Consider the following 57671-nt stretch of genomic DNA (forward strand, 5'->3'; position numbering starts at 1 on the left):
GCCCCCCCCCCCCCCACGACGACATTCCGTTTGTGTCCCCGTCCCACCGGCGCCGTCCCCCGGTCGCCCTTCCACCATCGACGCCTCCGGCGGACATGCCCGCCAGGTTCGGGTCAGACCGCCGTGGACGTTCCCCCGCGCATCCGCAATCCCTGCGGGCCGGGGCGGAAGCCGGCCTCCTCCAGTCGGGCGGCCCGCACCGTGTCCTCCAGGGCGGGGGCCCCGTTGATCCGCTGCACGGTGAGCGTGCCCAGGGCGCCCGACCCCACCGCTGCGGCGAGCGCTCCCACCGCCGCCCGGGCCTCCGGCTCGCCGGCAGCCCCGTCACCATCCCCCGTCGTCCACTCCAGCACCGTTCGGCCGCCGCGCTCCACGTAGAGCACCAGGGCGCCGTCCACCAACACCACCAGCGCTCCCGCCTTGCGTCCCGGCTTGTGACCGGCGCCGCCGGGCGACTCGGGCCAGGGCAGGGCGGCCCCGTAGGCGTTGGCAGGGTCGGTGGCCGCGAGCACCACCGCCCGGCGGGGCGGTCGCCCGGCCGTGGCCTCCGGACCGGCGGGACCCGAGGACCGCACCCGATCCACGGCACCGTCCAGGGCGAACTGCGCCGCGCCCAACCCCTCGACCACGTAGCCGCGACGCGCCCGCCCGGTCTCCTCGAAGGCGGAGAGCACGCGGTAGGCGGCGGAGAAGCCGCCCGGTGTGCGCTCGGCGGCCACCGCGCCCCGGGTGACCACCCCGTGCCGGTCCAGCAACGCCCCGGCCAGGGCGTGGGCGCGCAGCGTGGCGTGTTCCTCCCGCTCCCGGGCGGCTGTGGGCTCCGGATCACGGGGCACCAGCGCCCATCGCCCGGCCACGGTCGGCGGCCCGCCGCCCGGCCGTGCCGCTCCCGTGCCCGTGAGTCCGGTGGGACGGCCCAATCGGGCCCGGGGCGCCGGCCGACGCCCCCGGTGGGCGGTCGAGCCGGCCGTGCGCCCCGAGTGCAGGAGCGCGCGCAGCGGCCCGATGGTGTCGTTGGTCAACAGGCCGGCCCAGGCCAGGTCCCACACCGCCCGCACCAGTTCCTCCTCGCCCACGGGCTTTCCGGTGCCTTCCCCCGCCCCGGCGACCGCGGCCGAGAGCTGTCGGAAGAACAGGCCGTAGCCGCCCTCCAGCGCCTCCAGTACCACCCGGTGCACCGCCCCGATCTCCACGGGCGTAGCCTCCGCCACCAGCAGCGGGGCGGTGTCCGCCGGGTACAGCGCGATCCAGCCGTCCCGACCGGGCAGCGCCCCGGCCCCGCACCACACCACCTCGCCGGAGGCGGTCAACTCGTCCAGCATCGCCGGACGGTAGTCCGCCACCCGGGAGGGGAGGACCAGCCGCTCCAGTGCCGACGCCGGTACCGGGCAGCCCTGCAACTGCTCGACCACCCGGGCCACGCCGTCCACGCCCCGCAGCGCGTCACCCCCGGCCGTCCCCGTCCGGGGGAAGGAGACGTGCTGCCAGCGGGGCAGGAAGTCGGCCAGCGCGGCCGGGGCCACCGGCTCCAACTCCTCGCGCAGCGCGGCCAACGACCGGCGCCGCAGCCGGCGCAGCACACCCGGGTCGCACCACTCGTGTCCCGGCGCCGGACCGGTGCCGTCCTGCGGCAGGGGGCGGAACTCGCCCTCCACCATCCGGCCCGCGGCGGCCAATCGGGCGAGCCCTCCCTCCACGACCGCCGTGCCGAGGCCGAAGGTCTCCGCCGCGTCCACGGAGGTGAAGGGGCCCCGGGCGCGGGCGAAGCGGGCCAACAGGTCCCCCAGCGGGTCGGGGACCGGCTCGGTGAACGCCTCCGGCACCCCCACCGGCAGGGCGGTGCCCAACGCGTCGCGCAGCCGGCCGGCGTCCTCGATCGCGGCCCATCGTTCCCGCCCGGCGATCCGCACCCGGATCGCCCGCCGGGCCGCCCCCAGCTCCTCGGCCCACGGGGCCTCGGCGCCCCGCTCCACGAGCTCCCCGGTGGTCAGCGGGCCGAGCACCCGCAACAGGTCGGCGGTGCCCTCCATGTCCTTCACCCGCCGCTCGGGGGTCAGCCAGGCCAGCTCCCGCTCCAGTTCGGCCAGCACCTCCGGATCGAGCAACTCCCGCAGCTCGGCCCGACCCAGCAGTTCGGCCAACAACCGGGAGTCCAGCGACAGCGCCGCCGCCCGCCGCTCGGCGAGGGGGGAGTCGCCCTCGTAGAGGTACTGCCCGACGTATCCGAAGAGGAGGGAGCGCGCGAACGGTGAGGGCTCGCGGGTGGTGACCTCCACCACGCGGACCCGCCGTGCCTCGATGTCGGAGAGCAGCTCCACCAGACCCGGCACGTCGAAGACGTCCCGGAGGCACTCGCGCACCGTCTCCAGCAGGATGGGGAACGAGCCGAACTCACTCGCCACCGACAACAACTGGTGGGCGCGCTGCCGCTGCTGCCACAGCGGGGTGCGCCGGTCGGGGCGCCGGCGGGGCAGCAGCAGGGCCCGGGCCGCGCATTCGCGGAAGCGGGAGGCGAACAGCGCCGAGCCGCCCACCGCGTCGGTCACCAGGCCCTCGATCTCCCCGGGGTCGAACAGCACCTCCTCGGCCCCCACCGGCGCGTCCCGCGAGGCCCCGGAGCCGGCCCCGGAGTGCTCCTCGGACCAGCCGTATGGGTCGGGGAGATCGGCGGCCGGATCGGTGTCGGGGAGGCGCAGCACGATGCCGTCGTCGGCGTGCATCACCTGGGCGTCCAGCCCGTACCGCTCGGCCAGCCGGGTGTTGAGGGCCAGCGCCCAGGGCGCGTGCACCTGCGCCCCGAAGGGGGAGTGCAGCACGACCCGCCAGTCGCCGAGCTCGTCTCGGAACCGCTCGACCACCACCGTCCGGTCGTCCGGCACGTGGCCGCAGGCCTCCCGTTGCTCCCGCAGGTGGGCGAGGAGGTTGTCCACCGCCCGCTCGTCCAACCCGGCCCGGGACAGCCGTTCGACCGCGGCCGCCGGCTCGAGGTGGGTCACCTCGCGCAGGAAGGCGCCCAGGGCCCGGCCCAGCTCCAGCGGGCGCCCGAGCTGGTCCCCCTTCCAGAAGGGCAGCCGCGCCGGGGTGCCGGGGGCCGGGGAGACCAGCACCCGGTCGCGGGTGATGTCCTCGATCCGCCAGGAGGTCGTGCCCAGGGTGAAGACGTCGCCCACCCGGGACTCGTAGACCATCTCCTCGTCCAGCTCGCCCACCCGGGTACCGCCGCGCGAGGGGTCGCCACCGACCAGGAACACCCCGAAGAGCCCCCGGTCGGGGATGGTGCCCCCGGAGGTCACCGCCAGCCGCTGGGCGCCGGGACGACCCGTGAGGGTGCCCTCCACCCGGTCCCAGACCAGGCGCGGTCTCAGCTCGGCGAAGGCGTCGGACGGGTAGCGTCCGGCGAGCATGTCCAACACGGATCGGTAGGCGGATTCGGGCAGCGAGGCGAACGGCGCGGCCCGACGGACGGTGGTCAGCAGTTCGTCCACGTCCCGGGTGTCCATCGCGGTCATCGCCACGATCTGCTGGGCCAGCACGTCCAGCGGGTTGGCCGGGACCCGCAGTGCCTCGATCGCCCCGGCCCGCATCCGCTCGGTCACCACGGCGGACTGGATCAGGTCCCCCCGGTACTTGGGCAGGATGACGCCCGCCGAGACCGCTCCCACACTGTGTCCGGCCCGTCCCACCCGCTGCAGTCCGGAGGCCACCGAGGGCGGCGATTCCACCTGGATCACCAGGTCCACCGCGCCCATGTCGATGCCCAGCTCCAGGCTCGAGGTGGCCACCACGGCCGGCAGCAGCCCCGCCTTCAGCTCCTCCTCCACCCGAGCCCGCTGTTCCTTGGAGACCGAGCCGTGGTGGGCGCGGGCCAGCACGGCGGGGGCGCCGCGTCCCGCCCCGGAGCCGCCCATCACCTCCGCCGGTCCGTGTTCCTCCGGGAGCGCTCCGCCGGACTCCCGTTCGAGGGCGATCTCGTTGAGCCGGTTGCACAGCCGTTCGGCGAGCCGCCGGGAGTTGACGAAGACGATGGTGGAACGGTGCGCGCCCACCAGATCGACGATGCGCTCCTCCACCGAGGGCCAGATCGAGGGCCTGCCGCCGTCGTCGGGGGAGTCCGGGGTGCCGGGAGCGGAGACCGGGGATCCGGCGAGGTCGCCGAGGTCGTCCACCGGGACCTGTACCGAGAGACGGAACTCCTTGTGGGCCGGGGGCTGCACGATCCGCGCCCCGCCGCGCGGGGAGAGGAAACGGGCCACCTCGTCGACCGGGCGCACGGTCGCGGACAGCCCGATGCGTCTCGCCGGCTTGTCCAGCAGTTCGTCCAGGCGTTCCAGGGAGAGCGCCAGGTGGGCCCCGCGTTTGGTGCCGGCCACCGCGTGCACCTCGTCGAGGATCACTGTCTCCACCCCGGCCAGCGACTCCCGGGCCCCGGAGGTCAGCAGCAGGAAGAGGGACTCCGGCGTGGTGATGAGGATGTCCGGGGGCCGTCGGGCCATGGCCCGACGCTCGGCGGGCGGGGTGTCCCCGGACCTGATGCCGACCCGCACCTCCGGCTCCGGGAGACCGAGCCGCAGCGCCTCCTGCCGGATGCCGGTCAGCGGGCTGCGCAGGTTGCGCTCCACGTCCACGGCGAGCGCCTTCAGGGGAGAGATGTACAGGACCCGGCAGCGCCGGCCCGGATCGGCGGGCGGGGGGCGGTTGGCCAGGCCGTCGAGGGCGGAGAGGAAGGCGGCGAGTGTTTTGCCGGAGCCGGTGGGGGCGACCACCAGGGCGTCGGAGTCGGCGGCGATCGCCTCCCAGGCGCCCGCCTGGGCGGGGGTGGGGGCGTCGAAGGCGCGCCGGAACCAGGAACGGGTGGCGGGGGAGAAGAAGTCGAGCGCGTCCCCGGTGTCCGCACCACCCTTCCGGGAGGAGGGGGCGGCGGATCCCCCGGGGCCGGGTCCGGCCCCGGGGGAATCGGGCGGGGTGGGTGAATCGGGAACCACGGGCACCATGGGGACATGGTGCCCCGGGGCACCGACAGCCGCGGGTGGTGACGCGGGGCCCGGTGGTGACGCGGGGCCCGGTGGTGACGCGGGGCCGGGTGGTGACGCGGGGCCGGGTGTGGGCGGAGTGAGCGGGGCGGGGTCCGTCGTGTTCCGTGTCCTGTCGCGCACGGTGTGCGAGGCGGACGGGGCGGGTGCTCCCCGCCGGCGGGGCCGGACGTAGCCTGCCGGTGTGAACCACCCCGCGACGCCCCCTCCCCGCCTCCCCGGACAGGAAAACGAGCGATCACCCGATAGGGGCGATGACGGCGACCGTCCCGTCCCGCACCCCGTCCCGCACCCCGTCCCGCACTCCGATCCGCACCCCGGCGGTCGTGCCGTCGGTGGGTGGCGTGCCCCCGCGCGCGCCGTGGACCGGGCGGCGGTGCGGGACGGCCTGGGGGTCGGCGTGGCGGTCGGGCTCTCCGGCTTCGCCTTCGGGATCACCGCGGCGACGGCCGGTCTGTCCGTGTTGCAGAGCTGCGCCCTGAGCCTGCTGGTCTTCACCGGCGCCTCCCAGTTCGCGCTGGTGGGAGCGTTGGCAGCGGGCGGCAATCCGTTCACCGCCGCGGCCGGAGCCTTCTTCCTGGGGGTGCGCAACGGCTTCTACGGCCTGCGGCTGTCCACGGTGCTCGCCGTGCCGGGCCGCTGGCGGCCGGTGGTCGCCCACGCCGTGATCGACGAGACCACGGTGGTGTCCCTGGCCCGCCCCGACCGCCGCTCGGCCCGGATCGGCTTCGCCGTCACGGCCGTCTCGCTCTACGGTCTGTGGAACCTGACCACCCTGATCGGCGCGCTGGGCGCCTCCCGGATCGCCGATCCGGCGGCCTGGGGACTGGACGCCGCCGGCCCCGCCGTCTTCCTGGCCCTTCTGGCGCCGATGTTGCGCTCGACCCGGGAACGGGCGACGGCGGGCCTGGCCATCCTGCTCGCACTGGCGGCGATGCCGGTACTCCCGGCGGGCGTGCCGGTGTTGGTCGCCGCGCTCGCCGCGCCGCTGGTGCTGTTGGCGACCCGGGGCCGCGACGCGGCGGCGGACGAGGCCACCGCCTCCGGCCGCCCCACCGCCTCCGAGGGGGCCGATGATTCCGAGGACTCCGATGAGCCCGGGGACCCCGGGGATCCGCCGGGGGTGGTGCCCCGGAAGGGGGCGGCGGCCGGTGGGGGAGCCCCCGGAGGTGGTGTCGCGTGAACGGGACGGCGGTGTGGATCGCGATCCTGCTGACCGCGGCCGGGTGCTACCTCGTCAAGCTGACAGGGCTCTCGGTGCCCCCGACGGTGTTGGAGCGACCCGGTCCGCGCCGGTTGGCCGCACTGATCCCGGTGGCTCTGTTGGCCGCGCTGATAGCGGTGCAGACGGCGGACGGTGGGGACGGGGCGCTCGTCCTCGACGCGCGGGCCGCCGGGCTGGGCGCCGCGATGGTGGCCCTGGTGCTCCGGGCGCCGTTCCTCCTGGTGGTGGCCCTCGCGGTGGCGGTCACGGCGGGGGTCAGGGCACTCGGTGGCTGAGGCCGGGCACGCCGGGCGGCGTGGTCCGGGCGGGCCACGGGGCGGGATGTCGGACGGGATACTGGGCGAATGCGGCTGACGGATTTCTGGGAGCGGATGCGAACCCACTTCGGCGCGGACTACGCGGACTCCTTCGCGCGGGACCACGTGATGTCGGAGTTGGGTGGCAGGACGGTGCACGAGGCGCTGGCCGAGGGGCGGCCGGTCAAGGAGGTGTGGCGGGTGGTCTGCGCCGTGATGGAGGTGCCCGCCGAGCGCCGCTGACCCGTGGGCGGGGTGTCGCCCGGGACATGTCCCGGCGACACCCCGCCCCTTTTCCTTCCGATGCCGGCCCGGCACCGGTGTCGGTGCCGGGCCGGTTCTTCGGGGGAAGTCCGGCGGACGCCCTTGGGGCGGTGGTCCTCCGCCTGCTCGGAGAGGGGTCACCCGATGGGGTGGCCGCCTGCGCGAACCGACCTCAAAACGCCGCTCTGGCCTGCTGTTTTCCGTGTTCTCCACAGGTCAGGGGGATCCTTGACACGAAAATCGAACATCCATTCTGATTGATGGGGTCGGGCTCTCCCGGGGGGTCCGGCGGCGATTGTCAGTGGCAGCCGCTAGCGTCGACGACGTGAAGCGAACGAATCAGAAACCGGTGACCCCCATGGTAGGTACGGACCGCGAGAAGGCGCTCGACGCCGCCCTCGCGCAGATTGAGCGACAGTTCGGCAAGGGCGCGGTCATGCGCATGGGCGACCGCACCGAGGAGCCCATCGAGATCATCCCGACCGGTTCGACCGCCCTCGATGTCGCCCTCGGGGTGGGCGGCCTCCCGCGCGGTCGGGTGGTCGAGGTCTACGGCCCGGAGAGCAGCGGCAAGACCACCCTGACCCTGCACGCGGTGGCCAATGCCCAGCGCGCCGGCGGCACCGTGGCCTTCATCGACGCCGAGCACGCCCTGGACCCGGAGTACGCCAAGCGACTCGGCGTGGACGTGGAGCAGCTCATCCTCTCCCAGCCGGACAATGGCGAGCAGGCCCTGGAGATCACCGACATGCTGGTGCGCTCCGGCGCGCTGGACCTGATCGTCATCGACTCGGTGGCCGCGCTCGTCCCGCGGGCGGAGATCGAGGGCGAGATGGGCGATTCCCACGTCGGCCTCCAGGCCCGACTGATGAGCCAGGCGCTGCGCAAGATCACCGGTGCGCTCAGCCAGTCCCGCACCACGGCGATCTTCATCAACCAGCTCCGCGAGAAGGTCGGCGTGATGTTCGGCAGCCCGGAGACCACCACCGGTGGTCGGGCGTTGAAGTTCTACGCCTCCGTACGGCTGGACATCCGACGCATCGAAACCCTCAAGGACGGCACCGACGCGGTGGGCAACCGCACCCGCGTCAAGGTCGTCAAGAACAAGGTCGCCCCGCCCTTCAAGCAGGCGGAGTTCGACATCCTCTACGGCATCGGCATCAGCCGTGAGGGCGGGCTCATCGACATGGGTGTGGAGCACGGCTTCATCCGCAAGTCCGGTGCCTGGTACACCTATGAGGGCGACCAGTTGGGCCAGGGCAAGGAGAACGCCCGCAACTTCCTGCGGGACAACCCCGACCTCGCCAACGAGGTCGAGCGGAAGATCAAGGAGAAGCTCGGCATCGGCCCCAAGCCCAAGCCCGAGCCCGAGTCGGTCGCCGCGCAGCCGGAGGTCGGAGTGTCCCCCGCCCCCGCTTCCACTCCCACCGCCGCGCCCGCCACCCCCGCCACCCCCGCCGGCGAGGAGGCCAAGGCCGCCGCGTCGGCGAAGACCGCTCGTGCCGGGGCGGCGAAGGCTCCCGCCGCGGCGAAGGCCTGATCCGTGGGCACCTCCCCGGAGCCGGGGCGTCGGGAGTCGGGCGCCCCGGCCGACCCGGTGGAGCGAGCCCGCGCGATCTGCCTGCGCGCGCTGACCGGCACCCCCCGCACCCGGGGGCAGCTGGAGGAGACGTTGCGTCGCCGGGACATCCCGGAGGAGGCGGTGGCGACCGTCCTCGACCGTTTCGAGGAGGTCGGTCTCATCGACGACGCCGCCTTCGCGGCCGCCTGGGTGGACTCCCGCCACCACGGACGAGGGCTGGCCGGTCCGGCCCTCGCCCGTGAGCTGCGACAGCGGGGGGTGGCCGGGCCGGTGATCGAGGAGGCGGTCGCCCGTCTGGACCCGGAGCTCGAGCGGGAGACGGCGCGGGCTTTGGTGGAGCGCAAGCTCCGGTCCACCCGGGGCCTGGAGCGCGACCGCCGGCTGCGCCGGCTGGCGGGGATGCTGGCCCGCAAGGGGTATCCGCAAGGGTTGGCGCTACGGGTGGTGCGCGAGGCCCTCGAGCGGGAGGGCGAGGAGATCGAGGAGTGGGAGCTGCCACCCCCGGGGGGATGAGTCAGGCTCGGAAGCGCGGGCTTGTCCCGACCGGACCGGGACGCGGACGTACCGGGACACGGTGAGACCGGGGGCCGGAGCGGGGCCGGTCAAAGGGGGGCGCCCTCACCCCACCGGCAGGTCCGTCAGGTCTCCGATACATCGCTCCAGGGCCCGCCGGTCCGCTCCCGCCAGGGCGGCCGCCAACCGTCCGTCCGGCCGCACCACCAGCAGGGTGTGCGCGGCGGCATCGGGGTAGGCGTCGGCGACCAGCAGTTCCGCCGGCAGCGGCAGCGCGGAGACCGCTCCCGCCAGATCCGGCATCAGACCGGCCGACAACCAGTGCCGCGCGTCCCACACCCGCGCCCCCGGGGCCGTCAGCACCAGCAGCAGCGGACCCCCCAGGCGGTCGACGAGCCGGCCGCGTTCGCCGTCCAACGCCGTGACCGCCACGTCCACCACGGGGTTCCCGATCGCCGGCCCGTCCCCGGCCGTCCGCTGCCCGGGGATCGCGTACCGCCCGGGCTCACCCAGCGCGCCCCGTCCGAGATGCGCGTCGGCCGGCAGGGTCAGCCTGCCGCGGCCGGTCAGCCGCCCACCCCGACCACCCCGCCCGCGCACCACCGGTAGGGCCTGGTCCACGGCGCGCAGTCGCGCGCCCATCGCGCCGCGCCGCTCCTCGACATAACTCTCCAACAGCCCCTCGGCGCCCCCCGGCCGACGGTCCGCCGCCAGCTTCCACGCCAGGTTGTCCACGTCCCGCAGACCCTCGGCCACCTGCTGGGTACCCAGCGCGCCCACCAGATGCGCCGCGTCCCCGGCCAGCAGCACCCGACCCGAGCGCCACCAGCGCGCCAGTCGCTGGTGGCAGGCGTACACGCCGGTGTCGAGCAACTCGTGCGGTGGGAGCTCCCCGTCGTTCAACCCCACCAGCGTCCGCTCCACCCGCTCCAGAAGGGCGTCGGGTGTCACCGGCCCCTCCTCGGGGGGCAACGGCCAGTCCAGCCGCACCTCGTCCCCGAGCAGGGGGCGCACCAGGACCTCCGGCGGTTCGGCCCGCGCCCCACCGGTCCGGCGGGGCGTCGGCAGCGCCCGGTGCAGGGCGGCCTCCCCGGTCTCCGGAACCCCGCCGCGCAACGCGGCCACCGCGTACCGCTCCACGGCCGTGCGGCCGGGGAAGGCGACCCCCAACAGTTTGCGCACGGTGGAGCGGGCGCCGTCACATCCGATCAGGTGGCTGCCCTCTCGGCTCGAAGCGCCCCCCGCCGGCTCGGCCGCCAGATGCGCCGTGACGCCGGATTCGTGCTGTTCGAGGTCCACCAGGCGGGCGGGGGAGAGGATCTCCACCAACCCGGTCCGGCCCGTCGCCCGCCACAGTGCCTCCTCCAGCGCGTGCTGCGGCAGGTGGACGGGGGAGCGCTCCTCGGTGAAGACGGCCTCCTCCACCACCCGGCCGCGCACGGTGGTCCGCCAGCCGGTCCAGGTCGTCGCGTGTTCGGCGGCGCCCGACAGGCGGGCCCAGTGGGCGACATCGGGGGGCAGCACACACGTGCGGGCGGCCCGTCGCACCACCCCCGCGTCGCTCCCGTCGAGGACGACGGAGGGAACGCCGTGGCGGGAGAGGGCGAGCGCCAGCGCGAGCCCGATCGGGCCCGCGCCGGCGATGATCACGGGCAGCACAGGAGTATGCAACCCACCTGCCCGGCACCCGTCAAGTCAGGACCGGTCGCCCGCGTCGCCCGGCAGCGCGGGGCCACTCGGGTCGATCGGACCGCCGGTGCCGGCGGTCCGGATGTCCGGCGCCCGCTTGGGCGGGGTCTCCAACTCCAGCAACTCGCCCGGATCGGTGGCCACCACGGCCCCGGTCCCGCGCTTGCCGCGCCGGATGCGACCCTCCAACCAGCTCGCGAAGCTGGTGATCAGGAAGTTCAGCACGATGTAGATCAACGCCACCACGGTCATGCTGGCGATGATGTTGGCACCGTAGTTGGCGCTGATCAGCGTGGTCTGGCGGAGCAGCTCGCTGAAGCCGAGCATCGCGCCGCCCAGCGCGGTGTCCTTCACGATGACCACGAGCTGGCTGACGAGTGCCGGCAGCATCGCGGTGACCGCCTGCGGCAGCAGCACGAACCGCATGGTCTGGTTCTTGCGCATGCCGATCGCCCGGGCCGCGTCCGACTGTCCACGCGGCAGGGAGAGGATGCCCGCCCTCACCACCTCGGCCAGCACCGAGGCGTTGTAGAGCACCAGGCCGGTGATCACCGCGTACATCGGCCGGTTCTCCCGGGCGACATCGGTGAACATGGCGTACGCCTCGTTGGCGAACAGCATCAGGATCAGTACCGGGATGGCGCGGAAGAACTCCACGATCGCCCCGGAGGGGACCCGTACCCACCAGTGGTCGGAGAGCCGGGCTATACCCAGGGCCGCGCCCAGGGGCAGGGCGATGACGATCGCCAGGAACGCCGCCTTGAGCGTGTTCATCAGGCCGGGCAGCAGATACGTCGTCCAGACCCGGGAGTCGGTGACGAAGGGGCTCCACTTCTCCGCCGCCAGATGACCCTCCCGGCCGAGGACCGTCAGAAGCCAGACGATCAGCACGGCCACCAGAAGACCGAAGACGATCGCCATCAGGGCGTTGCGCACCCGGGCGCGCGGTCCCGGGGCGTCGTAGAGGACCGACGGGGAGTTGGAAGAGGCACTCATCGCTTCACCGCCACACGCTTGCTCACCCAACCGAGGAGCAGCCCGGTGGGGAGGGTCAGGAGAATGAAGCCGAGCGCGAAGATCCCCGCGATGAGGAAGAGCTGGGCCTCGTTTTCGATCATTTCCTTCATCAGCAGCGCGGCCTCGGTCACGCCGATGGCGGCCGCCACGGTGGTGTTCTTGGTCAACGCGATCAGTACGTTGGCCAGCGGCGCCACCACCGAGCGGAACGCCTGGGGCAGCACCACCAGGGTCAGCACCTGCACGAAGCTCAACCCCAGGGCCCGGGCGGCCTCCGCCTGACCCAGCGGCACGGTGTTGATGCCCGAGCGCAGCGCCTCGCAGACGAAGGTGGCGGTGTAGACGATGAAGCCGAGGATCGCCAGCCGGAAGTAGATGTCCGGTGGACGATCGCCGCCGAGACTGAACCTCAGGGCCATGTACAGCCCCTGGGCGCAGGCGATGATGACCAGGGTCAGCGGGATGTTGCGGAACAGATGAACGTAGACGGTGCCGAAGGCGCGCATGACGGGCACCGGGCTGACCCGCATGGCGGCCAGTACGGTGCCCCAGATCAGGGAACCGATGGCCGACCAGAAGGTCAGCTGCACCGTCGTCCAGAAGGCGCCGAGCAGGTCATACCGCTCGAAGTCAAGGAATTCGAACACGGACTCTCGCAGTCTCGTCGGGCCGCAGCGGCCCGGGGGGCCGGAGTGGACGGGGCCGGACAGAACGACAGGAACGGGAAGCGGGGCGGGTGTCGGACGGACACGACCACGAGGCCGGGCCGGGCCGGGCGCGGCCGGGAGGACGCCGTCCGTCCGTCACCGGGATGTGCCGCGCCGCCGCCGGGGTCTTCCGTCGGCGGCGCGGCACGGGAACCGGTGGGGAGGAACCGGTCCCGGGCACGGGTGTCAGTCGGTCTCGGTGATCTCCGGGGCGGACCCCGCCTCGTAGCCGGCCGGGCCCAGGTTGGCCTCGACGAACTCGGCCCAGGAGCCGTCGTCGATCATCTTCTCGATGGCCTCGTTGACACTGTCCCGCAGCTCGGTGTCGCCCTTGGCCAGGCCGACGCCGTAGTACTCGTCGTTCAGGTTGAGGCCGGCGAGCTTGAACTTGCCCTCGTGCTCGGGCTGCGCGGCGTAGCCGGCGAGGATGGCGTCGTCCGTGGTGATCGCGTCGACGGTGCCCCCCTCAAGACCGCTCAGGCACTCGGAGTAGGTGGCGAACTCGTGCAGCCCGGCGTCGGGGGCGACGTTGTCCCTCAGGTTCTGCGCGGAGGTGGAGCCGGCCACCGAGCAGAGGGTGAGGTCGTTGATCTCCTCCTCGCTGTTGACCTCATCATCGACCCGGATCAGCAGGTCCTGCTGGGCGACGAAGTACGGGCCGGCGAAGCTGATCGACTCCTTGCGGGCGTCGGTGATCGAGTAGGTGGCGACGACCAGGTCGACGTCGCCGCGCGAGATGAGGTTCTCGCGCTCGGGGGAGGGGGCCTCCAGCCACTCGATGTCGTCCGCGTCCACGCCCAGTTCGGCGGCGATGTAGGTGGCGACGTCCACGTCGAGGCCCTTGTAGTCGCCGTCCGGGGTCAGCAGGCCGAGGCCGGGCTGGTCGAACTTGATGCCGATGGTGAGGCCTTCCAGGCCGCCGTCGTCGGAGCCGGTGTCGCCGCCGTTGTCGGAGGCCGAGCCACCGTTGTCGGTGCTGTCGGCGTCGTCGGAGCCACAGGCGGTGGCGGTGAGCGAGAGGGCCAGGACGGTGGCGGCGAGGGCGGTGGCCTTACGGATTCTCATGATTCGGTAACTCCCCTGGGGGTCGAGGGACACGGTGCCCGGGACGGGCGGGGGCCGTGCCGCGGAGGGACGGGCTCGCGGCTGCGGGTGTGGGCCGGAGCGGTACGGGACGTCCGGTGGGACCGGCCGCCCCGCGGGGTGCGGGGGACGGGGGAGGGGTTCCGGCTCCGGGGTGACCGGTGTCCGGGACCCCGGAGCCGTCGCCCACCGATGGTGACCGGCGGGGGACGGGTGGGGACGGGGGGGGCACTCGGGGGTACACGGCGGTACCGGGGGTTGTGCGGGTGACGCGGGAACGTGGGGCCCGACCGGGACGGGTGCCGACCGTGTCGGTGGTGCCCGGGGCGGGGCGGTTCGGCGGTGGGGTCAGTGGTGGAGGATCTTCGACAGGAAGTCCTTGGCGCGGTCGCTGCGCGGGTTGTCGAAGAACTGGTGGGGCTCGGCCTCCTCGACGATCCGTCCGTCCGCCATGAACACCACGCGGTTGGCGGCCGAGCGGGCGAAGCCCATCTCGTGGGTGACGACGACCATGGTCATGCCCTCGCGGGCGAGCTGCTGCATGACCTCCAGGACCTCGTTGATCATCTCGGGGTCCAGGGCGGAGGTGGGCTCGTCGAAGAGCATCACCTTGGGCTCCATGGCCAGCGCGCGGGCGATCGCCACGCGCTGCTGCTGGCCGCCGGAGAGCTGGGCGGGGTACTTGTCCGCCTGGTTGCCCACGCCCACCCGGTCGAGCAGGGCGCGGGCCTTGGTCTCGGCCTCCGCCCGCTTCCGGCGCCGGACCTTGAGCTGGCCCAGCATGACGTTCTCCAGCACCGTCTTGTGGGCGAAGAGGTTGAAGGACTGGAAGACCATCCCCACATCCGCCCGCAGGCGGGCCAGCTCCCGACCCTCGTCGGGCAGCGGCTTGCCGTCGATGGTGATGGTCCCCGAGTCGATGGTCTCCAGCCTGTTGATGGACCGGCAGAGAGTCGACTTGCCGGAGCCGGACGGACCGATCACCACGACCACCTCTCCGGCGTGGATGGAGAGGTTGATGTCCTGGAGCACGTGCAGCGCACCGAAGTGCTTGTTGACATCCGTCAGGACGACCAGGTCGTGTGCCACGGGCCCGGCATCCCCCGGCCCCTTGGCCATCGAAACGTCGCTCATCGGTTTCTTCGCTCCGTCCTCGTCGATTGCAGGGACCCTAGGGCGGGGTCCGGACCGCCGTCATCACATCTGAGGGAGAATTGAGGAAGGGCGCGTGAACGTGGGTGGAAGACCGGGGAGCGTGCCGGTGGCGCACGCCGGTGGGGCACGCCGGTGGGGCGTCCGCTCCCGGCGGGCCGTCCGACCGGCCCGGCCGTTCCCGAACCCTTCGCCCCGGGCCCCGCGGCGGCCGGCCCCATCCCGGGTGCGGAATGTCGGATCCCGGCGCCCGGGGCGGGACCCCGGACGGCGGCGGTCAGGCGGGCGCGGCTCTCGCTTCTCCGCGTCCCGGGCGTCCCCGGAGCCGTGAGGACTTCCCGTCGGTGCGGCCCCTCCGGGAGGTCGCCCGGCCCCTCCGGTTTCCGGTACCCGTCCTCCCGTCCGGCCGGGAGGTCAGCCCAATTCTGCCCGCCGAACCGCCCCCACACCGCCCCGCCCGGTTTCCGACGTCCGATGCCGCTGCCCGCCCCGCCCCGCCGCGCCTCCGGTCCCGCCCCGCCGCCCGTGCCCGGGGAACCGGAGCCGCCCTCCCGGCCGTGTTCCCCGACCCGTGCCGTGCGCGCGGGCGCATCGGTCCGGCCCGGCCCGGGGGCCGAAGTGCCCGCACGGGGTACCGGCTCCATAACGAAAACCCGTGCGAGGGCGTCCCCTCCGCCGCCATGGCGCACCATCGGTGGATGCCGGGAGGCCCGCGGACCCAACGGTCCGACGCTCCTCCGGGCTCCTCCCGGTCCGTCCCCCGGACCGGTGCCGCTCCCCGGGCGACGCCGCCCCCGGGAACCGGAGCGTTCGACCCGCCCGTGGCGGACGCGGACGAAGAGGACGAAAGGAGGCCGGATGCGCCTGCTGCTGGTCGAGGACGACAACCACGTCGCCGCGGCCCTCGTCGCCGTGCTCGGCCGCCACGGCTTCGCGGTGCGGCACGCCCGCACCGGTGAGGAGGCCATCGAGCGGCTCCGCGCCGAGACCTTCGACGCCGTCCTGCTCGACCTCGGCCTGCCGGACGCCGACGGCTTCGAGGTCTGCGGCCGGATCCGCCGGCTGGCCCCGGTGCCGGTCATCATGGTCACGGCGCGCGCCGACGTGCGCTCCCGCATCCACGGCCTCAACCTGGGTGCCGACGACTACGTGGTCAAGCCGTACGACATGGGCGAGCTGCTGGCCCGCATCCACGCCGTCAGCCGGCGCAGTGCCGGCGAGGGACCGGGGGAGACCGCCCCCCGCCGCGCCGACGCCGAACAGACCCTGCACGCCGGACCGGTCACGGTGGAGCCCGCCACCCGAACCGTCTCGGTGGAGGGCAACCCCGTCACCCTGACCCGCAAGGAGTTCGACCTGTTGGCCCTCCTGGCCCGCCGCCCCGGCGTCGTCTTCCGCCGTGAACAGATCATCAGCGAGGTCTGGCACACCAGTTGGGAGGGCACCTCCCGCACCCTCGAGGTGCACGTCGCCTCGTTGCGTTCCAAGCTGCGCCGACCCGAACTGGTGGAGACGGTGCGCGGGGTCGGCTACCGCCTCGTGATACCCGCGGCCGGTCCCTGATCGGCCCGGTCGCCCCCACCCGGAACCGTCGATACCCCCGCCCCGCCATGCGCTCCAGACTCCTCGCCCTGCTCATCGTGCTGCTCGCCGGTATGCTGCTGGCCCTCGGCGTCCCGCTCGCCGCCGGCCAGGCCGCCGCCGAGCAGCAGCGGATGGTGGTGGACCGGATCGACGACACCGTCCGTTTCGCCTCCCTGGCGCAGTACGCGGTGGGCCCCGGGGACGACGACCCCGGTGTCGATCCCCTCGCCCAACTCCAGGACGAGCTGGAGCGCTACCACGACCTGTACGGCATCCGGGCCGGTGTCCTCAACCGCGACGGCACCCCCCTCGCGGCCTCCCCGGCCGGCTGGTCCCCGCCCGCCGGGGACCGGGCCCGCTCCGCGTTCTCCGAGGCGTTGGCGGGGCGGCGCAGCCAGGGCCCCCCGCAAGTGTGGCCCTGGGACACCGGCACCCGGCTGCTGGTGGCCTCGCCGGTCGTCCGGGACGGTGACGTCATCGCCGTGGTGGTCACCGAATCGCCCACCGGGGCCCTGCGCGCGCGCATCCTGCGCGGCTGGCTGCCGATCGCCGCCGCCGAGGCCGCCGCCATGCTGCTGGCCGTCGCCGCCGCGATCCGGCTGACCGGCTGGGTGCTGCGTCCGGTGCGGGTGCTCGACCGGGCCGCCCACGACATCGCCACCGGCCGGATGAACGCCCGGGTCGCCGAGGCGGGGGGACCGCCGGAGCTGCGTCGGCTCGCCCGCTCCTTCAACGAGATGGCCGACCACGTGGAGCAGGTCCTCGAGCAGCAGCGGGCCTTCGTGGCCGACGCCTCCCACCAACTGCGCAATCCACTGGCCGCCCTGTTGCTGCGCATCGAACTGCTCGGCCTGGCGCTGCCGCCCGGCAGCGAGGAGTTCGCCTCGGTGCAGGCCGAGGGCAAGCGGCTGGCCCGGGTGCTGGACGACCTGCTCGACCTGGCGCTGGCCGAGCACTCGGAGGCGGACCTGCGACTGACCGACGTGGCCGCCCTGGTCGGGGAACGCGTGGACGCCTGGCGCCCCCTGGCCGAGCGCCGGGGCCTGACCCTGGAGCGTCCCGGCCCCGGCGCGCTCACCGCCCTCGCCGACCCGGTGGCCCTCTCCAGTGCCCTGGACGCGCTGATCGACAACGCGCTGAAGTTCACCCCGTCCGGCGGCACGGTGACGCTCCACACCTCTGCCCGCGGCGGCCTGGTGCGGATCGAGGTCGTGGACACCGGCCCCGGCCTGCAGGACGAGGAGTTGGAGCGCGTCGGGGACCGCTTCTGGCGCAGCGGCCGGCACCAGAACGTCTCGGGTTCCGGCCTCGGCCTGTCCATCGTGCGGGCCCTGCTGGCCGCCGGGCACGGCACCATCGACTTCTCCCACCACCACCCGCACGGCCTGCGGGCGGTGGTCTCCCTGCCCCGCTCCCGTGAGGACCTGCACGGCGGGGCCTCCCCGGCCGACCACCCGCCGCCCGGCGGTGCGGGGGCGCACGACCCGGGTCCGGCGTCCGGCGGGGGGCACCCGGCCGGACCGGAGGCCCCGGGAGCCCCGTGGCCCGGTCAGAGCTTGGCGGACCGGTAGTACCGGCGTGCCCCCTCGTGCAGTTCCAGCGGACGGGTGTAGATCGCTGTCCGCAGGTCCACCCGCTGCGCCGCGTGCACGGCGGCACCGATGCGGTCCCGCCCGTTGATCACCGCCCGGGTCACCCGCTCGGTCAGCCCCGCGTCGGTCGTCTCGCCGGTGACCAGGAGGTTCGCCACGGCCACCGTGTCCACCGCCTGTTCCACCGCGATGGCGGGGTAGGCGTCGGGGGGCATGACCGCCGCCCGGTAGTACGCGGTGTGCGGCCCCCCGGCGTGCAGACGGGGCAGCAGTTCGCCCAGCGGCACCAGCCGGATCGGCAGTCGCTCGGAGAGGCCGGTCACCGCGGAGGTGGGCAGGCCGCCCGACCAGAAGAAGGCGTCCAGCCGGGCGGTCTCCATCATCCGGGGCATCGTGTGGATGCCCTCCCGGACGGCGGTGACGTCCGCCTCCATGTCGAGTCCGGCCGCCGCCAGCAGTTCGCGGGTGACCAACTGCACGCCCGAGCCGTCCTGCCCCACCCCCACCCGCAGTCCGGCCAGATCGGAGCAGCTCCGGATCGGGGAACCGGCGGGTACCACCAGCTGCATGTAGTCGTCGTACAACCGCACGCAGGCCCGCAGTTCCGCCCCGTCGACCGGCGCGTCCGCCAGGTGCGCGGCGATGGAGTCGGCGGTGGCGATGACGAAGTCGGCGGTGCCGGCGACCAACCGCTCGATGTTCTGCACCGACCCCTCGCTGGGGCGCAGCACCACCTCCAGTTCGGGCGCCTCGCGCTCCAACTGCTCGCTCAGCAACTGGCCGTAGCGGGCGTAGACCCCGCTGGGCACACCCGTGCCGACGACGATCCGGCCCGACGGCCGGTCACCGGCCCCGGCCCCGGCGGCCCACCACGCGACCGGGGCGGCCATGGTCAGGACGGCCGCGCCGCGCAGCAGGAGGCGGCGTCGGTCCGGGTCGATCCCCCGGCCTCCCACCGTGCCGACCCCGGCCCCCCGGCCCGCGGAGGCTCCACCCCGACGGGGCGGGAACGGTCGGCGGCGCGCGACGGGCCGCCCGGCGTCGGAGGACGCCGGGTCGCGGCGCGCGGCGGAACCGGAGTCGTCCGACGGGAACGACGCGGACGACGGGGGCGGGGTGGGCACGGCCCCAGTCTGCCCTCCCGGCCGCCCCGGCGGGAAGGACGGCCCCGTCGCGTGCCGGCGACCGCGGCCCCCGGGACGGGAGGAGCCCCCGCCGGCGCGCCGTAGACTGGGGGATCGGTCGCCGTCCTGTCCGGGCGGCGGGTTGTCCCCCGGATCGGTTTGGATGAGTCCCCGCATGTCCAACGGCGCGCGCACCTATCAGGTCAAGACCTTCGGCTGTCAGATGAACGTGCACGACAGCGAGCGGATGGCGGGCCTGTTGGAGGCGGCCGGCTACGTCCGCGCCCCCAAGGACGCCGAGGCCGCCGATGTCGTGGTCCTCAACACCTGCGCCGTGCGCGAGAACGCCGACAACCGCCTGTACGGCAACCTCGGCCTCCTCGCCCCGCGCAAGGTCGCCCGCCCCGGGATGCAGATCGCCGTCGGCGGCTGTCTGGCCCAGAAGGACCGCGACACCATCGTGCGCCGTGCCCCCTGGGTGGACGTCGTCTTCGGCACCCACAACGTGGGCAAGCTGCCGGTGCTGCTGGAGCGCGCCCGGATCCGCGAGGAGGCCCAGGTCGAGATCGCGGAGTCGCTGGAGGTCTTTCCCTCCACCCTCCCCACCCGCCGCGAGAGCGACCGCCTGGCCTGGGTGTCCGTCTCGGTGGGCTGCAACAACACCTGCACTTTCTGCATCGTGCCCGCGCTGCGCGGCAAGGAGAAGGACCGCCGCCCCGGCGAGATCCTCGCCGAGATCGAGGCGTTGGTGGAGGACGGGGTCTGCGAGATCACCCTGCTCGGTCAGAACGTCAACGCCTACGGCGCCGACTTCGGCGACCGCCGCGCCTTCTCCGACCTGCTGCGGGCCTGCGGCCGGATCGAGGGCCTGGAGCGGGTGCGCTTCACCTCTCCGCACCCCCGCGACTTCACCGACGACGTCATCGAGGCGATGGCGGAGACACCGAACGTGATGCCGCAGCTGCACATGCCGCTGCAGTCCGGCTCCGACCGTGTTCTGCGGGTCATGCGCCGCTCCTACCGGCAGGAGCGCTACCTCGGCATCATCGAGCGGGTGCGCGCCGCCATCCCGGACGCCGCGATCACCACCGACATCATCGTCGGCTTCCCCGGCGAGACGGAGGAGGACTTCGAGCAGACACTGCACGTGGTCCGCGAGGCGCGCTTCGCCCAGGCCTTCACCTTCCAGTACTCCAAGCGGCCCGGCACCCCCGCCGCCGAGATGCCCGACCAGATCACCAAGGAGGTCGTGCAGCGGCGCTACGAGCGGCTGGTCGAACTCCAGGAGGAGATCTCCTGGGCGGAGAACCGCAAGCAGGTGGGCCGGGTGGTGGAGGTGCTGGTCAGCGAGGGCGAGGGCCGCAAGGACGGCGCCACCCGCCGGCTCTCCGGCCGTGCCCCCGACAACCGGCTGGTGCACTTCAACCCCGAACCCGCCGACCCGGCCGAGGCCCCGGTGCGCCCCGGTGACCTGGTGAACGTCGAGATCACCTACGCCGCACCGCACCACCTGCTGGCCGAGAAGCCGGCCCTCTCGGTGCGGCGGCTGTCGCCGGTCGCCGGCCGCGCGGCCGGCGGGCAGGGCGGTCCGGCCGGTCCGGGGACCTCCGGGGGAGGGGTCATGCTGGGGCTGCCCGGCATCGGCGCCCCGCCCGTCACGGCCGACCCCGCGCCCGGCTGCTCCGCCTGCTGAGCCCGCCGGGAGGGCGGGAGCGACGCCCGGCCGGGCGGGCCGACCCCGACCGTCCCGACCCCGTGCGCGACCCCGGGCGAACCGTCGGTCGCCCGGTAGGCTGCGATCATGCTCGCCGCCGCCGTGGTCTGTCCCTGTCCGCCCCTGTTGGTCCCCGCCCTCGCGGCCGGGGCCGCCCGGGAGACGGAGGAACTGCGGGAGGTCTGCCGTGCGGCCCTGCGCCGTCTGCTCGCCTCGGACGCCGACCGACTGATCGTGGTCGGCCCCGCGGATCGTCCGCTCGGGGCGATCGATCCGCGGGAGGACGGTGAGGGCCCCGCCCCCGGGCCCCGGGCCCTGCCGGCGGGTACCCCCGGTTCGTTCGCGGGTCTCGGCGTCCCCCTGGAGGTGACGCTCGGATCCGCGGACGCCCCCGGCCGTGAGGGTGACCCCGCCGATGACGCCGACCCCGTCCCGCCCGTGGTCGGACTGCCCCTGGCCCACGCCGTCGCCGCTGTCCTGCTCGGTGACGTCACGACGACGGGTGCCGGGGGCGCGCCCGTCCCGCCGCCGATCTCCGGCCTGGTTCTGCCCCCCGGGCTGTCCCCGGAGCGCTGCCTGGAGGTGGGCCGGGAGCTGGGTGCCGGAGCCCCGGGGGACCGGGTGGCCCTGCTGGTGATGGGGGACGGCAGCGCCTGCCGGGGCCCGCGGGCGCCGGGCTGGCACGACGACCGGGCCGAGGACTTCGACGCCGGCGTCTCGGCAGCCCTCGCCGCCGTGGACACCGCCGCCCTCGCCGCGCTGGACCCCGACCTCGCCGACGAACTGCGGGCCGTCGGCCGTCCGGGGTGGCAGGTGCTCGCCGGAGCGGCCGACGCCGGTGCCGACGCGGACACCGGGAGCGGCGGGCCGCACGGTGAACTGCGCGGTGAACTGCTCCACGACGCCGCCCCCTACGGCGTGGCCTACCCTGTCGCCCTCTGGTACCGCGAGGGAACCGACGTGGGTTCGGCCGATCCGTCCGACGATCGGACCGGGGCGGCGCATTCGGCCGGGGCGGCCCCGTCGTCTCTGCGAGACTGATCGGATGAGCAGCCCGCCCCCCACCCCGTTCCGGGTCGTCGCCGTCGTCGGCCCCACCGCCGCCGGCAAGTCCGACCTGGCCATCGCCCTGGCCCACCGTCTGGGCGGTGAGATCGTCAACGCCGACTCGATGCAGCTCTACCGGGGGATGGACATCGGCACCGCCAAGCTCCCCCCGGAGGAGCGTGGGGGCGTGCCGCACCACCTGCTCGACGTGTGGGAGGTGCGCCGCACGGCGACCGTCGCCGAGTACCAGCGTCTGGCCCGGGCCGAGATCGACCGCCTGCTGGCCGCCGGCCGGGTGCCGATCCTGGTGGGTGGCTCCGGCCTCTACGTCCGGGGCGTCGTGGACGAACTCGACTTCCCCGGCACCGATCCGGCGGTCCGCGCCCGGTTGGAAGCCGAACTCGAGGAGTCCGGCAGCGGGGCCCTGCACGCCCGTCTGGCGACCCTCGACCCGGCGGCCGCCCTGGCCATCCTGCCCGGCAACGGCCGTCGGGTGGTGCGGGCCCTGGAGGTCATCGAGATCACCGGCGGCACCTTCACCGGTCGCCTGCCCGGCCCCGACGAGGACCGCTCCCACTACCCGACCCTGCACCTCGGCATCCGGGTACCCCGAACGGAACTGGACCACCGCATCGCCGAACGCGTCGACCGCATGTGGCGGGCCGGGCTGGTGGACGAGGTGCGCCGGCTGGAGGCCGAGGGACTGCGGGAGGGCCGCACCGCCTCCCGGGCCCTGGGCTACCAGCAGATCCTCGCCGCGTTGGCGGGGGAGTGCACCGAGGAGGAGGCCCGGGAGGAGACCGTGCGCGCCACCCGCCGGTTCGCCCGTCGGCAGGACAGCTGGTTCCGCCGGGAGGACCGGGTGCGGTGGTTGGACGGATCGCGGGGGGCACGCGGTGACCTGCTCGCGGCGGCCGAGGCGGTACTCGAACCGTCGGTCACATCCTGATCACGTGATGGCATCGGGTCGCTCCGAAGGCCGAGGCGGTCCCTTTCGCCGTGCCATCATCGAGCCATGCCGATGTTGCACCGGTAACAGTCGGGAATTCGGAAGTGTGATCCGTCGGGCGGGTAGGGAGGGCGTGTGGCGATGGAGGCCGGCCCTCGCGGAACCAGCGCTCGCGCGACCGGCGTCGGGGATCTTGGGGGGCACCCGGTGTCCGCCGCGGAATCCCGTCCCGGATCGGACGACCCCCGCCCCTCTCCCGGCGTGACCCCGGATCCGGCCGCCGAGCACGCCGCGGCCGAATCCGGCGAGCCGGGCGAGTCCGCGGAGACCGTGCCCTTCCCCCGCAGCGGACCGATCGACGGCCTGCCCCCCGGGGGGACCCGTTTCCCGGTCGGCACCCCCCGGAGCGCGTCGTCGGCGCCGGGGACATCGCCCGACGCGGATGCCGCGGGAACCGGGGCGGAGGGTGACCCGGAGGGCGACGAGTCCTACGCCGAGCTGCGGCCCCAGCGCCGGATGCGGATGCTCCAGTTGGCGCCCATCGTGCTGTTCAGCCTGCTCGGCTCCCTGATGTTCGCCTTCCCGCTGGCCTTCGCCTTCGACGAGGCGGGGGCGGTGGTCGCCATGCTCGGGCTGCTGATCGGGTGCAGCGCCGCCGGGTGGGGCGTGATCGCCGCCCGCCGGGTCGGCTACACCTGGCCGGGACTGCCGCCGCCCGGCTCCGGACGGCGCCCCGACTGGCGGGTGCTCCTGATGTACGCCGCGGCCCTGGTGGCGCTCGCCCTGCTGGCCGCCCACCGGGTCGCCGGTCTGCGCTGACACCCGCCCTCCGGGCGGGCCGGTTGCGGCCCGCCCGCGTCCACGGTGCCGGAGTACCTCGCGGGTCCCGCGAGGTGGGCCGTACGATCGAGCCGTGAGCAGCGCACCCCGCCCGGTCCCGTTCCTCAAGGGGCACGGCACCGAGAACGACTTCGTCATCCTCCCCGACCACGACGGTCTGCTGGATCTCCCGCCGGCCGCCGTCAGCCGGCTCTGCGACCGCCGTGCCGGAGTCGGCGGCGACGGGCTGCTGCGGGTGGTGCGCTCGACCGTGATCCCCGAGGGGCGCGCGCTCGCCGACACCGCCGAGTGGTTCATGGACTACCGCAACGCCGACGGGAGCGTCGCGGAGATGTGTGGCAACGGGGTGCGGGTCTTCGCCCGGTACCTGTTGCGCGCGGGGCTGGTGAAGGAAGGGCTCGTTCCCGTCGCCACCCGGGCCGGGATCCGGCGCGTCCACCTGACCGCCGACGGCGACCCCACCGTGGAGATGGGCCGCGCCCGGTTGCCCGCCGGTCCCGACGAGACGGTCACCGTGACCGTCGGCGACCGCGTGCGTCCCGGTCGACAGGTCGACATGGGCAACCCGCACGCCGTGGTCTTCGTCGACGACCTCGCGGACGCCGGCCCGCTCACCGAGCCACCGGCCGTCGCCCCCGCCGCCGCCTACCCGGACGGCGTCAACGTCGAGTTCGTGGTCGACCGGGGCCCGGCGCACGTCGCCATGCGGGTTCACGAGCGCGGCTCCGGGGAGACCCGCTCCTGCGGGACCGGTGCCTGCGCCGTCATGGTCGCCACCGCCCGCCGCGACGGCCGAACCCCCGCGCCGGGTGCCCCGCTGCGCTACACCGTGGACCTGCCCGGCGGCAGTCTCGTCATCACCGAGGGCGTCGAGGGGGAGATCACCATGACCGGCCCGGCCGAGATCGTCGCCGAGGGTGTCCTGGACCCCGACTGGTGGGACCGGAGCCGATCCTCCCGGTAAGGCGATCCTCCCGACCGGCACGGCCGGCCGCCCGGACATCGGGCCGCCCGGCTCCCCGGAGATCCCGGGCGCACGGGACTCTCTTTGCGGCGTCGCCCCTTCGGGACGCCGGCGGACGGCCGCTCCGCCGGCCGCGACGGCGCGGTCGGCTCCCGCCCCACCGACCCCGGGCCCCGGGCCCCGCCCCACCGACCCCGGGCTTCCCTCCCCGCCCGGGCCCCGGGCGGGGAGGGAAGCCCGGGGAACGGGATCCACCCGGCGTCCCCGCGCGGTTCCCGGGGCCACGCGGGGGCCACGCGCAACCGTGGCCCCACCCGTTTCCCGTCCCCGCGCCCACCGGATGGCCGGGGCCGGACCCCGGGGCATCGGCCCCGGGGAATACCCCGGGCGCCCCTCGGTGTTACCCGGCCGTCGAACGATTGGTTTCGGCCGGCTTCGCCACTCCCCGGGTCACCCGTGGGGGTGATCCCCGGCCATCGGGACGGCCCGGCGACACCACCCGCCGGCGGGCTCGGTAGCATCAAGCACCGGCACCGCTGCGGAGGTCACGGGAAACACCGGATCACACCGGGCCCGGGGCCGGTCCCACGACCGAGCCCGCGGAGGTCCCCATGGCCACAGAGGTGACACCCACCCCGCAGTCCCCCCGGCCCGTGCCGGCCGCCTCTCCCCAATATCCCCCACACGAGCGAACGGCCCGCCGGACGCCACGGGTGGATGTGGGCGGGCTGCGCCGCATCCGACGCGCCGCCTTCCTCGGCGGCGCCCCGCGCCACGCCGTGCCCGACGCCATCGAACACCTCGCCCTGGCCCATCGGCGACATCATCCCCGGGCGCCCCTGGAGGTCCTCGGGCAGGCCTACCGGCTGGCCGAGGTCGCCCACAGAGGGCAGTTCCGCAAGAGCGGCGATCCCTACATCACCCACCCCGTGGCGGTCACCCTCATCCTCGCCGAGCTGGGCGCCGGCACCACCACCCTCACCGCCTCGCTGCTGCACGACACGGTCGAGGACACCGAGGTCACCCTCGAGGAGATCCGGGAACGTTTCGGTCCCGGCGTCGCCCACCTCGTCGACGGCGTCACCAAGCTCGAGAAGGTCGACTGGGGCGCCGCCGCCGAGCCGGAGACCTTCCGCAAGATGCTGGTCGCCGCGGGCAGCGATGTGCGGGTGATGGCGATCAAGCTCGCCGACCGCCTGCACAACATGCGCACCCTCGGTGTCATGCGCCCCGAGAAACAGGCCCGGATCGCCCGGGTCACCCGGGACGTCCTCATCCCGCTCGCCGAACGTCTCGGCGTGCAGGCGCTCAAGACCGAGCTGGAGGATCTGGTCTTCGCCGTCCTCCACCCCGAGGAGCACTGCCGCGCGGTGGAGCTGATCCGCGCCCGCGCCGGGCGGACCGACCCCCTGGAAGGGGTCGCGGAGCGGGTGCGCGCGGTGCTGCGGGAGGCCGGCATCGCGGCGGAGGTGGGGATCCGTCCCCGCCACGTCTTCTCCGTCCACCGGGTGCTGACCAAGCGCGGTCCACTCTCCCCGCACGACTTCGGCCGACTGCTGATCCTGGTCGAGGAGAACGCCGACTGCTACGCGGTCCTGGGCGAGCTGCACACCTGTTTCTCGCCGCGGGTATCCGACTTCAAGGACTTCATCGCCGCCCCCAAGTTCAACCTCTACCAGTCCCTGCACACCGCGATCGTCGACGACGCGGGCGGGGAGTCGGGCGGCGTCGCGGAGGTACTGGTGCGCACCCACCGGATGCACCGGGTCGCCGAGGCCGGCGTCGTCGCCGTGCCGCATCCCGGCGTCGAGGCCGGGACGGAGTCGCCCGGGGGCGAGGGGGAGCCCGGTGAGCGGCCGGACTGGCTCTCCCGTCTGTTGGAGTGGCAGCGCGAGGCCCGGGACCCCGACACCTTCTGGGCCGAGCTGCGGGAGGAGCTCTCCGAGGACCGGGAGGTCGTCGTCTTCGACGAGGACGAACCGCACCGCGCGGCGGGCACCCCGACCGAGCCGGCCGCGGCCGACCCCGGCCCGCTGCACCTGCCGGTCGGGGCGACCTGCGTGGACGCCGCCTACGCCCGGCACGGTCGACGCGCCCACGCCTGCGTCGGCGCCCGGGTCAACGGGCGGTTGGTGCCCCTCGGCACCCCGCTGCGGGACGGCGACACCGTGCGCCTGTTGCTCCTCCCCGAGCCGGAGCCCGTCCCCGGTCCCGGTGCCGACTGGCTGGAGCACGCCCGCACCCCCGCCGCCCGCCTCGCCATCCGCGCCTGGGCCGGCGCCCCTCCCGAGATCGTTTCGACGCGTTCGCAGGAGGTGCCCCCCGCGGGCCTCCGACCCCGCACGCGGGTCGGGGGCGACCCCGTTCCCGGGTCCTCGTCGGCGGGGACCGCCGGGGACGGGGGGGCCGGCGCGCCGCCCCCCACCGCCACCATCGGTGACGACGGCGTCGCGACGGAGACCGGCATCACCGTCGAGGGCCCCCGGGGCGCGGTGCCCGCCGAGCGGGTGCGCCTGGCCCGCTGCTGCACCCCCGTGCCGCTCGACGAGGTCACGGCCTTCCCGGTGCGGGGCGGAGGGGTCGCGGTGCACCGGGAGAGCTGTCCGGCGGCCCGCAGGATGGCCCGGTCCGGACGTCCCCCGGTACCCGTGCGATGGCGGGAGACCACCACCGGCTGCCGGGTCACCCTGCACGCCGAGGCGCTGGGGCGCCCCCACCTGATGGCGGAGCTGACCGAGGCCCTCGCCGAGCACGGCGCCTCGGTCCTCAGCGCCGAGGTCGAACCGCCCCGCGAGCGTCGGGTGCGGCACACCTACACGCTGAGACTTCCCGACGCCCGCGAGCTACCCCGACTCATGCGGGCGATGCGCGGGGTGCCGGGGGTGTACGACGTGGTGCGAGCCCTGCGCACCGGCGCCTGACCGCCCCGCCGACGGGCCCGGCGGCGGTCCCGACCCCGCCGGGGCCGGCCCCGGCGGGCGACGCGCCGGACGAAACGGTGCGGAAAACCCCGTGCCGGCCCGGGTGGGGCATGCGACCATGGAGGGGTACGCGCGGGAACGACGGTCGGGAAGCCGGCCGCCCGGCGCTCCGGGAATCCCCCGGGTGCCCCCGGCGTTGTACTCCCCGGGGAGTCGCGTCCCCGGCGGGGCCGGGATCGCCCCGGCGCCCGTTCCGGCGTCCCGACCGTTCCCCGCCTCACCGGCGGGCGAATCACCGGGCGTCCGGGCCGGCCCGACGCGCCGAACGTGTCGCGACCGGATCGCACGCCGTGCCCCGATCACCACCCGCCGACGTTAGGACGACATTGACCCTCTCTTCCCTTCCTCAGGACCAGCACAGCGGCGCCGCCGGGCGCCGGGCCGATGCCCTGATGGATGAGGACATCGCCCGGACCGCGCTCGACGCCGAGCGTGACGGTGAGCAACTCGACCGCGAGGAGCGGGCCGCCCTGCGCCGCGTCGCGGGCCTGTCCACCGAACTCCGGGACGTCACCGAGGTCGAGTACCGACAGCTCCGTCTGGAGCGTGTGGTGCTCGTGGGGGTGTGGACCACCGGCACCGCGGAGGACGCGGACAACTCGCTCGCCGAACTGGCGGCTCTCGCGGAGACCGCGGGCGCCCTGGTGCTCGACGGCGTCATCCAGCGTCGCGACAAGCCCGATCCCGCCACCTACATCGGCTCCGGCAAGGCCCGCGAGTTGCGGGACCTCGTCCTGGAGACCGGGGCGGACACCGTCGTCTGTGACGGTGAGCTGAGTCCCGGCCAGCTCATCCACCTCGAGGACGTCGTCAAGGTCAAGGTCGTCGACCGCACCGCCCTGATCCTCGACATCTTCGCCCAGCACGCCACCTCCCGCGAGGGCAAGGCACAGGTGGCGCTGGCACAGATGCAGTACATGCTGCCCCGGCTGCGCGGTTGGGGTCAGTCGCTTTCCCGTCAGATGGGTGGCGGTGGCTCCGGTTCCTCGGGCGGCGGTATGGCGACCCGTGGTCCCGGTGAGACCAAGATCGAGACCGACCGGCGCCGCATCCGCGAGAAGATGGCGAAGCTGCGCCGGGAGATCGCCGCGATGAAGACCGGCCGGGATGTCAAGCGGCAGGAGCGGCGCCGGAACCTGGTCCCGTCGGTCGCCATCGCCGGCTACACCAACGCCGGCAAGTCCTCGCTGCTCAACCAGCTCACCGGCGCCGGAGTCCTGGTGGAGAACGCGCTGTTCGCCACCCTCGACCCCACCGTCCGGCGGGCCGAGACGCCGGGCGGCCGGGTCTACACCCTGGCCGATACCGTCGGATTCGTTCGTCACCTGCCGCACCACCTGGTGGAGGCGTTCCGCTCCACGATGGAGGAGGTCGGCGACGCCGATCTCATCCTGCACGTGGTGGACGGCGCCCACCCGGTACCGGAGGAGCAGTTGGCCGCGGTGCGCGAGGTGATCCGCGAGGTCGGTGCCTCCGCCGTCCCGGAGATCGTCGTGATCAACAAGGCCGACGCCGCCGATCCGCTGGTGCTCCAGCGCCTGCTGCGAACCGAGAAGAGGGCCCTCGCGGTCTCCGCGCACACCGGTGCCGGCATGGACGAACTCCTGGAGTGGATCGACCGGGAACTGCCCCGGCCGGAGGTGGAACTGCGGGTCCTGGTGCCCTACACCGAGGGCGGCCTGGTCTCCCGCGTGCACGCGGAGGGGGAGGTGCTGGCCGAGGAGCACACGGGTGACGGCACCCTGCTCACCGCGCGCGTCCACGAGGAACTCGCCGCCGAACTGCGGCGCGCCGGCCGGGAGTCCGTGACCGTCTGACATCCGTACCGCGCGCCGGGCCCGCGCCCCGATGGCCTCCATCGGGGCGCGGACCCCTTCGTGCCACGGGGTCCTCGTGGCACGAAACCTCCCGGTCGCCGACCGCGTCGCGTGCCGGGCCCCGCCCGGGGCGCCGGCCCCCGGGACCGGGTCACAGGTCTTCCCGCAGGTTCCGCATCCGGCCGATCTCGGCGTTCTGTTGTGCGGCGATCTCGGCGGCCAGTTCCCTGACGGCCATGTCGCCGGTCTGCGCCAACACGTCGGCGGACATCACCACCGCGCCCTCGTGGTGGACGATCATCAGATCCAGGAAGAGCCGGTCGAACTCCGCGCCCCGGGCCCCCTCGAGGTCGGCGAGCTGTTCGGGAGTGGCCATCCCCGGCATGTCGGAGTGGTCGTGGTGGTCGTGCCCGCCGGCCCCGTGATCCCCGTGGTCGTCCGGCCGGGCGGGGGAGTCCGCGTGCTCCTCCAACCACGCCTCCATGACGGCGATCTCCGGTTCCTGGGCCACCGAGATCCGGCCGGCCAGGCCCCGCACCCGCTCGTGGTCCGCGTACCGTTCCGCCAGGGCGGTCATCTCCAGCGCCTGCGCGTGGTGGACGGCCATCATCTCCATGAACGCGAAGTCGGCCGCCACCGGTTCGTCCCGCAGTTCCTCGGCGGCCTTCCCGGCCTCCTCCGGGGACAGGGTGCGCGCCTCCTCGCCGGGGCGGCCGGGCGCGATGACCGAGGGGGGATCGTCCCCGGCCGCGGCCTCGGCGGCCCCGGCGGCGCTGTCGGCGGTGCAGGCGGTCAGCGGGACGAGCACCAGGGCCGTGATCGCGCCGAGCGCCCGATGGCGGATGGAGTGACGATCCGTCACGTTTCCTCCTGTGAGGCGGGTTTGCCGGTGGGTGTTCCGGTCACCTCCACTGATTTCCCTCTGTTGTGATGTACATGCACGGAGCATACTGGGGCCACCCCGAGCACCACTCCTTGAGGAACCCACAGGATCCGGGAGGACCCCACAGTGACGTTGCTCCACACCCCCCGTCGCCGTCTCGCCGGTGCGGCGGTGGGCGTTTTCGGCCTCTTGGCCGCGTTGTTCGTCGCGAGTCCGGCCGCCGCGACACCCGGAACGGAGGACCCGCCGACCGTCCGGGAGATCCCCGGACACGAGTCGTCCGACACCACCGAGCCCGGGATGGGCATCGCCTCCACCGACATCCCGGGCGTGGACGAGATCGTCCACAGCCGCAACATCAGCCATCTGGCGACCGTTCCCGGCGAGGTTCTCCAGGGCACGACCTCCGACATCGCCTTCCGCGACCACTACGCCTTCGTCGGCAACTACGACGGCTTCACCGTCTACGACATCCGCAAGCCCGAGCGTCCGCGCATCGTCACCGAGGTGTTCTGCCCCGGTGCGCAGAACGACATCTCCGTCCACGGTGATCTGCTGATCCTGTCGGTGGACTCCTCGCGCAGCGACGACTCCTGCAACAGCACCACGATGCCCGCCACCCGGCCCGAGGCGTGGGAGGGCATCCGGGTCTTCGACATCAGCGACCTGCGCTCCCCGAAGTACGTCGCGGCCGTCGAGACCGCCTGCGGCTCGCACACCCATACCCTGGTGCCCGGCAAGGGCTCGGTGTACGTCTACGTCTCCTCGTACTTCCCCCACGCGAGCTACCCCGACTGTCAGCCGCCGCACGACGGCATCTCCATCGTCAAGGTGCCGCTGAAGGCCCCGCAGAACGCCGAACTCCTCTCCTTCGAGGTGCTCTTCCCCGACGGCGGCTTCCCCGGTGACGCCACCGGCACGGCCACCACCGGCTGCCACGACATCACCGCCTACCCCGCCCTGCGCCTGGCGGCCGGCGCCTGCATGGGCGACGGCATCCTGATGGACATCACCAACCCCGAGGCCCCCCGGGTCCTGGACCGCGTCCAGGACGCCGAGCACTTCGCCTTCTGGCACTCGGCGACGTTCAGCCAGGACGGCAGCAAGGTCGTCTTCACCGACGAACTGGGCGGCGGCGGAGCCGCCACCTGCAACGCCGCCGTCGGCCCCGAGTACGGCGCCAACGGCATCTACCACATCACCGGCAAGGGCGACCGGCGCAAGCTGGAGTTCCGCAGCTACTACAAGATCCCCCGCCACCAGGCCGACACCGAGAACTGCGTCGCGCACAACGGCTCCCTGATCCCGGCCAAGGGCCGCGACATCATGGTCCAGTCCTGGTACCAGGGCGGCGTCTCGGTCTGGGAGTTCACCGACTCCGACAACCCCGTGGAGATCGGCTGGTTCGACCGGGGCCCGGTCTCCGACGAGCGGCTGACCTTCGGCGGCACCTGGTCCGCCTACTACTACAACGGCCACATCTACTCCAGCGAGCAGCGGGGCCTGGACGTGCTGCGGATCACCGACCCGCGCACCAACAGCGCCCGGAGCGTGAAGCTGAAGGAGCTGAACGTCCAGACCCAGCCGCGCTACCGCTGAGTCCGGACGGGTGTCCGGGCCGTCCCGGCGTCCCGGACGCCGGCGCCACCGACACCCGGCGTGCCGCCGGGTCGCGGAGGTTGCCTTGTAAACGTGAGCCAACGGCGGGCAGGATGAGAAGTCGGTGACAGGCTTTGTTCCGACGGTGGTGGTGGACGCCGCTGGAGATTGGGCTTCGGACAATCCAGCTTTGGCCATATCGAACGAGTCTCGCGGGGCAGTGCCCTGGACGCCTCCAGACGGCCCCCGCTTCCCTGGCATGCTGTTGTCCCCTCGCGCTTTCGCGTCCGGGTGAGCCAGGCGACTCACGAACATCCCTCCAGATTCTTCCCGACTGCTTCGGGGATGCAACGAAGCGCCGCACGGCGCACCTCGCGCCTCCACGTTGTGCGGATCTGGCATCCGCGAGCTGTCCGGCATTGCGTTGGACCGGGTGGCGGCCGGACCTCTCATCAGCGTCCCCGACGGCACCTCCCGGACCCGACGCGCACCGGGGTGCGTCTGCTTCGGCTACCCGGGATGGCCGGCGGGCGTCACGGTGGACGGCATCCCGAAGGCGCTGTAAAACGTACCGGCCGCCGACCGGACCAGGGACCCGAGCTCCTCATCGGGGAGCCGGCGGGTCCCGAAGCGGGACCGCGCCTCGGCAGGGCCGGTGAGGAGTGCGACGAACTGCTCCGCGGCCTCCACCGGGTCGGGTGTGCGCAGGTGGCCGCCGAGCGTGAGTCGCGCGAACCGGTCGGCCAACGCCTCGGTGACCCGGCTTGTTCCGGTCGCCTGCAGGGTCTCCAGCAGCTCCGGGAACCGGTGGGCCTCCGCGCAGAGCAGCCGTCGCAGGGCCCGGGACTCGTCGCTGCAGTAGCAACGGAGCAGAAGCCGGCCGACGTCCTCCAGCGTGCCGCGCAGATCGTCAACCGGCGCGGCGAGCCGCTCGACGACCCGCAAATTCTCGGTGAGGGCGGTCTCAGCTGCCAACTTCACCGCGTGGTGGAAGAGGTTCGCCTTGTCGTTGAGGTGGTTGTAGACGGTTGGCTTGGCCACACGCGCCTCGGCCGCGATCTCCTTGACGCAGGCGTTCGCGTACCCCTCCCGCGCGAACACGGTGAACGCGGCATCCAGGATCGCCTGCCTCTTGTCGATGCGGCCGCGTGGTGCTCGGCGTCGCGACGCTGCTGTCGAGGTTGCTTCGGTCACGTGGGCATCATACCTGATGTACCTCATAATTGAACCTTCCGGTTCAATTATGAGGTTGCGGTGATACTTGAACTACGGCTACATTGAACTGACAGGTTCATTTTCTCTGGAGGGCAACGGAGGAGTCGTGACGCAGTTACGGACCGACCGCCTGGAACCCGCTCTGGTGCGGTTGATCGCCGTGGTCCTGCTCGGCGGGATGCTGGGCATCCTCAACAGCACCATGCTGTCGGTCGCGCTCGATCCCCTGAGCAGGGAGTTCGGTGCGTCCATCGGCGCCATCGGATGGGCCTCCACGGGTTTCCTGTTGGCCGTCACCGCTCTGATCCCGTTCACCGCGTGGGCGGTCGACCGGTTCGGCAGCAAGCGGATGTGGCTCATCGGCCTGACGCTCTTCCTGGCGGGGTCCCTTGCCTGCGCGCTCGCCTGGAACGTGGGCAGCCTGATCGGCTTCCGGGTCGTGCAAGGGATGGGGGCGGGCATTCTCGACCCGCTGGTGCTCGTGCTGCTGGCGCGTGGCGCCGGGCCCGCGCGCGCCGGCCGGGTCATGGGGCTGATGGGTGTCGTCCTCTCGCTGGGGCCGGTGCTCGGTCCGCTCGTCGGCGGCGCCATCCTCGAAGGCATCTCCTGGCGCTGGATGTTCTGGCTCAGCGTCCCCCTGGGTCTCCTCGCGCTGCTGCTCGCGGTGAAGATCATCCCCGCCGACACGCCGAGCGGAACGGAGCGCGTTCACCACCGCCTCGACATCATCGGGTTGGCCCTGTTCGGGCCGGGTTTCTCGGCCCTGGTCCTGGCGCTGACCCGGAGCGCGGAGCGGAGCGCGTTCACCGACGGGCTGGTCCTCGTCCCGCTCGCCCTCGGAGTGGCGATGCTCGTCGCGTACGTCATGCATGCCCTGCGTGTCCGGCGTACGCCCCCGCTGATCGACCTGCGCCTGTTCAAGAGCGGCAATTTCACCGCAAGCGTCTCGGTGATGATGCTGAACGGTACGGCCACGTTCGCGAGCCTGTTCGCCCTGCCGCTGTACCACCAGCAGGCGCACGGTCACGGCACGCTGGCGGCCGGTCTGCTGGTGACACCGATCGGTCTGGGCGCCGCCATCGCGATGCCGCTGGCCGGAACCCTCAGCGACCGGATCGGCAGCCGGAGCCTGGCACAAGGGGGCGCCGTCGCCGCGGCGCTGGGCGGTCTGTGGCTCACTCGGATCTCCGCCGACACTTCCGAGGTGTGGCCGTCGGCAGCGGCGCTGATCATGGGCGCGGGCATGGGCTTCGTCGGCGCACCGACGATGGGCTCGCTGTACCGGACTCTGCCGGGGCCGCTGGTGCCGCAGGGCAGCTCCGTGCTCTACATGCTCAACCAACTCGGCGCGGCCATCGGCATCGCCCTCGTCACCGTGATCATGAAGACCCTGGGCGATGGGGACGTGATGAGCGGCATCCACGGCGTCTACTGGTTCACCATCGCGACGCTCGCCGTGGTGTTGATCTCCACGATCTTCCTGCCGGGGCGGTCCGAGGACGCGCCCGCGGCCGCCGCGGGGCCGACCGAGGAACCGGCTGCCGTCTCCCGGTAGCGGCCACCGATGCCCACGGAGCACGCGAAGAGGCCGCCGTTCCGGAGCACGTGTTCGGAACGGCGGCCTCCGGGACGCCCCCCGAGGGACGGGACGCGCTTCAGGACGCACGCGTCGGCCGGGGGCCGGGGAGCAACACCGGGATCATGCGAATCCCCCCGCCGGATCACGGATGGCCGAGACGGAAGCCGACTCCTCGGATCGTGACGATCCAGCTGCTCGACCCGAGCTTGCCTCGCAGACTGCTGACACGGGTGTCGAGGGTGCGCCCCTGGCGCGACCGGGCGTCGTCCCAGACCTGCGTCATCAGCTGACGGCGGGAGAAGACGGTGCCGGGCTGCGAGGCGAGCGGATGGAGGAGGCCGAACTCCTTGCGGGTCAGCTCCACACGCCGCCCGTTCACGCGGGTCTCCCGGGTATCGGCATCGATGCGCAACGAGCCGTGGGTGGTGACCCGTACGGCCGGCTGCCGGGAGCGGACCCGACGCATCACCGCTTCGATCCGGGCCAGCAGTTCGCGGAAGCCGCACGGTTTGACCACGTAGTCGTCGGAGCCCGACCGGAGCCCGAGTACGCGGGCGGGTTCGCCGCCGCGAGCGGTCACCGCGGTGATCGGCGTCTCGCTGGTGGCCCGAATGCCCCGGCACACCTCCAAGCCGTCCAGGTCGGGCAGGTCGAGGTCGAGGAGGACGAGATCGACGCTGTGATGCGCCCGCAGTGCCTTGACGCCGGTGGTCACGCTCTTGGCATAGTGGCCATGCCTGCGCAGCCCTTTCACCAGGGTGTCCGCGGCCTGCTTGTCGCTCTCGACGACGAGGACCCGCAGCGCCCGGCCGCTCGTGGCAGCTGCCCGCTCCGCGACGACCGGAGGTGAGGGCCTGTCGAGATGGTGTGCCATCGAGCGCATTTCACTCTGACGCTGCATGCAGTGACTGAGGGGTGATATAAGTCACCGGTGTCGAGACTAATACTCCCCTGATTTCCGCAAAGGGCGTTTCGGTGCAGCCCGAAGACCAGATTCGGGGAATGGGAAACATCATGCCCGGGGACCCGACCGGTTTCTCTTATCGGTATTCCGCAGGGATCCCGCACAGATTTTTCGCGCGGGATTCCTGCGAGCGTTTCGACGGTCAGCGCACCCGGCCGTCCCACCTCCACCCGCGTCGCCGGGGGAGCCCGGGGATCTCGGTCCGGCCGGTGCACCACAGCAGCGTCTCGGCTGGACGGAACCCGGGAGGCGCGTCCGGGAACAGGCGCTCCACGACGGGCTCGGCGAGCTCGTCCGGAATGCCTGGCTCAAGGCCGAGCCCCTGGGCGATGTCCCGGGCGTGCACGGTGAGTTCCAGCACACCCATGGCAGCGAAGCCCGGCCCGTCGGAGTGGCCGTAGGGGTGCCACGCCCGCACGCCCGGGTCCGCCTCCCGTACCGCGGAGGCCAGGATGCTGCCCGCGATCCGCAGCCCTTCCAGAGCCGGCGGGACCGGGGCGCTCTCGTCGATCGAGGAGAACAGCGTGATGTAGCGATCGGTCGGCCGGGCAATGAGTAGACCTGCGTAGCCGACGACGCCGAGGGCGATATGACTGAGTGTGCTGCGGCAGGACCATTCCAGGTCGCCCGCCGGAACCCGCCAGTCGAGATCTGCGCCCTTCTCCAGGGCCGCCGTGGTGTCCGCGGCGGCTTCGATCACAAGATCAGGCCAGGTGGTCATAGCTGAGGTTTCTCTCTCGCTGCAGAGGATGGCGGATGGGAGCGGCGGTCGCCGCCCTCATAGGGAAACGTCGGGTTTCAGCGCATCGTGATTCAATCCTGCCCGGCGGTGACTGTAGACGGCTCTTCGGTGGGTTGGCTCGTGTCTGTGGTCCGGGCCGCCGGCCGGGGCTGGGACTGCCGTACGGCCATGAGCGTCACCGCGACGAGCAAGCCGATTCCGGCCATGACGGCAGTGGCCATGAACGCCGCCTGATAGCCCTCGGTGAGCGCCTCACGCGCCGGGCCCTCGGCGCGGGTGAAGGCCAGGGCCACGCTGGAGCACACGGCGATACCGAGAGCGGCACCGATCTGGAACACCGAGTTGTTGATGCCCGACGCCAGTCCAGCCTCCCGGGGCCGCGCTCCGCTCAGCGCGGCGATCGACGAGGCCACGACCGTGGTGCCGATGCCGATGCCGATGCCGAAGATCAGCAGACCCCAGAAGAGATCGCCGAAGTAATTGCCGTAGGCCGACACCTGAGCCAGCAGCAGGGTCCCGATGCCGAGCAGCGTCATTCCGACGATGGCCACCGGCTTGAAGCCGACCCGCGTGGCGACCAGCCCGCTGACGTTGGAGCCCACGATCGACATCGCGGAGTAGACGGCCGTACTGAGCCCGAAGAAGATCGCCGTGTAGCCAAGGACCTCCTGGGCGTAGAGCGAGGTGATCAGAGCGCCGCCGTAGGTGGCCATGGCGACCAGCAGCATCATGATGTTGCCGCCGACCAGGGTGGGCGAGCGGAAGACCCGCAGCGGGATCAGCGGCTGGGCGACGCGCTGCTCCACGAAGATGAAGCCGATGATCAGCACCGCGGCAACTGCGAGGAGCCCGAGGGTCGTGGCGTCGCCCCAGCCGACCTCGGGGGCCTCCACGATGACGTAGATCAGAAGTGCCAGGCCGGCGGTGATCGTGACGGCGCCCACCGGGTCGAAGGAGCGCCGGCCCTGCGCGATCGGCGTCTCGCGCAGCAGACGCGGACCGAGGAAGAGCACCACCAGGGCGATCGGGATGTTGATGAAGAAGATGCACTCCCAGCCCGGGCGGTCGGTGATGACACCGCCGATCAGCAGTGCCGCGGTCGCGCCGAACGCGCCGATGGCGGTCCAGATGCCCAGGGCGCGGTTGCGGTCGGAACCTTCGCCGAAGGTGTTCATCAGCACGGCCATGGCTGTCGGGGCCATGATCGCCGCGGTGACGCCCTGAACGATCCGGGTCACCACCAGGACCTCACTGGTCCAGGCGAGACCGCAGATCACCGAGGTGATGAGAAAGAGCACGGTGCCGAACATGAACATGCGTCGGCCGCCCAGGAGATCGGCCGTCCGACCCCCGAAGAGCAGCAGTCCACCGAAGCTCAGCAGATACGCGCTCAGCACCCACTGGACTCCCGAGGTGGAGAAGTTCAGGTCGGATTCGATGGCGGGCAGCGCGAGAATCACGATCTGAGAGTCGACGATGACCATGAAGTAGGCGGCGCACAGCAGGGCCAGCGCCTTCCACCTTCGGGGATCGGGTCCCGCCTCCGTAGCAGGGGTCGGAGGCCTGCCGTCGGCACGTCGTCGGCCCATCGGTGTTTCCTCTCCATATTCAACGTGGACGCGTCACGCCCATCGATGTAAGCCGAAATCGGAACGGACGCCTTCACGGTTCCAGAGGCGGGATCCGGCCGACAGTGGCAGAACTGACGCCCTGCGAGCTATTCCTGCCATATGCTCGAAGGCATGACCGCCGGAACGATTGCCATCATCGTGATCGACAGCAGCGACATCCCCGTCGGGGACGTGTACGAGCTCGGGATCGCCTGCTCCGTCTTCGGTGCCCCGCAGCCGGACCTCGCCACCACCTGGTACGACCTCAAACTCTGCGCCCCACAGCCGTCCTCGGCCGCGCCGGGCGGCGGGTTCTCGCTGAGCACGCCCTTCGGGCTCGGTGAACTCGCCACCGCGGACACCGTGATCGTGCCCTCGGTGCCCGACGCCGTGGTCCTCGAGGAACAACCCCTGTCCGCCGAGCTGATCGAGGCCCTGCGCGCCGCCGCCGACCGTGGCGCGCGGATGGTCTCGCTGTGCAACGGTGCCTTCGCGCTCGCCGAGGCGGGCCTGCTCAACGGGCGCCGGGCCACCGCCCACTGGATGCACACCGCGACCCTCGCCAAGCGCTACCCGGAGGTGGAGGTGGACGATTCGGTGCTCTACGTCGATGATGGCGACGTCCTCACCAGTGCCGGGCTCAGCGCCGGGCTCGACCTCTGTTTGCACCTGGTCCGCCGCGACCTCGGTGCGATGGTCGCCAACCAGCTCGCCCGGCGGATGGTCGTGGCCGCGCACCGACCCGGTGGACAGCGCCAGTTCATCGACCTCCAGGTCCCGTTCAGCGACGGCGACAGCCTGGCGCCGGTGTTGCAGTGGGCCATAGAGCGCCTCGACGAGCCACTGACCGTGGATGACCTGGCCCGACAGGCCGGGACGAGCTCTCGGACCTTCTTCCGGCGGCTGCAGTCGGTGACCGGTACCACTCCGCTCCAGTGGCTCCTCAATCAGCGGCTGGCCCGCGCCCAAATGCTGCTGGAATCCACCGATCTCTCCATCGAGAAGATCAGCGAACAGAGCGGAATGGGATCGGCCACCAACCTCCGCCGGCACTTCCAGGCGCATGTCGGGGTATCTCCCCGGGACTACCGGAGGGCCTTCCCCGGGCGGCTCTCCGGAGGATCTGTGGGTATCGCTGCGTAAGAGCGTGTCCGGTGTGGTTGAGTTGGTGTAGGTGTTTGTAGCGGACGAGGGTGGCGGCCGAGCCGAGGAAGGCCAGGTAGTTGCGGGAATGCCGTTCGTAGCGTGGTGAGGGGCGGCGGTGGCCGACCAGTCGGGCGATGGTTCTCTTGATCTTCCACCGCCGGCGTCCGAGTCGTTGGGAACTTTCCACGCCCTTGCGCGCGATACGGACGGCCAGGCGTTTGCCGCGCATCCGTCGTCGAAGGTCGGGAATGTCGTGGGCCTTGTCCGCGTGGATCGGCCCGGGGCGGTGGTGGCGGCCGCGTTCGGGGGCGTGTCCCGATGGGAGGCCGGCCGGGAGCGGCTTCAACCCCTGGTTGTCCCGAGGTGGTGCCGGTTGAGGCGGCGACCACGAGGGGCAGGCCGTTCGCATCGGACAGGATATGCATCCCGGGGCCCGGCCTGCCCCGGTCCACGGGGCTCGGACCCGCGTGTTCGCCCCCTTTTTAGCCCCCACACGCGCGGTGTCGATCCACACCCGGGAGAGGTCGAACAGGTCCGTGGCCGCCAATTGATCGAGCGCCGCCCGGTGCAACCGCGCCCACACCCCGGCCCGGGCCGGATCGGGAAGCGGCGGTGCGCGGTGGACCCGGGGACCCCGAAGCATGGCGGCAGACGCCCCGGGCACACCCACCGGTGGGCACGTACACGATCGCGGCGAGCACCGCCTCGTCAGGGGCGTTCCGCGTCTCCCCGCCCTGCGGCCGCACCCGCTCGAGCGGCAACCATGGCTCCACGAGCTTCCACAAACCATCCGGAACGATCCAGTCCCACCGACCACTCCCCATGCCCCCTCAACGAGCCCACCCCCACATAGGAGACACGCCCTTAGGCTTGTGTCGTCGTCGCGGTGGGGGAAGGGGAGCGGGTGAAGGCCTCCCGGACCATGCTGACGATGCGTCGGGAAAGTCGGCGAGTGGTCAGCATGAGTCTTGAAAAACCCGGGGCAAGCCACCCGAACATGCGACTCGTTGTAGGGTGTGGAAACAGCCCTTGACCTGCAAAAAGGCAGGCAGGGAGCCTAGAGTCGGGAGTAGCGCAGTGCTGCGTACCATGTTCAAGTCCAAGATCCACCGTGCCACCGTCACGCAGGCGGACCTGCACTATGTGGGATCCGTGACCGTCGATGCCGACCTGTTGGACGCCGCCGACATCCTGCCGGGTGAGCAGGTGCATATCGTCGACATCACCAACGGCAACCGCTTGGAGACCTACACCATCGAGGGTGAGCGCGGCTCGGGGGTGATCGGCATCAACGGTGCCGCCGCCCGCCTGGTCGCCCCCGGTGACCTGGTCATCCTCATCGCCTACGCGCAGGTCACCGACGAGGAGGCCCGCTCGATGAAGCCGCGCGTCGTGCACGTGGACGCCGACAACCGGGTCGTCGACCTGGGGTCCGACCCCGGCGAGCCGGTCCCCGGCGGCGGCGACCTCCGCAGCCCGGGCTCCGTGCCGCGCGGCTGACCCCCGGCGTCGTGTCGCGGTCCGGTGGCCGCACACGGGACATCCGGCACGCACGGCCGAGGCTCCTCACCCCGGTCGTTGTAGGCGGGGACGAAGATGATGTTGCGGGCCCGCTGGGCCGTGGCGCCTCCCCCCGGGGGGGGTGTGGCGCCTCGGCCGTGTTCGGATGGTGCCGGCGGGGAGAGGCCCGCTCAGCCGGCGCGGATCTCGTCGAAGACCTCGCGCGCCTCGGTCTCCAGGCGCGGTCCGGCCAGCCAGGTGCTGTCGAACGGGCCGATGGAGGTGACGGAGACCAGCTCCTGCGCGCCGTTCGCCCCGGCGGTCAGCCACGGGCCTCCGGAGGAACCACCGGTCATGGTGCAGCCGACCCGGTACATGACCGGCTCGGCGGCGTCCAGGGACAGCCGGCCCGGCTCGTCGGAGCAGACGAACAGGCCCTGCCCGTCGTAGGGGTCGGCGGCCGGGTAGCCGATGACGTCGATCCCGCCGATGCCGGAGACGGCCGGGGCGTCGAAGGAGATGTCGTAGGCCGCGCCGACGGTCTCCTCCAGAGAACGACCGCTGCCGTCCTCGGCGACCAGGCGCATCATCGCGAAGTCCTGGTGGGCGCCGTTGCCGCCCTCCTCGGTGCCCTGCTCCACCCAGTAGTCGGTGGTGGCGACCAGTTCGGCCCAGAAGGTGCCGTAGGGGGCGAGTTCCTCGAACTCCGGGTCCGGGTTCGCGGCCAGGCTCTCACCCCGGTCGTTGTAGGCGGGGACGAAGATGATGTTGCGGAACCAGCCGCCGTCCCGGCCCGCGTGCACGCAGTGGCCGGCGGTGGCCACCAGGTTCGAGCGCCCCGGGTTGTCGGGGTCGGTGACCACGGCGCCGGAACAGACCATGGTCCCGGCCGGGGTGTCCATGAACACCTTGCCGATGGCCGGGCTGTTGGCGCTGTACGGCGTCGCCGCCGGGAGGGCGTCCACCACGGCGGGCTGCGGGTCGGTGATGCCCCGGTCGGCGTCGGGGTTGTCGGCGGGGGCCTCGGGCTCGGGGGTGGCCGGCTCGTCGATCTCGTCCGGGCCGACGGCCCTCTCCCGGTCCAGCGCCTCGCGCATCCGGTCGGCGTCCCAGAAGTCCTCGATGATGACGCTGATGTACTGACCGGCCTCGCGCATCCAGGTGTCCGAGTCCCAGTTCGCCCACTCGCCCTGTTCCCAGAGTTCGGGGTCGATCTCGACGGGGAGGCTGTCGAGCAGTTCGCGCAGCCGATCCTCGCGCGGGATGCTCTCGGCGGGGTTCTTCGCCTCGTCCCCGCCCGCGTTGTCGTCCGTGTCGTCCGGGCCGCAGGCCGTGAGCCCGAGGAGCAGAACGGTCGCCGCCGTGGTCGCGATCGCGCCCCGACGGCGACCCGTGGACCGCCCGCCAATCCTTGCCATGGGTGAACTCCCCCTGAGGTGTTTCCGTGTGCCGTGCCGATCTTCGGTTGTCCGGACGGTCCCGCCGCGGGACGCGGCCTCCGCGGTCCGTTCCGCTTCACCCGGGTGCCGGGGCGCCCCCCACTATGCCGGTGTGGTGAGGGACGGCGCCGGCGGGGTGTCCGGTTCCCGGCGATTGCGGGGGAAGTTCCGCGTTCCGGGGTCCACCCGATCGGGTTCTTCCGGGGAGTGATCGGTTTCACCCGTCTGTCATGGGTGAGAGCGGGGGAGGAATGTCACACGCGGGTTCCCGGCCGGGGACCCCGGACCGGCGTCCGCACGGACCCGGCCACCGCTTCGCGAAGGAGGGAGGCGTCCCGCCACCGGTTCCGGGACGCCGCAGACCCATGACCCCACACCCCCGCCCCGCCGGACGGACCACCGATCTTCCGCGGCCCGCCAGTTCGCCGGAGGTCGGGACCGGCACCACCCCGGGGAACGACGAGGTGTCCCGGGACCGGTTGGAACATCCCGAGGCCGACCGGGCGGCGGACGCCGCCGCCGTGGAGAACCTGCTGCGCTGCTGGCTGCGCGAGACACTTCCGGACGGTGTGCCGGGGAGCGGATCGACCGACCCGGGCGTGGAGTTGGCGCTGCCGCTGGCGGCCACCGGCGCGACCCTGCGGGTGCCGATCACCCACCGGTCGCCCACGGGCCACCACCGGTTCGGCACGCCCCTCCTGGAGGGCCTGCCGGAGGCCGTCGCCGCACCCGACGCGGTGACCCTCGCCGCGCTGCTGGCCCGCGAGGCCGCGCACCGCGCGGCGGAGGGGACGGGGGGTCGGGTGCCCGGGCCGGCCGCCGCGACCGAACTCGTCGGCAGAGTCGCCGACTCCGCCCGCCGGGTCGCCGCGTACCTGACGGCCCGCCGGGCCGCCCCGGCCCCGCCCCCCGACACCCCGCCCTTCCTCGACGCCGAACAGGCCCTGGTGCTCGGACACCCGTTGCACCCCACCCCCAAGAGCCGGGAGGGGCTGACGGGGCACGAGGCGGTGGCCTGTTCGCCGGAGCTGCGCGGCTCCTTCCGCCTGCACTGGTTCGCCGTCGATCCCAAGGTGTTCGCCTCCGGTTCCTCCCTGGAGGAGAGCGGTCGTGTCCTGCCGGCCGAGGAGATCGTCCGGCGGCTGGTCGGCACCCTGCCGGACGCGCCGCCCGGTACGGTCCCGCTGCCCCTGCACCCCTGGCAGGCCCGGGACCTGCCGAGCCGCCCCGAGGCGGCCGCCCTGATGGAGGCCGGGCTGCTGCACGACCTGGGACCGCACGGGGCGCCCTGGTTCCCCACCTCCTCCGTGCGCACGGTCTTCCGCGCCGACGCCCCCGTGATGCTCAAGCTCTCCCTCGGGCTGCGGATCACCAACTCCCGCCGGGAGAACCTCCGCAAGGAGATGCTGCGCGGACGTGAGGTACACGACCTGCTGGAGGCCGGCGCGGCGGCCCGCTGGCGGGCCGCGACGGAGGAGGGCTCAGGGTTCGACGTGCTGCGCGACCCCGCCTGGCTGGGCGTGGACACCCCCGAGGGGACGCCGATCACCGGCCTGGACACCGCCCTGCGCCTCAACCCGTTCGGCTCCGGGCAGGACGTGGCCTGCCTCGCCGGGCTGCTGGCACCCCGCCCGTGGCCCGGCCGCCCGGCCGGTGAACTGCGCTCCCGGCTGGGGGTGATCCTGGAGGAGGCCGCCGCCCGGACCGGGCGACCGATCGCCGACGCGGCGGCCGACTGGCTGGTCCGCCACCTGCGGACGGTGGTCGCCCCCGTGCTGTGGCTGGACGCGGTGGTCGGCGTCGCGCTGGAGGCGCACCAGCAGAACACCCTCGTCCGCCTGGACGCCGAGGGTTTCCCCGACGGCGGCTGGTACCGCGACAACCAGGGGTACTACTTCCGCGAGTCCCGGCGCAAAGAATTGGACCGACTGCTGCCGGGCGTCGGGGTGGAGTCCGACACCTTCGTCACCGACGCCGTGACCGACGAGCGTTTCTCCTACTACCTCGGCATCAACCACGTCCTGGGGCTGGTGGGGGCGATGGGGGCGCAGCGGTTGTTGGACGAGGACCGGGCGCTGGGCCTGGTGGCCGACTTCCTGCGGGGGTGGGCCCGGCCGGAAGGGGACCGTCCCGCCTCCACTGCCGCGTCGCGTCTGCTGGAGCTGGACCCGCTGCCGTGCAAGGCCAACCTGCTGACCCGGGTGCACGACATGGACGAGTTGGAGGGCCCGGTGGACGGCCAGTCGGTGTACGTGCCGTGGCGCAACCCGCTGGTCGGGGTGTCGGCCGGCGCGGGGGAGGGGGAACGGCCGTGAGCGACCCCCGTCCCGCTTCCGTCGCCGGGGACGTCCGGTCCGAGGAGGCGGACACCGTCGACCTGTCGCTGTCCGGAATCCTCCCCGACCCGGTGGGCGCGGGGGTCGGTACGGCACCCACCGTCGGCCGTTCGGAACTCCTGGACGACCCCGTCGACTGGGGCCCGGTCACCACCGATGTCGGGGTCCTGCACCTGGTGCCGGTGCGTCCCGAACGGGATCTGGGCATGCTGGCGGCCTGGATGAACGACCCCGTGGTGGACGAGTTCTGGGAGCTGGCCGGTCCCCCCGGCCGACTCCTGGAGCACCTGCGCCCCCAACTGGAGGGCGACGGCCGCAGCGTGCCCTGCCTCGGAGTCCTCGACGGGGAGCCGATGAGCTACTGGGAGATCTACCGCGCGGACCTGGACCCGCTCGCCCGGCACTGTCCCGTCCGCCCGCACGACACCGGCGTGCACCTGCTCATCGGCCCGTCCCGGTATCGGGGACGGGGTACCGGCACGGCGCTGTTGCGGGGAGTGGCCGAGCTGATCCTGAGCCGGCGCCCGAGGTGTTCACGGGTGCTCGCCGAACCCGACGTGCGCAACGGCCCGTCGGTGGCGGCCTTCCGACGGGCGGGTTTCCGCCTCGACCGGGAGATTCGCCTCCCCGACAAGCTCGCGGCCCTCATGATGCTGGAACGGCCGGTGGACGGCGACGGCGGATCCCCCTGACCGGGAGGAACCGCACGTCGTTTTCCGCCGGCCCCGTCCACCGGCCGCCCCGGCCCCACCCCGTCGCTCCCCGCCGTTCCCGGCCCGTCGCAGTCCGTCCCATCGGTCGGTGCCGGGGCGGCGGGACCGGCGATCCCATCCCCCGGTACGGCCCGGCCCGGGCCGTACCGGGGACCCCTCACCATCCGTTCCGCCGAAGGAGCTCCCTTGCCCCCGGACACCCCCGCCGGTCCGTCGAACCCCCCCGTCCCACCGGCCGGCGGTCCCGCCGACTGGGAGCGCGCCTCCCGGACCCTCTTCGCCAAGCTGCTCGCCGAGTTCGCCTACGAAGAGGTCATCACTCCCCTCCCCGATGACACGGACGACACCGACGACGCCGTAACCCCCGGCGCCGCGCACACCGACGGGAGTCGCGCCGTCGCCCCCGTCCCGGCCGCCACGGCCGACGCCTCCGGCACCTCGGTGGACACCGCCGCCCCGCCCCTGCCGCCGGAGCGCGCCTACCGCCTGCCCGTCGGTCCCGACCTGTGCTACCACTTCCGGGCCCGCCGCTGGGCCTACGGCCACTGGCAGGTCGCCCCCGACTCCATCACGCCCGACGCCGACCCGCTGCGGTTCGTGGCCCTCGCCGGGGAGGAACTGCTCGGGCTGACCGGGGACACCACCGGCCACCTCATACGCGAACTGACCGCCACTCTGGCCGCCGATACCGTGCTGGCGACCCGGGCGATCGACGCGGCGGCCCTCGCCGACCTGGGGTACGCCGAATTGGAGGGCCACCAGAGCGGCCACCCCTGGCTGGTCGCCAACAAGGGACGGATCGGCTTCTCCGCCTCCGACGCCGGCCGGTGGGCCCCCGAGGCCCGGGTTCCGTCCCGACTGCCCTGGCTCGCCGCCCACCGCGACCTGGCGCGGTATCGGGGCGTGCCGGCCCTCGCGGACGCCCGCACGCTCTATGAGCGGGAGCTGGACCCGGAGGTGCGGGAGACCTTCGCCCGCACCGTCGCCGACCGGGGCCGCGACCCCGACGACTACCTGTGGCTGCCGGTGCACCCCTGGCAGTGGGACAACACCATCGCCACCCTCTTCGCCCGCGAGGTCGCCGAGGGCACCCTCATCCCGCTGCCCACCGACGGCGACCGGCGCCTGCCCCAGCAGTCCATCCGGACCTTCGTCAACCTCGACCGCCCGGAGCGACGCGGGGTCAAGCTCCCCCTGTCGGTGCTGAACACGCTGGTGTGGCGCGGTCTGCCCACCGAACGCACCCTCGCCGCCCCGGCCGTGACCGACTGGATGCTGGGTCTGCGCGACGCCGATCCCTTCCTGGCGGAGGAGACCCGGGTGGTGTTGCTCGGTGAGACGGCCTCGGTCACCGTCCCCCACCCGCTGTACGACGGTCTTCCCGCCGTGCCCTACCAGTACCGGGAACTGCTCGGCTGCATCTGGCGCGAGCCGATCGCCGCCCACCTGGACCCCGGGGAGCGGGCCCGTACCCTCGCCGCGCTGCCGACCGTGGGCGCGGACGGCCGCGCGCTGGTCACCGAGCTGGTGGGGCGCTCCGGACTGGACGCCGAGGAGTGGTTGTCCCGGCTGTTCTCCGCCCTGCTGCCGCCGTTGTTGCACTTCCTGTACCGCTACGGCACGGTGTTCTCCCCGCACGGTGAGAACGCGGTGGTGCTCTTCGACACCGACGACGTCCCGACCCGGCTGGCGGTCAAGGACTTCGTCGACGACGTGAACCTCAGCGAGGAGCCGATCCCCGAACGGGACGGCATACCGGAGGAGGTCGCCCGGATCCTGTTGACCGAGCCGGCCTCCTTCCTGCCCCAGTTCATCCACTCCGGCCTGTTCATCGGGGTCTTCCGCTACCTCGCGCCGGTGTGCGCGGAGCACCTGGGCGTGCCCGAGGGACGGTTCTGGGCGCTGGTGCGCGCGGAGATCCTGCGGTATCAGTACCGATTCCCCGAGCTGAAGCGGCGTTTCGAGACATTCGACCTGCTCTCCCCGCACCCGGACCGGTTGTGCCTGAACCGCAACCGGCTCCATCTGGACGGTTACCGGGACCGGTCGGAACGCCCGCACGCCGCCGTGCACGGCACGGTCGTCAACCCGCTGCACTCACCTCCCCCGCTCGAGTGAACGGGTGACCGGGCGCCGTCCGGCGCCCGGTCACCCCGGGCCGGCCGGATCCGTCGGCCGACCCCACCGGGCCGCGTCGGGTGTCGGAGGGAGCGCGTAGGGTGTCTGCGCTATGAGCGCACCTTCGGGCGGTCCCGCCATCCCAGAACTCCTGCACGCAGCGGTCGGTGCCATCGGGGGCACCGAGCGACCCGGCCAGGTGGCGATGGCGGAGGCCGTCGCCACGGCCGTCGAGGAGGACACCCACCTGTTGGTGCAGGCCGGCACCGGTACCGGCAAGTCGATGGGCTACCTGGTGCCCGTCCTGGCCCGGGCCGAGCGCGCGGTCATCGCCACCGCCACCCTCGCCCTCCAGCGGCAGCTCACCGAGCGGGACCTGCCCCGGGTCACCGAGGCGCTGCGGCCCCTGCTGGGGCGCCGGGCCGAGTTCGCCACCCTCAAGGGGCGTTCCAACTACCTGTGCCTGCACCGCCTCCACGAGGGCGTGCCGCAGGAGGAGGAAGAGGGTCTGTTCGACCCCTTCGAGGCCGTCGCCTCCTCCGGCGGGGCGAGCAGCAAACTCGGCAAGGACCTGCTGCGGCTGCGGGACTGGGCGGACGAGACGGAGACCGGCGACCGCGACGGTCTGAGCCCCGGTGTCTCCGACCGCGCCTGGGCGCAGATGTCGGTCTCCTCCCGCGAGTGCCTCGGCGCCACCCGCTGCGCCTACGGCGCGGAGTGCTTCGCCGAGGCCGCCCGGGAACGCGCCCGCCTCGCCGAGGTGATCGTCACCAACCACGCGCTGCTGTCCATCGACACCCTGGAGGACGCCTCGATCCTGCCCGGTCACGACGTGCTCGTGGTGGACGAGGCCCACGAGCTGGTCTCCCGGGCCACCGGCGTGGCCACCGGCGAACTGACCCCCGCCTCGGTCTCCAGGGCTGTCCGTCGCGCGGCGAAACTGGTCGACGAGAAGGCCGCGGACGCCCTGCAGAACGCCTCCGACGGCTTCGAGGCACTCATGGAACTGGCCCTGCCCGGACGTCTGGAGGAGATCCCGGAGGACCTGCGGCACGCCCTGGCCCTGCTGCGGGACGCCTCGCGCACCGTCATCACCGCCCTGGGCGGCACCCGGGACGCCTCGGTGGAGCAGGAGGACGCCGTCCGGCGGCAGGCACTGGCCTCCGTGGAGACCGTGCACACCGTCGCCGAGCGGGTGCTGGAGGGCTCGGAGTACGACGTGGTCTGGTACGAGCGCCACGAGCGGTACGGGGCGTCGCTGCGGGTGGCCCCGATGACCGTCTCCGGGCTGTTGAGGGAGAAGTTGTTCGCCGAGCGCTCGGTGGTGCTCACCTCCGCCACCCTCAAGCTGGGCGGGGACTTCGACGGGGTGGCCGCCTCGCTCGGGCTGCCCCCGGAGGCGCGGCAGGGACCGGAGGACCCGCCGTGGCGGGGCCTGGATGTCGGTTCCCCGTTCGACTACCGGCGCCAGGGCATCCTGTACGTCGCCCGGCACCTGGACCCCCCGGGCCGCGAGCCCGCCCGGCCGGACATGATGACCGAACTGGCCGGGTTGATCGACGCCGCCGGGGGGCGCACGCTGGGACTCTTCTCCTCCATGCGGGCGGCCCGGGCGGCCGCGGAGGAGCTGCGGGGCCGGTTGCCGCACCCGATCCTGCTCCAGGGCGAGGAGACGCTGGGCGAGTTGATCAAGACCTTCGCGGACGACCCGGAGACCTGCCTGTTCGGCACCCTGTCGCTGTGGCAGGGGGTGGACGTGCCGGGGCCCGCCTGCCAGTTGGTGGTCATGGACCGCATTCCCTTCCCCCGCCCGGACGACCCGCTGACCGGGGCGCGGCAGAAGGCCGTGGAGGAGGCCGGGGGCAACGGTTTCATGGCGGTGGCGGCCACCCACGCGGCGCTGCTGATGGCGCAGGGCGCCGGACGGCTGGTCCGGGCCGCCGGCGACCGGGGGGTGGTGGCGGTACTGGACTCCCGGCTCGCCCGGTCGCGGTACGGGAGCTTCCTGCGGGCCTCGATGCCGGACTTCTGGTACACGCACGACGGGGCCCGGGTGCGGCGCTCGTTGGCGGCGATCGACGCGGCGGCGAAGGAGGGGGCGGCGAAGGACGCCTGATCCGGGGAGCCCCGGTGCGGCTTCGGCCGGCGCCCGGCCCGGGGCGCCCCGGGGCACCCGCTGCCGAACACGGTCGGGGCGACCCGGGATCGGCCCCCGGGGACGGGGCCCGCGCCCCCGGGTCGTCCCGGTGCCGGGGAGAAATACCGAACAGGGGTCGGGGATGCGCCGGGGAGGCCGGTGCCGAGGGCCCATACGGTCGGGGAAACCCCGGTGGGTGAACCCGTTCCCGGTGATTGGGGTGGTGGCTCCCAGCCGGTTCCAGCCGGTCCCCGACGACCGGCTCCGGCCGGCCGCTTCCCATCACCACCCGTTGCCCGGTGTCCGGCAGCCGCTGCCCGCCGGGCGACCGTCGACGGGGCGCACGGCACCGGCCTCCCCGGCGCGCACCCCCGGGGCGGTCGAAGGGGACTACCGGACCGCCGACCCGTGCGGTCCGGTGCGATCCCCCTGTGCGTGCGCGGTCCCACCGCACGACCCGGCGCGAGCCCGGCCGATGCCGCCCCGCCGGGCGGCACGCGGCTCCGGGCGGTGGATACCACCACCCCGCCGCGCCGTGACCGGACTCAGACGCGGCGCATCACCGCGACGACCTTGCCCAGTATGGTCGCGCTCTCCGCGGCGATGGGCTGGTAGGCCGGGTTCTGGGGGAGCAGCCACACCTGGCCGTTCTCCCGCTTGAACCGCTTGACGGTGGCCTCCCCGTCGATCATGGCGGCGACGATGTCGCCGTTCTCCGCCACCGGCTGGCGCCGGACGGTGACCCAGTCGCCGTCACAGATGGCGGCCTCGATCATCGAGTCACCGACGACCTTGAGGACGAACAGCTCCCCGTCGCCCACCAACTGGCGGGGCAGGGGGAAGACGTCCTCCACCGACTCCTCGGCCAGGATCGGCCCGCCCGCGGCGATGCGTCCCACCAGCGGCACGTAGGAGGCGGCGGGCCTGCCGGAGGTGTCCGAGGGCTGCGGGGCGGGGGTCTCGGCGCCGCGCACCTCATAGGCGCGGGGCCGGTGCGGGTCCCGGCGCAGGAAGCCCTTGCGCTCCAGGGCCATCAGCTGATGGGCGACCGAGGAGGTGCTGGAGAGCCCGACGGCCTGCCCGATCTCCCGCATGGAGGGCGGGTAGCCCCGGCGCTGGACGGAATCGCGGATGACCTCGATGACGCGCCGCTGGCGCTCGGTCAGTCCGCTGCTGTCCGCCCGAATACCCGGCGGACGACCGGGAAGGGACCGTCCGGCGGGAGCCTCCCCCGCACGACCCGGTCCCGGTGGCGCGGCGATGGTGTTCTCTGCTGCGGTGGTCATGTCGCCCCTCTCGTGCGTACTCCCTGGCCGGTCAACGCTATGGGGTATCGAAAGGTTGCGCCAAACACACGTTCGAGTGAAATATGACGATTCCGCTGAAGAGATCATGCCCGGCGGTGTAAGGAATTCCGTTTTTCCGGTGGATTCCGGCCGGAACGACCTTCGGGCCGGGGTGCGCGGGTGCGCGGGGGAGCGTGGTGGGGAGGAAGTCGGCGGGGTCCGACCGGGTGGGGCCCGCGAGGGTCGTTCGGGGCCGGACCCGGGGGGTGGAGTCGGGGTCGGGCCGGCGTATTCTCGCCCCGGTCGTCGCCCATGACCCCCGGGGCCCGGTCGGTCGCCGATGACGGTGGCGCCCGGTGGCATTCGGTGGCACCCGAGGGGGCTCGAGGGCGCCCGGTGGGGCCGGGCGCGGGGATCCCGCACGGATCCGCCCCGCCCGCGCGTCGCCCGGCGCGCAGTCGTTCCGGTGCGCCCGGTGATCTCCGCACGTCGGGGCCGGGGCGGATGCGGGAGGTGCCCGTCGGAGTGATCCCCGGCACCCCGCGCGGGGCGGTGTGTCGGTCCAGATCCCCCCAGATCTAGTGGTTAGATGGCTCGCGACTCCCCAGGGATAGTGGTTCCGAGGTCTCATCCGGGTCCCGGATCGCCTATGCTGGGGAGTGTTCCACGGGGGCCGTTCGGCCCTTGCGGAATCGTCGCGCGGTATCCGTGGGGCCACCGGGGAAGTGCCGGTGTCGGCCTTCCGGGTCCGCCACCGGATCGACGGGTCCATCACATCGGGCATCACATCGGAAGGGGAGCGGGCGCGATGCACTGCCCTTTCTGTCGTCATCCGGACAGTCGGGTCGTGGACAGTCGCACGGCCGACGACGGCACCACCATCCGGCGCCGCCGTCAGTGCCCCGACTGCTCCCGGCGCTTCACGACGCTGGAGACGGCGGCCCTCATGGTGGTCAAGCGCAGCGGGGTGACGGAGCCGTTTTCGCGGAACAAGGTCATCGCCGGTGTGCGCAAGGCGTGCCAGGGGCGACCGGTCACCGGCGACGCCCTAGACCGACTCGGCCAGCAGGTCGAGGAGGCACTGCGGGCCGGTGGGCGCGCCGAGTTGTCCGCCCACGACGTGGGCCTGGCCATACTCGGCCCGCTCCGGGAGCTGGACGCGGTGGCCTACCTCCGGTTCGCCTCGGTCTACCGGGCCTTCGACGGTCCCGAGGACTTCGAGGCGGCCATCGAGGAACTGCGCCGGGAACGACCGGGCGCCGGCGCCGACTGACCGGGGATCCCGTCCCGAACCGTTCCGCGGTGCCGCGGGACGGCGTCGGGTGGAACATTTCGGCCCGTTCCCGGGCGGGCACGCGGTGTGATCACCGGCGTGCGGGCGTGATCGACCATCCGGCGGTGCCGGGGGCGGAGCGGCGCGAGGAGCGCTCCGGGCTCCGGCGGCAGCCGTGCGCGGCGGCATCCGCCACGGCATCGAAGTACATCCGTGCCCCGGGGCAGGAACCGGGGCACACCAGGGCGTTTCGTCCGAAGAGGGAGACGGCATGACAGAGACGACGAGCGGTTCGGCACGGGGTTCACGCGGCAAGGGAACCAAGTCCGGCGGCAAGGGCGCGGCCCCCAAGGGCATGCGCATGGAGCGCATCCACACCACCCCCGGCGTGCACCCGTACGAGGAGGTGGTCTGGGAGCGGCGCGACGTCGTCATGACCAACTGGCGCGACGGCTCGGTCAACTTCGAGCAGCGCGGCGTGGAGTTCCCCGACTTCTGGTCGGTGAACGCGGTCAACATCGTCACCAGCAAGTACTTCCGCGGCGCCGTCGGCACCCCCCAGCGGGAGACCGGCCTCAAGCAGCTGATCGACCGGGTCGTGGGCACCTACCGCCGAGCGGGGGAGGAGCACGGCTACTTCGCCTCCCCGGCCGACGCCGAGATCTTCGACCACGAGCTGACCCACGCCCTGCTGCACCAGGTCTTCAGCTTCAACTCCCCGGTCTGGTTCAACGTCGGGACCAAGCAGCCCCAGCAGGTCAGCGCCTGCTTCATCCTCTCCGTGGACGACTCCATGGAGTCGATCCTGGACTGGTACAAGGAAGAGGGGATGATCTTCAAGGGGGGCTCCGGCGCCGGCCTGAACCTCTCCCGCATCCGCTCCTCCAAGGAACTGCTCTCCTCCGGGGGCAACGCCTCCGGACCCGTCTCCTTCATGCGCGGCGCCGACGCCTCCGCCGGCACCATCAAGTCCGGTGGCGCCACCCGTCGGGCCGCGAAGATGGTCGTGCTGGACGTCGACCACCCCGACATCGAGGCCTTCATCGAGACGAAGGTCAAGGAGGAGGAGAAGATCCGCGCCCTGCGCGACGCGGGCTTCGACATGGACCTCGGCGGGGACGACATCACCTCCGTCCAGTACCAGAACGCCAACAACTCGGTCCGGGTCACCGACGACTTCATGCGGGCCGTCGAGAGCGATTCGACGTTCGGACTGCGCGGCCGGATGACCGGCGAGGTCATCGAGGAGGTCGAGGCCAAGACGCTCTTCCGCCGGATGGCCGAGGCCGCCTGGGCCTGCGCCGACCCCGGCATCCAGTACGACGACACGATCAACCAGTGGCACACCTGCCCGGAGTCCGGCCGCATCAGCGCCTCCAACCCGTGCAGCGAGTACATGCACCTGGACAACACCTCCTGCAACCTCGCCTCGCTCAACCTGATGAAGTTCCTCCACGACGACGGCGAGGGCATCCAGACCTTCGAGGCCGAGCGCTTCGCCAAGGTGGTCGAACTCGTCATCACGGCGATGGACATCTCCATCTGCTTCGCGGACTTCCCCACCGAGAAGATCGGCGAGAACACCCGCGCCTTCCGCCAGCTGGGCATCGGCTACGCCAACCTCGGCGCCCTGCTGATGGCCACCGGCCACGCCTACGACTCCGACGGCGGACGCGCCCTCGCCGGTGCCATCACCTCCCTGATGACCGGCACCGCCTACCGCCGCTCCGCCGAACTGGCCGCCGTCGTCGGCCCCTACGACGGCTACGCCCGCAACTCCGAGGCCCACCTGCGGGTCATGCGGCAGCACGCCGACGCCAACACCGCCGCCACCCGCATGGACGACCTCGACACCCCGGTGTGGAACGCCGCCACCGCGGCCTGGGAGGAGGTGCTGAACCTGGGGGAGAGGAACGGCTTCCGCAACGCGCAGGCCAGTGTCCTCGCCCCCACCGGCACCATCGGCCTGGCCATGGGCTGCGACACCACCGGCATCGAGCCCGACCTGGCGCTGGTCAAGTTCAAGAAGCTCGTCGGCGGCGGCTCGATGCAGATCGTCAACAACACCGTGCCGATGGCGCTCAAGCGGCTCGGTTACCCGACCGAGCAGATCGAGGCGATCGTCGCCCACATCTCCGAGCACGGTTCGGTGACCGACGCCCCCGGCCTGAAGACCGAGCACTACGAGGTCTTCGACTGCGCCATGGGCGAGCGCTCGATCTCCGCCATGGGCCACGTGCGGATGATGGCCGCCGCCCAGCCGTTCCTCAGCGGCGCCATCTCCAAGACCTGCAACGTCCCGGAGACCGCCACCGTGGAGGAGATCGAGGAGATCTACTTCCAGGGCTGGAAGCTGGGGCTGAAGGCGCTGGCGATCTACCGCGACAACTGCAAGGTCGGTCAGCCGCTGTCGGCGAAGAAGAAGACCGACCCGGCGAGCGGCACCACCACGGTCGTCACGACCGCCCCCGCCGCGCAGACCCCCGCCCCCGCCGCACCGGCGACGGTGGAGCACCACCCGGTGCGCAAGCGCCTGCCGAAGGGACGTCCCGGCATCACCACGTCTTTCACCGTCGCCGGCGCCGAGGGCTACATGACGGCCAACTCCTACCCGGACGACGGGCTGGGCGAGGTCTTCCTGAAGATGTCCAAGCAGGGCTCCACCCTGGCGGGCATGATGGACGCCTTCTCCATCGCCGTCTCCGTCGGCCTCCAGTACGGCGTGCCGCTGGAGACCTACGTCTCGAAGTTCACCAACATGCGCTTCGAGCCGGCCGGCATGACGGATGACACCGATGTCCGGATGGCGCAGTCGATCGTCGACTACATCTTCCGCCGCCTCGCGCTGGACTTCCTGCCGTTCGAGACCCGTTCAGCCCTGGGCATCCACACCGCCGAGGAGCGTCGTCGCCACCTGGAGACCGGCTCCTACGAGGGCGGTGACACCGAGGTGGACGTCGAGGGACTGTCCCAGTCCGCCCCCGCCGCGCCCGCCGTTCCCCCCTCTCCGGCGCTCCCGCCGCAGCCGGTGCGGGTGGATCGGGCCGCACCCGGTCAGGTCCGCACCAGCGCCGAGCTGGTGGAGATGCAGCTCGGGGTGAGCGCCGACGCACCGCTGTGCTTCTCCTGCGGAACCAAGATGCAGCGGGCCGGCAGCTGCTACATCTGCGAGGGCTGCGGCTCCACCAGCGGTTGCAGCTGATGACCGAGGCCCCTCGGGAGGGGTGAGGAAGCGAAGGACCCGTCGGGGGCGGTGGAACCGGGAGACCGGTTCCCCCGCCCCCGGCATCCGTGTCCCCCGGTATTGGTTCCGACCGGCGTGCCCCGGCCCCGCGCGCGTGCGGTGCCGCCGTGCGCCGGTCGGGCTTCCCCCGTCCGGCGTCCACCGGGCCCCCGGGGCCGTACGATGGCGCGGTGCTGGTCAAGTGGATTCGCTGCAACGTCGTCGAACGGACCGGTTTCGAGCGGGGGCAGCGGAAGTGGGCGGGACTCCTCGGCGAGCCCGGCTTCCGCGGGCAGGGCGGTGGGTGGAGCCGGAGCGATCCGGAGGTGGCGCACGTCTTCTGCTTCTGGGAGAGCCGCGCGCTCTACGACTCGTTCATGGCGCGCTCCCACGCCCGCCTGGCCTCCTCCCAGGCCGGCACCCATCGCGACGCAAGGGTGCGGCTCTTCGAGTACCGTTTCGACGTCAAGATGGGCTTCGAGCCACGCTTCACCGACGTGGACCTGCTGCGGGTGGCGCACTGCCGCGTCCACGAGGACCGCACCGAGCACTTCTCGCTCATGCAGCGGAAGGTCTGGAACCCCGCCATGGCCGGCAGCCCCGGCATGGTCCGCGGGGTCTTCGCCGAGGCGGAGGCGGACCGGGAGTTCCTCGTCCTGTCCATGTGGGACTCGGCCGCCGAGCGCGCCAAGTACCGAACGGAACGGGTGGAACGCCTGGTGCTGCGCGCCGGCACCGGTGCCGACCTGGCCGCCCTCGCCGGGGACGTGATCGACCTGGAACCCGCCTGGACCGTGTGAGAACGGGGCTGGTGCGGGGATCGCGGCTCCGACGCCGCCGGGGTGGCGGCGTGCCCCGGGACGACAGTGGGCGGGACCGATCACCGGGGAGACGCCCGCCGGGTCCGGGACGGGCCGGTGTGTTCCCTCCGCCCCACGGGGCCCGGCACGGCGCCGCCCCGTCACGTTCCCGCGTCCCCGGGAACGTCGGTTCCACCGAGGGGCGGGTCCGCACCGCGCCGGCCACCGGGATGCCCGAGGGGCATCGGGTTCGGGGAGGCCCCGGCGGGGCCCTAGGGTGGACGACGCCATGTCGACTTCCCCCATTACCCGGTCCGCCGGTTCCGCGCCCACCGGTTCGCGATCCGCCACCCGTCGGCAGCCCACCGCCCGACCCGTTCCCGACCACGGGGTGGAGCGTTCGCTGCGCGCCCGCACCGGCGCCCGCCTGGTGGCGGGGGTCGACGAGGTCGGACGCGGCGCGTGGGCCGGCCCGGTCACCGTCTGCGCGGCGGTCACCGGGTTGCGCCGGCCACCGGACGGCCTGACCGACTCCAAACTGCTCTCCCCGGCCCGCCGTGTCGGGATGGCCGCCCAACTGGAAGAGTGGGTCACCTCCCACGCACTGGGCCACGCCTCCCCGGAGGAGATCGACACCCTCGGCATGACGGCCGCCCTGCGGCTGGCCGCCATCCGCGCGCTGGAGGCCCTGCCCGAGCGGCCCGACGCCGTCATCCTCGACGGCAGCCACGACTACCTCGGCCCACCCTGGACCGTGCGCACCGTGGTCAAGGGCGACCTGTCCTGTGTCCCGGTGGCGGCGGCCTCCGTGCTCGCCAAGGTGGATCGGGACGGTCGGCTCGCCGAACTGGGCCGCGACCACCCCGACTTCGCCTTCGAACGCAACTCCGGCTATCCCTCGCCCACCCACCGCGCGGCGCTGGAACGGCTGGGGCCGACCCCGCATCACCGCCTGAGCTGGTCCTATCTGGACGCGCTGCCGCGTTGGCGACATCTGAGGAAGCCGGCCCCCGCCACCGTACGGAGCCGACCCCACGGCGCCGCGGCGGACGCTCCGGCCCCGGGACAACTCGGCATGTTCTGAGCCCCGGACGCGCGAGCCCGGTCCCGCGCGGCCCGGCCGGCCGTAACGGGAACCGGGCCGGCGTCCGACCCCGCCCGGGGCTCAGCCCTGCACGGCGAGGACCAGGGGCAGCACCCCCGGCGCGCCGCCCCGCCGCAGCAGCCGGGACGCCACCGCCAGTGTCCAACCGGTCTCGGTCCAGTCGTCCACCAGGAACACCGGGCCGTCGAGCGAGGGCAGCGCGGCGGACAGGTCGGCGTCGGGTACCAACGACTCGTGCAGCGTTCGCAGCCGCTGCGCGCTGTTGCTGCGGGGCGTGTGCGGGCCGTTGACCGCCACCGATCCCAGCAGTGGCATCCGACCCACCTCGGCGACGCGCGCCCCCAGGCTCGCCACCAACCGGGGCCGGTCCCGGGAGGCCACGGTGACCACGCCGATCGGCCTGGCCGGGGCGTCCGGATCGCCGGAGGCCCAACCGCCGGGCCCCCGCGCCCAGTCGGCCAGCACCTCCACCACCGCTCGCAGGACGTCGTCCGGGACCGGCCCGTCCGCCCCCCGGTTGCCCAGCAGGGGACGCAGCCGGTCGCCCCACCCCAGGTCGGAGAGGCGACCCAGGGCCCGCCCGGGCGCGTGCTGTTCGCCGGCGGGGATTTTGCCGCGCAGATCCACACCGACCGCCTGCATGCCGGTGGGCCACATCCGGCGCGGCTCGATCGGTACGCCGGGGCGGCGCAGGTCACGGCGGGAGGCGGCCAGGGCCTCCTCCTCCACCGACGCGTCGAAGCGGGCGCCCGCGCAGTTGTCACAGCGACCACAGGGCCGGGCACCCTCGTCGTCCAACTGTCGCCGCAGATACTCCATACGGCAGTCGGACA

40 protein-coding genes and 2 pseudogenes (1 of these 42 running past the window's edge) are annotated in these 57671 nt (G+C 73.0%); 26 read left to right on the top strand and 16 right to left on the bottom strand.

Annotated elements, in window-relative coordinates:
* Positions 1–113: 113 nt before the first annotated feature.
* A complete protein-coding gene (locus tag LZF96_RS13910) occupies positions 114–4991 on the bottom strand; it encodes an ATP-dependent helicase (RefSeq protein ID WP_233871117.1) in 4878 nt (1625 codons plus the stop codon).
* Between the two features lie 400 nt (positions 4992–5391).
* Here LZF96_RS13910 and LZF96_RS13915 point away from each other — a divergent pair, with 400 nt between their 5' ends.
* The 5 genes and pseudogenes from LZF96_RS13915 to recX all read left to right on the top strand — a co-directional run.
* Positions 5392–6213, top strand: coding sequence for an AzlC family ABC transporter permease (locus tag LZF96_RS13915; RefSeq protein ID WP_233871119.1), 822 nt, complete (start codon positions 5392–5394; stop codon positions 6211–6213).
* Positions 6210–6530 carry an AzlD domain-containing protein gene (locus LZF96_RS13920; RefSeq protein ID WP_233871122.1) on the top strand — a complete coding sequence of 107 codons (321 nt, stop codon included), beginning with the start codon at positions 6210–6212 and terminating at the stop codon, positions 6528–6530. The genes LZF96_RS13915 and LZF96_RS13920 overlap by 4 nt, the downstream gene beginning before the upstream one ends.
* Positions 6531–6599: 69 nt before the next feature.
* Positions 6600–6794, top strand: a complete 195-nt coding sequence (locus LZF96_RS13925) for a DUF3046 domain-containing protein (RefSeq protein ID WP_233871125.1) — start codon at positions 6600–6602, stop codon at positions 6792–6794.
* Positions 6795–7173: 379 nt separating this feature from the next.
* Entirely contained in the window at positions 7174–8355 is a 1182-nt protein-coding gene (gene recA / locus LZF96_RS13930; RefSeq protein WP_233871127.1) for a recombinase RecA, read from the top strand.
* A 12-nt stretch (positions 8356–8367) separates the two neighbouring features.
* A pseudogene (recX, locus tag LZF96_RS13935) lies at positions 8368–8910 on the top strand (recombination regulator RecX); the annotation flags it as partial.
* A 105-nt stretch (positions 8911–9015) separates the two neighbouring features.
* Here recX and LZF96_RS13940 read toward each other — a convergent pair.
* The 5 genes from LZF96_RS13940 to LZF96_RS13960 form a co-directional block, all read right to left on the bottom strand.
* Positions 9016–10569 (bottom strand): FAD-dependent monooxygenase, encoded by a 1554-nt coding sequence (locus LZF96_RS13940; RefSeq protein ID WP_233871129.1) that lies wholly within the window; start codon positions 10567–10569, stop codon positions 9016–9018.
* A gap of 36 nt (positions 10570–10605) precedes the next feature.
* Entirely contained in the window at positions 10606–11595 is a 990-nt protein-coding gene (locus tag LZF96_RS13945) for an amino acid ABC transporter permease (RefSeq protein WP_233871131.1), read from the bottom strand.
* On the bottom strand, positions 11592–12263 hold the full coding sequence (locus tag LZF96_RS13950) for an amino acid ABC transporter permease (protein WP_233871133.1): 672 nt from the start codon (positions 12261–12263) through the stop codon (positions 11592–11594). The genes LZF96_RS13945 and LZF96_RS13950 overlap by 4 nt, the downstream gene beginning before the upstream one ends.
* A gap of 246 nt (positions 12264–12509) precedes the next feature.
* Entirely contained in the window at positions 12510–13388 is an 879-nt protein-coding gene (locus tag LZF96_RS13955) for a glutamate ABC transporter substrate-binding protein (protein WP_233871135.1), read from the bottom strand.
* A 366-nt stretch (positions 13389–13754) separates the two neighbouring features.
* Entirely contained in the window at positions 13755–14540 is a 786-nt protein-coding gene (locus LZF96_RS13960; RefSeq protein WP_233871137.1) for an amino acid ABC transporter ATP-binding protein, read from the bottom strand.
* Positions 14541–15416: 876 nt separating this feature from the next.
* Between LZF96_RS13960 and LZF96_RS13965 the strand changes: the two genes are divergently transcribed.
* Both LZF96_RS13965 and LZF96_RS13970 read left to right on the top strand, forming a co-directional pair.
* The gene (locus LZF96_RS13965) at positions 15417–16121 is read left to right on the top strand and encodes a response regulator transcription factor (RefSeq protein WP_233871140.1); all 705 of its coding nucleotides are present in this window, start codon (positions 15417–15419) and stop codon (positions 16119–16121) included.
* Between the two features lie 47 nt (positions 16122–16168).
* Complete coding sequence (locus LZF96_RS13970; RefSeq protein ID WP_233871142.1) at positions 16169–17713, top strand: ATP-binding protein; 1545 nt, start codon at positions 16169–16171, stop codon at positions 17711–17713.
* On the opposite strand, the gene LZF96_RS13975 is transcribed toward LZF96_RS13970, so the two are convergent.
* The gene (locus LZF96_RS13975; RefSeq protein ID WP_374203230.1) at positions 17692–18624 is read right to left on the bottom strand and encodes a TAXI family TRAP transporter solute-binding subunit; all 933 of its coding nucleotides are present in this window, start codon (positions 18622–18624) and stop codon (positions 17692–17694) included. The genes LZF96_RS13970 and LZF96_RS13975 overlap by 22 nt on opposite strands.
* A gap of 409 nt (positions 18625–19033) precedes the next feature.
* On the opposite strand from LZF96_RS13975, the gene miaB reads away from it, so the two are divergent.
* The 7 genes from miaB (at position 19034) to hflX (ending at position 29170) form a co-directional block, all read left to right on the top strand.
* Entirely contained in the window at positions 19034–20551 is a 1518-nt protein-coding gene (miaB, locus tag LZF96_RS13980; RefSeq protein ID WP_233871145.1) for a tRNA (N6-isopentenyl adenosine(37)-C2)-methylthiotransferase MiaB, read from the top strand.
* Between the two features lie 108 nt (positions 20552–20659).
* On the top strand, positions 20660–21613 hold the full coding sequence (locus LZF96_RS13985; RefSeq protein WP_233871148.1) for a hypothetical protein: 954 nt from the start codon (positions 20660–20662) through the stop codon (positions 21611–21613).
* Between the two features lie 4 nt (positions 21614–21617).
* Positions 21618–22568, top strand: coding sequence for a tRNA (adenosine(37)-N6)-dimethylallyltransferase MiaA (miaA, locus tag LZF96_RS13990; protein ID WP_233871152.1), 951 nt, complete (start codon positions 21618–21620; stop codon positions 22566–22568).
* A 261-nt stretch (positions 22569–22829) separates the two neighbouring features.
* Positions 22830–23387, top strand: a complete 558-nt coding sequence (locus LZF96_RS13995) for a hypothetical protein (protein ID WP_233871153.1) — start codon at positions 22830–22832, stop codon at positions 23385–23387.
* 94 nt (positions 23388–23481) lie between these two features.
* Positions 23482–24372 carry a diaminopimelate epimerase gene (gene dapF / locus LZF96_RS14000; protein WP_233871156.1) on the top strand — a complete coding sequence of 297 codons (891 nt, stop codon included), beginning with the start codon at positions 23482–23484 and terminating at the stop codon, positions 24370–24372.
* 611 nt (positions 24373–24983) lie between these two features.
* Positions 24984–27293, top strand: coding sequence for a bifunctional (p)ppGpp synthetase/guanosine-3',5'-bis(diphosphate) 3'-pyrophosphohydrolase (locus tag LZF96_RS14005; RefSeq protein ID WP_233871159.1), 2310 nt, complete (start codon positions 24984–24986; stop codon positions 27291–27293).
* A 386-nt stretch (positions 27294–27679) separates the two neighbouring features.
* Positions 27680–29170 (top strand): GTPase HflX, encoded by a 1491-nt coding sequence (gene hflX, locus LZF96_RS14010; protein ID WP_233871162.1) that lies wholly within the window; start codon positions 27680–27682, stop codon positions 29168–29170.
* 151 nt (positions 29171–29321) lie between these two features.
* Here hflX and LZF96_RS14015 read toward each other — a convergent pair whose 3' ends face one another.
* Complete coding sequence (locus LZF96_RS14015; RefSeq protein ID WP_233871164.1) at positions 29322–30032, bottom strand: DUF305 domain-containing protein; 711 nt, start codon at positions 30030–30032, stop codon at positions 29322–29324.
* 147 nt (positions 30033–30179) lie between these two features.
* Here LZF96_RS14015 and LZF96_RS14020 point away from each other — a divergent pair, with 147 nt between their 5' ends.
* Positions 30180–31652: an LVIVD repeat-containing protein gene (locus LZF96_RS14020; RefSeq protein WP_233871167.1), complete on the top strand. Its 1473-nt coding sequence runs from the start codon at positions 30180–30182 to the stop codon at positions 31650–31652.
* A gap of 510 nt (positions 31653–32162) precedes the next feature.
* On the opposite strand, the gene LZF96_RS14025 is transcribed toward LZF96_RS14020, so the two are convergent.
* The gene (locus LZF96_RS14025; RefSeq protein WP_233871170.1) at positions 32163–32846 is read right to left on the bottom strand and encodes a TetR/AcrR family transcriptional regulator; all 684 of its coding nucleotides are present in this window, start codon (positions 32844–32846) and stop codon (positions 32163–32165) included.
* 127 nt (positions 32847–32973) lie between these two features.
* On the opposite strand from LZF96_RS14025, the gene LZF96_RS14030 reads away from it, so the two are divergent.
* Positions 32974–34422: a DHA2 family efflux MFS transporter permease subunit gene (locus tag LZF96_RS14030; protein ID WP_233871173.1), complete on the top strand. Its 1449-nt coding sequence runs from the start codon at positions 32974–32976 to the stop codon at positions 34420–34422.
* Positions 34423–34588: 166 nt separating this feature from the next.
* Here the strand turns inward: LZF96_RS14030 and LZF96_RS14035 are convergent, their stop codons facing one another.
* The 3 genes from LZF96_RS14035 to LZF96_RS14045 all read right to left on the bottom strand — a co-directional run bounded on the left by LZF96_RS14035 (position 34589) and on the right by LZF96_RS14045 (position 37741).
* Positions 34589–35347, bottom strand: a complete 759-nt coding sequence (locus tag LZF96_RS14035; protein ID WP_233871176.1) for a response regulator transcription factor — start codon at positions 35345–35347, stop codon at positions 34589–34591.
* Between the two features lie 205 nt (positions 35348–35552).
* Entirely contained in the window at positions 35553–36131 is a 579-nt protein-coding gene (locus LZF96_RS14040) for a maleylpyruvate isomerase N-terminal domain-containing protein (RefSeq protein ID WP_233871179.1), read from the bottom strand.
* A gap of 92 nt (positions 36132–36223) precedes the next feature.
* Positions 36224–37741 carry an MFS transporter gene (locus tag LZF96_RS14045; protein ID WP_233871182.1) on the bottom strand — a complete coding sequence of 506 codons (1518 nt, stop codon included), beginning with the start codon at positions 37739–37741 and terminating at the stop codon, positions 36224–36226.
* A gap of 153 nt (positions 37742–37894) precedes the next feature.
* Here LZF96_RS14045 and LZF96_RS14050 point away from each other — a divergent pair, with 153 nt between their 5' ends.
* A complete protein-coding gene (locus tag LZF96_RS14050) occupies positions 37895–38905 on the top strand; it encodes a GlxA family transcriptional regulator (RefSeq protein WP_233871185.1) in 1011 nt (336 codons plus the stop codon).
* Between the two features lie 19 nt (positions 38906–38924).
* On the opposite strand, the pseudogene LZF96_RS14055 reads toward LZF96_RS14050, so the two are convergent.
* A pseudogene (locus tag LZF96_RS14055) lies at positions 38925–39732 on the bottom strand (IS5 family transposase); the annotation flags it as partial.
* 253 nt (positions 39733–39985) lie between these two features.
* Here LZF96_RS14055 and panD point away from each other — a divergent pair.
* Positions 39986–40408, top strand: coding sequence for an aspartate 1-decarboxylase (panD, locus tag LZF96_RS14060; protein ID WP_233871188.1), 423 nt, complete (start codon positions 39986–39988; stop codon positions 40406–40408).
* A 191-nt stretch (positions 40409–40599) separates the two neighbouring features.
* On the opposite strand, the gene LZF96_RS14065 is transcribed toward panD, so the two are convergent.
* On the bottom strand, positions 40600–41826 hold the full coding sequence (locus tag LZF96_RS14065; protein ID WP_233871191.1) for a serine protease: 1227 nt from the start codon (positions 41824–41826) through the stop codon (positions 40600–40602).
* A gap of 386 nt (positions 41827–42212) precedes the next feature.
* Between LZF96_RS14065 and LZF96_RS14070 the strand changes: the two genes are divergently transcribed.
* From LZF96_RS14070 to LZF96_RS14085, 4 genes are all read left to right on the top strand, one after another.
* Positions 42213–44162, top strand: a complete 1950-nt coding sequence (locus LZF96_RS14070) for an IucA/IucC family siderophore biosynthesis protein (protein WP_233871194.1) — start codon at positions 42213–42215, stop codon at positions 44160–44162.
* The gene (locus tag LZF96_RS14075) at positions 44159–44875 is read left to right on the top strand and encodes a GNAT family N-acetyltransferase (RefSeq protein ID WP_308294202.1); all 717 of its coding nucleotides are present in this window, start codon (positions 44159–44161) and stop codon (positions 44873–44875) included. Before LZF96_RS14070 ends, LZF96_RS14075 begins: the two co-directional genes overlap by 4 nt.
* 207 nt (positions 44876–45082) lie before the next feature.
* On the top strand, positions 45083–47014 hold the full coding sequence (locus LZF96_RS14080; RefSeq protein WP_374203228.1) for an IucA/IucC family siderophore biosynthesis protein: 1932 nt from the start codon (positions 45083–45085) through the stop codon (positions 47012–47014).
* 112 nt (positions 47015–47126) lie between these two features.
* On the top strand, positions 47127–49130 hold the full coding sequence (locus tag LZF96_RS14085) for an ATP-dependent DNA helicase (RefSeq protein WP_233871200.1): 2004 nt from the start codon (positions 47127–47129) through the stop codon (positions 49128–49130).
* Between the two features lie 566 nt (positions 49131–49696).
* On the opposite strand, the gene lexA is transcribed toward LZF96_RS14085, so the two are convergent.
* Positions 49697–50437, bottom strand: coding sequence for a transcriptional repressor LexA (gene lexA / locus LZF96_RS14090; RefSeq protein ID WP_233871202.1), 741 nt, complete (start codon positions 50435–50437; stop codon positions 49697–49699).
* An 808-nt stretch (positions 50438–51245) separates the two neighbouring features.
* Between lexA and nrdR the strand changes: the two genes are divergently transcribed.
* The 4 genes from nrdR to LZF96_RS14110 all read left to right on the top strand — a co-directional run bounded on the left by nrdR (position 51246) and on the right by LZF96_RS14110 (position 56817).
* Entirely contained in the window at positions 51246–51710 is a 465-nt protein-coding gene (gene nrdR / locus LZF96_RS14095) for a transcriptional regulator NrdR (protein ID WP_233871205.1), read from the top strand.
* A 271-nt stretch (positions 51711–51981) separates the two neighbouring features.
* Positions 51982–54912, top strand: coding sequence for a vitamin B12-dependent ribonucleotide reductase (locus LZF96_RS14100; protein ID WP_233871208.1), 2931 nt, complete (start codon positions 51982–51984; stop codon positions 54910–54912).
* Positions 54913–55124: 212 nt separating this feature from the next.
* On the top strand, positions 55125–55733 hold the full coding sequence (locus tag LZF96_RS14105) for a YdbC family protein (protein WP_233871211.1): 609 nt from the start codon (positions 55125–55127) through the stop codon (positions 55731–55733).
* A gap of 289 nt (positions 55734–56022) precedes the next feature.
* On the top strand, positions 56023–56817 hold the full coding sequence (locus LZF96_RS14110; RefSeq protein ID WP_233871214.1) for a ribonuclease HII: 795 nt from the start codon (positions 56023–56025) through the stop codon (positions 56815–56817).
* An 81-nt stretch (positions 56818–56898) separates the two neighbouring features.
* Here the strand turns inward: LZF96_RS14110 and LZF96_RS14115 are convergent, their stop codons facing one another.
* A protein-coding gene (locus LZF96_RS14115; protein WP_233871218.1) for an ATP-dependent DNA helicase RecQ crosses the window boundary here: on the bottom strand, positions 56899–57671 show its final stretch. It continues 1474 nt past the right edge of the window; 773 of the gene's 2247 nt are visible here — the last part of the coding sequence; the start codon falls outside the window, past its right edge; its stop codon occupies positions 56899–56901.

The sequence above is a fragment of the Streptomyces sp. ST2-7A genome (genome assembly GCF_021390475.1).
Taxonomy (GTDB): domain Bacteria; phylum Actinomycetota; class Actinomycetes; order Streptomycetales; family Streptomycetaceae; genus Streptomyces.

What these genes read in the sequence shown, in the direction of transcription:
- recA (WP_233871127.1), top strand. Translation starts at nt 7,174, where the DNA reads ATGGTAGGTACGGACCGCGAGAAGGCGCTCGACGCCGCCCTCGCGCAG.
- LZF96_RS13960 (WP_233871137.1), bottom strand. Translation starts at nt 14,540, where the DNA reads ATGAGCGACGTTTCGATGGCCAAGGGGCCGGGGGATGCCGGGCCCGTG.
- LZF96_RS13965 (WP_233871140.1), top strand. Translation starts at nt 15,417, where the DNA reads ATGCGCCTGCTGCTGGTCGAGGACGACAACCACGTCGCCGCGGCCCTC.
- LZF96_RS14045 (WP_233871182.1), bottom strand. Translation starts at nt 37,741, where the DNA reads ATGGGCCGACGACGTGCCGACGGCAGGCCTCCGACCCCTGCTACGGAG.
- LZF96_RS14040 (WP_233871179.1), bottom strand. Translation starts at nt 36,131, where the DNA reads ATGACCACCTGGCCTGATCTTGTGATCGAAGCCGCCGCGGACACCACG.
- LZF96_RS14050 (WP_233871185.1), top strand. Translation starts at nt 37,895, where the DNA reads ATGACCGCCGGAACGATTGCCATCATCGTGATCGACAGCAGCGACATC.
- LZF96_RS14100 (WP_233871208.1), top strand. Translation starts at nt 51,982, where the DNA reads ATGACAGAGACGACGAGCGGTTCGGCACGGGGTTCACGCGGCAAGGGA.
- LZF96_RS14085 (WP_233871200.1), top strand. Translation starts at nt 47,127, where the DNA reads ATGAGCGCACCTTCGGGCGGTCCCGCCATCCCAGAACTCCTGCACGCA.
- LZF96_RS14070 (WP_233871194.1), top strand. Translation starts at nt 42,213, where the DNA reads ATGACCCCACACCCCCGCCCCGCCGGACGGACCACCGATCTTCCGCGG.
- LZF96_RS13970 (WP_233871142.1), top strand. Translation starts at nt 16,169, where the DNA reads ATGCGCTCCAGACTCCTCGCCCTGCTCATCGTGCTGCTCGCCGGTATG.
- miaB (WP_233871145.1), top strand. Translation starts at nt 19,034, where the DNA reads ATGTCCAACGGCGCGCGCACCTATCAGGTCAAGACCTTCGGCTGTCAG.
- LZF96_RS13985 (WP_233871148.1), top strand. Translation starts at nt 20,660, where the DNA reads ATGCTCGCCGCCGCCGTGGTCTGTCCCTGTCCGCCCCTGTTGGTCCCC.
- LZF96_RS13955 (WP_233871135.1), bottom strand. Translation starts at nt 13,388, where the DNA reads ATGAGAATCCGTAAGGCCACCGCCCTCGCCGCCACCGTCCTGGCCCTC.
- nrdR (WP_233871205.1), top strand. Translation starts at nt 51,246, where the DNA reads ATGCACTGCCCTTTCTGTCGTCATCCGGACAGTCGGGTCGTGGACAGT.
- LZF96_RS13975 (WP_374203230.1), bottom strand. Translation starts at nt 18,624, where the DNA reads ATGGCCGCCCCGGTCGCGTGGTGGGCCGCCGGGGCCGGGGCCGGTGAC.
- lexA (WP_233871202.1), bottom strand. Translation starts at nt 50,437, where the DNA reads ATGACCACCGCAGCAGAGAACACCATCGCCGCGCCACCGGGACCGGGT.
- LZF96_RS14110 (WP_233871214.1), top strand. Translation starts at nt 56,023, where the DNA reads ATGTCGACTTCCCCCATTACCCGGTCCGCCGGTTCCGCGCCCACCGGT.
- LZF96_RS14065 (WP_233871191.1), bottom strand. Translation starts at nt 41,826, where the DNA reads ATGGCAAGGATTGGCGGGCGGTCCACGGGTCGCCGTCGGGGCGCGATC.
- LZF96_RS13910 (WP_233871117.1), bottom strand. Translation starts at nt 4,991, where the DNA reads ATGGTGCCCGTGGTTCCCGATTCACCCACCCCGCCCGATTCCCCCGGG.
- miaA (WP_233871152.1), top strand. Translation starts at nt 21,618, where the DNA reads ATGAGCAGCCCGCCCCCCACCCCGTTCCGGGTCGTCGCCGTCGTCGGC.
- LZF96_RS13945 (WP_233871131.1), bottom strand. Translation starts at nt 11,595, where the DNA reads ATGAGTGCCTCTTCCAACTCCCCGTCGGTCCTCTACGACGCCCCGGGA.
- LZF96_RS14035 (WP_233871176.1), bottom strand. Translation starts at nt 35,347, where the DNA reads ATGCAGCGTCAGAGTGAAATGCGCTCGATGGCACACCATCTCGACAGG.
- LZF96_RS14005 (WP_233871159.1), top strand. Translation starts at nt 24,984, where the DNA reads ATGGCCACAGAGGTGACACCCACCCCGCAGTCCCCCCGGCCCGTGCCG.
- LZF96_RS13925 (WP_233871125.1), top strand. Translation starts at nt 6,600, where the DNA reads ATGCGGCTGACGGATTTCTGGGAGCGGATGCGAACCCACTTCGGCGCG.